Source organism: Nocardia sp. KT25-26 (genome assembly GCF_056627695.1).
Genome location: NZ_CM152813.1, coordinates 4,527,612 through 4,585,282 on the forward strand (window position 1 = coordinate 4,527,612; position 57,671 = coordinate 4,585,282).

Sequence of the window (57,671 nt, forward strand, 5' to 3'; positions counted from 1 at the left end):
GTTCGGGCCGGGCCTGCAGGCCGAAGTCGTAGATCCACAGCTCACCGGCGCCCGGCAGCTCCTCCGGGTCCAGCTGATAGGGACGTTCGTCGAGCACCTCGACGCCGAGGCTCTGCAGCACGGGCAGCACTTGGCTCAGCGACACCTTGGCGCCACAGACATAGAGACTGAACCGCCAGGCGCCCGGTGCCGCGCCCGGCTCCCGGTACAGGTGCTGGTCGATGGCACCCGGACCGAGCCGCTGCAATCGGGCGATATCGGCGAGCGCCCGGTCGGAGTCGAAGTCCTCCTTGTAGCTCTCCGGGAACGCCGCCGAATATCGCTCCACCACACCGGGATCGAGCACCGTGGAGGTGGCGACCTGATCCCGGAGGCGGTCGTCCCAGGTGTGGCTGGCGGCATCGAGCAGCCGCTGAATACGCAGGCGGTTGGTCTCGGAGGTGTCCGGTCCGGTATCCGTCGCCGTTCCGGCCGCCGCCCGGTCGGCGTCCGGCAGCCGCACGGTGAAGTACACGCTGGCGAGTTCGCTCTCGCTGACCCGTGCCGAGTAGTCGATACCGATCCCGCCCAGCTCCTCGACCAGGATGTCCTGCATATGCAACCGGACCGCGGTGGTGTAGCGGTCGCGGGGCAGATAGACCATGCAGGCGACGAACCGGCCGTAGGTGTCACTGCGCAGGAACAGCCGCACCTGCCGGCGCAGCCCGACGCCCAGCACCGCGACGGCGGTACGCCGCAGATGCTCGACCTCGGCGGAGAACAGCTCGGTGCGGGGGAAGGACTCGATCACCTCCAGCATCGCCTGGCCGGAGAACGATTCCAGATCGAAACCGGCCTCCTCGATCGCGGTGCGCACCCGTCGCGCGATCATCGGGATGTCGAGCACGTTCTCGTGTACCGCGCTGACCGTGAAGACGCCGATGAACAGGTGTACGCCGATCACCGAACCGTCGTCGGCGACGTCGGCGACGCCGACGAAGTACGGGTAGACCGACCGATGCACCGTCGCCGGGACCAGGCCCTGGGTGAGCAGCAGCAACGGCCGGTCGCCACCGTTGATCGGGACCTGGAAATCGGTTCCGACGTCCGGCCGCAGCACGCCGAGGCTGGTTCCCGGATGGGGTGCGGAGACGGTGCGGCCGGCGCGGAGGGTGCGCTGATAGCGCGCATACCCGATCACCGTGAAGTTCCCGTCGGCCAGCCAGCGCAGCAGATCGGCACAGTCGGTCAGGTCGGTGGCGCCGAACGGGGCGGTACCGGCTCGGGCCACCCGATCCAGCTGATCGGCCAATTCGCTCTGGACGGCCCGCATCGCCTCGGTGTCGTCGATCACCTGGCGCACGTCGGCCAGCACATCCGGCAGGGCCGTGGCGATCGAGTCCAGCTGGGTGCGGCTGGTCGAGGGATGCAGCTGCAGGTGCACCCACGATTCGGGGAGCCCGGCGCCGCCGTTGCTGTCCACCTCGTGCGGTGCGGCGTCGACGAGCCGGCCGGTGTCGTCGCGTTCCACCTCGAAGATCGGGTGAATGACCTCGCTGACGCTGACCGCCATCCGGGTCAGTGCCGAGGTGATCGATTCGATCAGCAACGGCATATCGTCGGTGACCAGCTGCACCGCGGCGCCCAGCCCGGTGCCGTCGTCGGGGTGGTACACCCGGACCAGGGCCTGTCCGGCCGGACGGACCAGCGCGAGCTCCAGGTGGCGCCGGAAGACCTGGGTGATGCCGGTGACGGCGAACCCGACGTCACCGGCATCAACATGCCGGAAATACGCCTCCTCGAGTGTCGCGAGCTCACCGCGCAGCGAGGGCGGTATCCCCGCACCCCACGACGCATTGGACATCTCCGACGAGACCGTCATCTTTCGCCCACTCCCAAGGATCGGTTCCGCTTCGGTTCCGTAACACAAGTGACGCCGATTCGACCCTAGTGCGCGGCGGTGCACTGTGCTCAGCGATTACGGGCTTGCCGCGCCGGTAACTTCCCGATGGAAAAGATCTGCCCTCGTAGAGCACACGGCGGGGCGATCCAGTGATCGCCCCGCCGTGCGGAGTATCCGGTCGTACCGGCCGGGGGCCGGGTCAGCCGCGGGTGAGCTTGCGGTGCGTCACCCGGTGCGGCCGGGCCGCCTCGGGGCCGAGCCGCTCGACCTTGTTGGCCTCGTAGGCTTCGAAGTTGCCCTCGAACCAGAACCAGTCGGCCTCGTTGTCGTCGTTGCCCTCCCAGGCCAGGATGTGGGTGCAGGTCCGGTCCAGGAACCAGCGGTCGTGGGAGATGACCACGGCGCAGCCGGGGAACTGCTCCAGGGCGTTCTCCAGCGAACCGAGGGTCTCCACGTCCAGGTCGTTGGTCGGCTCGTCGAGCAGGATCAGGTTGCCGCCCTGCTTGAGGGTCAGGGCCAGGTTCAGCCGGTTGCGCTCACCACCGGACAGCACGCCCGCCGGCTTCTGCTGGTCGGCGCCCTTGAACCCGAACGCACTCACATAGGCCCGCGAGGGCATCTCCTGCTGGCCGACCTCGATGTAGTCGAGTCCGTCGGAGACCACCTGCCACACCGTCTTGTCCGGCGCGATACCGGCCCGGTTCTGGTCGACATAGCTCAGCTTGACCGTCTCACCGACCTTGACGGTGCCGCTGTCCGGCTGTTCCAGCCCCACGATCGTCTTGAACAGTGTCGACTTACCGACACCGTTGGGACCGATCACGCCGACGATGCCGTTGCGCGGCAGCGTGAACGACAGGTCCTTGATGAGCTGCCGGTCGCCGAAGCCCTTGTCCAGGTGCTCGACCTCGACGACCACATTGCCCAGGCGCGGACCCGCCGGGATCTGGATCTCCTCGAAGTCCAGCTTGCGCATCTTCTCGGCCTCGGCCGCCATCTCCTCGTAGCGACCCAGGCGTGCCTTGTTCTTCGCCTGCCGGGCCTTGGCACCGGAACGCACCCAGGCGAGTTCGTCCTTGAGGCGCTTCTGCAGCTTCTGGTCCTTCTTGCCCTGGACCTCAAGCCGCTCGGCCTTCTTCTCCAGGTAGGTGGAGTAGTTGCCCTCGTAGGGGTAGGCGCGGCCACGGTCCAGTTCGAGGATCCAGCCGGCCACGTTGTCCAGGAAGTACCGGTCGTGGGTGACGGCGAGCACGGCGCCCGGGTATTGGGCCAGGTGCTGCTCGAGCCAGTTGACGCTCTCCGCGTCCAGGTGGTTGGTCGGCTCGTCCAGCAGCAGCAGATCCGGTTTGCTCAGCAGCAGTTTGCACAGCGCCACCCGGCGGCGCTCACCACCGGACAGGTTGGTGACCGGCTCTTCCGGCGGCGGGCAACGCAGCGCGTCCATCGCCTGCTCCAGCTGGGAGTCGAGATCCCAGGCATCGGCGTGGTCGAGCTCCTCCTGCAGTTTGCCCATCTCTTCCATGAGCTCGTCGGAGTAGTCGGTGGCCATCAGTTCGGCGATCTCGTTGAACCGGTCCAGCTTGACCTTGATCTCGCCGAGCCCCTCCTCCACGTTGCCGCGGACGGTCTTCTCCTCGTTGAGCGGCGGCTCCTGCTGCAGGATGCCCACCGTTGCGCCGGGCGCGTGGAACGCCTCGCCGTTGTTCGGCTGGTCCAGGCCGGCCATGATCTTCAGCACGCTGGATTTACCCGCGCCGTTCGGGCCGACGACGCCGATCTTGGCGCCCGGAAGGAAGTTCAGCGTCACATCATCGAGGACGACCTTGTCACCGTGCGCCTTACGTACCTTCTTCATCTGGTAAATGAACTCAGCCATGCCGCCACCCTAGCCGGATCGGGCCGCGCCATCCCACTCGGGCCATCACATTCGCCCAGCTACGCGGCAGTTTTCGTCGGGATTCGAAGACCTCCCCGATCGTCGAACAACCGGTCGATACCGACTATTCCCACCTCAGGCGCGGTCCACCGGCCCGCTCCCGGCATTCGCAGGTGCGGAATCGGCCGGACGCGGTCCCGGGACCGGCTCTCGCGGCACGGGTCCATCCCTTCCGCTGATAGCCGCCACAGTGGCGGTCGGCGGCGCCGGATCCGCACCCGCCGCGTCCTGGCCCGACCGGGCTGCCACGGACCGGTTCGACCCGGGACCCTGTCCGGAAACCCCGGCATGCGGGCCGCCCTCGCTGTTCCGGTTCCCGGGCCCGGAACCGTTCGGTCCGGGGCTACCGGAGCCGGCCCGCCGAGAGCCGTCGACGGCGGTTGCTGCGGCGACGCCGCCCGGGCCGCCCGGGCCGTTCCGGTGCCGCTGAACCACGGCACTGCAGCGCCCCAGATCGGGGCCCACCGCGACAGCCCGCATCTCCAGGTCCCGTCGTTCGGTACCGTCCTTGGTCCGGAATTCGTGGGTGCGGAGCTGACCGTAGGCGATGACCGGATCGCCCCGGCGCAGCGACCGGTCCACACCGGCGACCAACCGTCGCCAGCAGCTCACCTGGAGATACAGGGTCCCGTTGTCGGTCCATTCCCCGCGCACCGGATCGAGCCGCCGGGCATTGCTCGCCATCCGGAACGACACCACCTGCTCACCGTTGTGCAGATCGCGTTTGACCGGGTGGGTGACCACCGTTCCGATGACCGTGGCATTGGCTTCGTACATGTTGTGCCCCCTCTACGCGGCGTCGCTCCGGTTGCTGCTTCGAGCATGGCCGACTCCGAGGGCGCCGGGGGCACCCGAACCCGAATTGGGGACGAACGGCGTGATTGTGGAGTTCTGCCGCTTCGGATCTCAGAGCACCGGCAATTCGGTGTTCGCGCCGCACAACACGATCACCGGGCGCTCACCGGCGTCCGGCACGTAGGCACCGGTCTGCACGGCGGCCAGCGCCGCGGCCCCGGCCGGTTCGACCATCACCCGGAACTCCTGCCAGAGATAGTCCCGCGCAGCGGCCACCGCATCGGGCCCCACCAGTACGGACCGCATATCGTTGCGCCGGGCCACGGCCAGGGCGATCGCACCGATCCGGGTCGCGGTCGGCGGTCCCGACAGATCCCGGGGATCGCCCACCGGAACCGGCCTGCCCGCCCGGAGCGCCTCGGACAGGGCCGGGGAACTGTCCGATTCGATGCCGACGACCGGGCGCCGACGCCCGAAGGCGGTGCCGAGTCCGGCGACCAGCGCGCCGCCCCCGACGGCGGCCAGGACCGGTGGCCGGCCCCGCACCTGTTCCTCGAGTTCCAGGCCGAGGACACCGGTGCCCGCCACCAGTGCGGGCAGGTCGTAGGCATGCAGATGCAGGGCGGTGCGGTCGGCCGCCAACAGCGCAGCGTGCTCGGCCGCTTCGTCGTAGCTGGTGCCGTGCCAGACCACCTCGGCGCCGTGCGTCCACATCGCCGCCACCTTGGTGTGCGGCGCCGATTCCGGCACCACGACGGTGCACGTCTTGTCCAGCCGCGCCGAGGCCAGGGCCGCCGCGATCCCGGCGTTCCCGGACGATGCGATCACCACATGGTCGGCCGCGTGCGCATGTTCCAGCATGGCGTTGAACACACCCCGGATCTTGAAGGTGCCGCCGTGCTGCAGGAACTCCAGTTTGAGCGAGACCGGCACGGGGCCCTGCGGGCCGCGCACGTCCGTATGGAAGACGGGGGTTTTGCGTACCAGCCCGGCCAGCCGCCGGCGCGCGCTGCGCACATCGCTGCGGAAGACCCGATGCGGCCGCGGCAGCTGCGTCGAAGTGGCGACCGGCACCGCACGATCCCCGGCCGTTCCGGTCACCGGCGCACCCCCTTGTCGCGGCGGGCGAGTTCGGAGAACATCGCGTTGTGCGCGGCGAGTTCGGCGTCGTTGTCCCGGTCCGCGGCGCGGTCGGTGCGCCGGGCCAGCCGCTCGTCACTACGCGACCATTGGATCAGCAGGGCCAGCATCACCACCACCAGCGGGATCTCGCCACTCGCCCAGGCGAAGCTCGCCCCGTTGCGCTGATCGGCGAGCAGGTCGTGGTTCCAGTCCAGCCCGAGGCTGCTGTAGAACCAGCCGGCCAGCACCGTGCTGGTGCTCATCAAGGTGATGCCGAAGAAGGCGTGGAAGGGCAGTGAACCGAACACCATGCCCAGCTTGGTCAGCGGCTGCACCTCCCGCGGCTTCGGGTCGATACCGATCACCACCCAGTAGAAGAGGTAGCCGCTGAGGAGGAAATGCACGTTCATCAGCAGATGGGCGGCGTGTGAATCAGCGAATGCATCGAAGATGCCGCCCAGGTACAGCGCGTAGAAGCCGCCGACGAAGATCACCGACGCGACCAGCGGCTGGGTCAGTGCCCGGGAAACCGGGTTGTGCACGGCGGCCAGGATCCATTCGCGCGGCCCCGGCGCCCCGTTCCGGCCCGCCGGTGGCAGCGCCCGCAGCGCCAGCGTCACCACGCCGCCGAGGGCGAACAGGATCGGGGCCAGCATCGACAGCGCCATATGGGCGCCCATGTGCACACTGAACATCGCCGGGGCATACCGGCCCACGCCCGACGACGTCGCGAGCAGCAGTACGAGGCAGCCGGACAGCCAGGCGATGGTGCGGCCGACGGGCCACGTATCGCCGCGTCGGCGCAGCCGAACGACGCCGAGCAGGTAGACCACGGCCAGCACGATCGCCAGCGTCCCGAAGATCAGGTCGAACCGCCAGTCGAACAGGAACCCGGTCACCGACGGCGGGTCCGGCAGGTTGTAACCGAGTTCCACCTCTGCGGGCGTCGGAATCGAATCCGGTGGGGGCGGCGGGGTGCGGCCGAGGCCGACGGCCAAGCCCACCGTGGCCGCGAAGATCAGGGCCTCCACCCCGGCGAACCGGATCAGCGGGCCCCGGGCCCCGGGATCGGCGGCCAGCGCCGGTAGCGCGGCCCGGCGTTGCACATAGCCCAGCACGCCCAGCAGCAGCAACGCTGCCGCCTTGGCCAGGACCAGGCGGCCGTAGGTGGTGGTGAACAGATCCGTGGCGGCCGGCACGCCGACCCAGGCGTTCACCACGCCGCTCACCGCGATCACCACGATCGAGACGGTGGCGACCAGGGAGAACCGCCGGGCCGCCAGCCCGGTATGGGTGCCGCCGCGCAGGGCGTAGGCGAGCACCGCGAACAGGCCGCCGACCCACAGCACGGTCGCCACCAGATGCAGAATCAGCGAGTTGGTCGCCACATCGTGCGACCCACCCGACGCGGAATGGCCGGTCAACGCCAACGGCATCAAGGTCAGCACCGCGCCGCCCAGCAGTACCGGGGTCCAGCCCCAGCGCAGCGCCAACCGGCAACCGATCGCCAGCAGCAGCGCCATCACGGCCGTCGCCCGCCAGGCCGAGGCATTCTCCACCTGCGCAATGACCGGCCACAGTTCCTCCGGCCGCCAGGAGTCGCCGAGCGGCTGCCCGGTGGTGTCGGAGACCGTCAACGGGACCAGCAGCGCCGCGCAGGCCGCCCAGGCGAGGGCGGTGCCGGACGCTCGCCGCAACGCCCGATACCCGCCGACCGCGAGCAGCCCGTCCCGCTGCGGCGGCACCAGAAACGCCGCGAACAACAGCGAACCGGCGGTGAGCGCGGCACACAGATCCGCCAGCGCCCGCACCGCCGGCAGGCCGTACGTGGTCAGCGGCCCCGGGTCCGGGATCCCCAGCAGGGTCAGCGCTTCTGCCGCCGACAGCGCGACGACACATGCGGCGACAACCGCGGTGATCAAGCCGGCACAGGCCACCAGGCTGCGGTACGCGCCGGCGTCGACGGGCGGGGACGCCGCGGCTCCATCCACCGCGGCGTCCCCCCGAGCATCGGGACCGGCGGACAGATCCTGCGAGGACGACATAACTACAGAGGGTAGTTCGACACAGCCACCCCACCCCCGCCGGGCGGGCGGCCCGAGACCCAGACCACCATCTGGACACTCGGTATACTCGCCTGTGCTGGACACCGCGGCCGAACTCGGCCAAGGTGGATATCGCTGCCTCCGTAGCTCAGTTGGATAGAGCAAGGGCCTTCTAATCCCTAGGTCGCAGGTTCGATTCCTGCCGGGGGCGCTTTGTGATGTCTCGAGACATCGGAAACTCCCGGACCTGCAGTTGCAGGTCCGGGAGTTGTCATTTTCGGGGTGGGGGTCCAGCGGTAACCTCGTGAACAGCTAGGGATTGTCAGGTTGCCGGGCTGTCGATGAACGTCTCGAGGCAGGCGGCGATCGTGGCGCCTTTCAGCGGTGACGACACGACCCGGGATGCTTGTTCCCGCACCCTGTCAGGTGTTCCTGCTCCGGAGACCGGCGGCGCCGCCAGCTCGGGCCCGGTGCCGACCGCCACGATGGCGGCGGTGATGCTGAAAATCCGACTCCAACGCCCAGCTCCAGCTGTCATACATCCAAGCTATCGCCATCGTCCGTTGGATTCGGTGACGCGCACAGCCCCGGTGTGCCCGACCCGGTCCGCCGGTCAGAACCACTCGGGACGGCAGTCCCGGGCAGTCGCATCCAGACTGTCGAGCAGGTCGAACTGCGGCCCCGTGCGCGGGAGTTCGACCCGGAGGAAGTACCTGGCCGCCTGGCGCTTGCCCTCGTGGAAGAGATCGGCGCCATCGCCCAGTGCGAGGAACTGTTCCAGCCAGATCCAGGCCAGCACCGTGTGGCCGACGGCTTCCAGGTAGACGGAGGCGTTGGCCAGCGCCGTCGAAGGGTCCTCGGTGGACCACAGCGTGACGGTGGTTCGCGCTATCCGGCCTGCCGCCGAATCCAGCAACGTCGCCAGCTCGGCCGCCTCACCGCCCGCCGCGGCCGCACGGGCAGTGGTTTCCGCGAAGGTCTCCAGGAGCAGCTTCAGCCCGGCACCATTGCGCATGACGACCTTGCGACCGAGCAGATCCAGTCCGTGGATACCGTGGGTGCCCTCGTGGATCGGGTTGAGCCGGTTGTCCCGGTAGAACTGTTCGACGTTGTACTCGCGGGTGTATCCATACCCGCCGTGTACCTGGATGGCCAGGTCGTTGGCGGCCAGGCACCACTGCGACGGCCAGCTCTTCGCGATCGGGGTCAGGACGTCCAGCAGCAGGTGGGCGCGATCCCGGTCGGCTTCGTGCTCGGCGGTGCGCTCCTCGTCCAGCAACCGGCAGCAGTACAGGTTGAACGCGAGCGCGCCCTCCACATAACTCTTCTGCGCCAGCAACATGCGCCGCACATCCGCGTGCTCGATGATCGGCACCTGCGGGCTGTCCGAGGACTTGTCACCGAGGGCGCGGCCCTGCGGCCGAGTCCGGGCGTAGTCGAGCGCATGCAGGTAGCCGGTGTATCCCAGCGCCGTCGCACCCTGGCCGACCCCGATCCGGGCCTCGTTCATCATGTGGAACATGTAGGCGAGACCATGGTGTGCCTCGCCGACCAGGTACCCCACCGCTCCCGGCGTCCCACCCGGGGTGTGCTTGCCTTCGCCGAAGTTCAGCAGCGTATTGGTGGTGCCCCGGTAGCCCATCTTGTGATTGAGTCCGACCAGCACCACGTCGTTGCGCTCCCCCGGCCTGCCGTCCGCATCGACCAGGAACTTCGGCACGATGAACAGCGACAGCCCCTTCACTCCCGCCGGGCCACCCGGGATCTTGGCCAGTACCAGGTGCACGATGTTCTCGCTGAGCTCGTGCTCGCCACCGGAGATCCACATCTTGGTTCCGGTCAGCCGATAGCTACCGTCGTCCTGCGGGACCGCCCGCGTGGTGATGTCGGCCAGTGACGACCCGGCCTGCGGCTCGGACAGGCACATCGTCCCGAAGAACCGGCCTTCGACCATGGGGCGTACGAACGTCTCGATCTGTTCCGCGCTGCCGTATTTCTGCAGCAGGTTGGCATTGCCGTTGGTCAGGAACGGGTACGCGGCGGTGCCGACATTGGCGGCGTGGAACCAGGCCGTGCAGGCCCCGGCGACCACCGCGGGCAGCTGCATTCCACCGACTGAATAGTCCATTGCAGCACCGATCAGACCGGCATCGGCGAAGACCCGCAGGGCCTCGGCGACCTCCGGGATCATGTGCACCTTCTCCCCGTCGAAATGCGGTTCCTCGGCGTCGCTCTTCTTGTTGTGCGGCGCGAAATACCGCGTGGCGATGGCCGTACTGAGGTCCAGCACCGCATCGAAGGTGCCGCGATCATGGTCGACGTAGCGGGGACGACCGGTGAGCGCGGTGACGTCGAGCCAGTCGTACAGCAGGAAGTCCAGATCGCGGCGAGAGAGCAGCAGGGAGTCCATGGTCCTACATCCGATCAGGCGCGGGCGGAAATGGGAACAGCGAGTTCTTGCCCGCGCAGCGCAGCCATGCCGGCGCACCCGTGCCGCGAAGCGGCCGGTCAGCTGGTCACGGAGCGCGTCTTGATGGCGTCGCGGGAGATGTAGACGTCGTACTCGCCGGGGGTGGCGATCACCGCATTGCCGTACGCGGAACGTACGAACGGCTCGGTGTACCAACGACCTTCGTTCATATCGGCGAAGAAGTCCCGGTCACCGCCGTTGAGGAACAGATGATTCTGGTCGGTGGCCACGCCGTCGAGCCGCTGCCCGTACAACCGCGACACCTGATAACCGGAGTGGAAACCCAACGCATTCACCCACGGCTCCAGTTCGACGATCTCGGCCTGCAGCACCCACAGGTCACCTTCGACCTCATGGGTGATGTGCCGGGACCCGCCCTCCTCGTACAGCGTGAGGACCACTTCCAACCGGTGCTCCTGTCCGTCGACCGGCGTCACGACGACGTGCGCAGCCTTGATCTCGCCAGTGAGCCCGAGGTAGGTCTGCATCAGGGTCGCGATCCAGAGCAGCACGATCGCGACCAGCAGCAGAACCAGCCCGCCGGCGCCCCGGCCGAGCAATGCCCGTAGCCCGACCTTGCGGATCCGGAGCACCGCCGAAACCATCAGGGCCACTGCGACAACGAGCAGCGCGATCAACGCGATCTGCAACACCCCGAAGTGCACCGGGAAACTCATGCCGGTGTTATACCTCGCCGCGGCCGACCTCGATGGCCGAAACGGTCGACGAGATGTGCTGTCCGGCAGTGACCCCGCCGATACACCGGCAGGACGCCGGTCAGCGTTCCCGGCCGCCCTGGTCGAGCCGGAACGGCGGGTAGTCGTCCCGCATCAGCCCGGCATAGGCGTGGACCCGGATCGCCCACCGCTCCAGCCCGAGGATCAGGTCGAACAGCCCCTGCGGATAGCGGCCGGTGAACAGCAGCCCGATCACCGCGACCAGCAGCAACACCCCGATCACCGGAATCGCGAAGGCCGTGGCCTGCTCGTCGCCGCCGGCGAAGGCATAGGCACCGCTGAACAGCGCGCCCAGGATCAGGTAGTGCGGGATCGCCAGCAGCCACCACTTGACCAGGACCAGCCCGCGGCTGAGCCGTTCGGGATAGTCGATCTCGAGATCGGCCGGATAGTCCGGGCGCGCTGCCAGGGTGAACGGTGGATAGCGGTCGGTCCCGAGGACTCCGTAAGCGTAGAAGGTCACCCGCCAGGACCAGCGCATCACGCCGACGTTGAATTCGAACAACGGCCGCGGATACTTCGCGGTGAACAGGATCGCGAAGAACGCGATCACGGTCACGACCGCGTAGGCGATGTAGAGGAAGAACAGCACGATGGCGTGCGGGATGGCGAGCAGCCATTTCACCAGCCACATCCACCGGGACAGGCCGGGGTCCAGATCGCCCCGGAGCCGTACCGGACCGGCTGTGGCTGCCTTCACCTGATCGGGATCGGGATGCATGACCGCCTCCTTCGACTACGTCGGCACGCTTCTGGTCCGCGTCGTCACGGGCGTACCGGACCTGCCCCTGCATTGTGACGCACACCACCGACAGTGCGCGCGATGCCGCGCTCGCACCACCGCTGCCCGATCAGCCCGGGCCTCGATCCAGTTGCGCCCGAATCTCGTTTGCGGCATCCTTACAGCAGGTGAGCCGGGAAGTCTGGTCGGCGCCCCCAGCCGCACAGGCCGGGGGATCGACTCGACGAGGGGAGACTCCGGTGCACGTATCGGGGTGGTTCGAATACGGCACTCGACCTGTCGGTCCGGTGGTCCGGACGGCAGCGCCGATGTTGCCGAAGCATGGGTGAGTTCCTTACCGCGACACTGACTTTTCCTGCTGCACTGTTCAGCTTCGCACTGCTGGTGGTCATCGGCTACTGGTTGCTGGTGCTGGCCGGCGGCGCAGGTCTCGACCTGCTCGACGGCGATGCGCGCACCGGAAGCCTGGCGGGGCTGACGGACGCACTGGGAATGGGAGGTGTACCGGTGACCGTGGCTGTGACCGGAGTGGTTTCGACCGGCTGGTTCGGTTGCCTGGCCGGCGGGGTGGCGATCGACAACGCCGGATTCACCGGCCCGGTCGCGATCGGTGCGGGACTGGGGGTCCTGGTCCTGGCGACGCTGGCCGCGATCCTGATCACCAGGCTGGTGACCCGCCGGATGCGGCGGGCACTGGAGATCGAGACACCGCCCTCACATACCGATTTCGTGGGACGGGTCTGCACCGTCCGCACCGGCCGGGTCGATACCGAATTCGGCCAGGCAGAACTTGTTTCCGCCGACGGATCGTCGGCGATCATCCAGGTCCGGCAGAGCGCCCGAGACGCCGCGACCGGTCCTCTCGTCCAGGGGGACGAAGCGCTCATCTACGACTACGACCATGCCACCGCGACTTTCCTGGTGGCCCCTTGGGAGGGGATCTGAATGTCCACACTCGCGATCGGCCTCGGCGTGGTGTTCGCCGTCGTCGTGCTCGTCCTGCTCGCCGGCCTGGTCCTGGTCATGCAGCTGTTCAAGAAGGTGAATCAGGGACAGGCCCTGATCGTTTCCAAGTCCCGGAAGGTCGATGTGACCTTCACCGGCGCGGTGGTGCTCCCGATCGTGCATCGGGCCGAGTACATGGACATCTCGGTGAAGACCATCGAGATCGCCAGGCTGGGCCGCGACGGACTGATCTGCCAGGACAATATCCGCGCCGATATCCGGATCACCTTCTTCGTACGGGTCAACAAGACCCGCGAGGACGTGATCAAGGTGGCCCAGGCGATCGGCACCACCCGGGCCAGTGACCAGCAGACGCTGCAGGAACTGTTCAACGCCAAGTTCTCCGAGGCGCTCAAGACGGTCGGCAAGCACCTGGACTTCACCGACCTCTACACCCATCGTGACGAGTTCCGCGACCGCATCATCGCGGTGATCGGCACCGACCTCAACGGCTACAGCCTCGAGGACGCCGCGATCGACTACCTGGAGCAGACGCCGCTGGCCCAGCTCGACGCCCAGAACATCCTGGACGCACAGGGCATCCGCAAGATCACCGAGCTCACCGCGATCGAACACGTCCGCACCAACGAACTGCGTCGCGGTGAAGAGAAGGAGATCACCAAGCAGAACGTCGAGGCGCGCGAGGCGGTGCTGGCCCTGGAACGTCAGCAGGCCGACGCCGAGAACCGGCAGCGGCGCGAGGTCGAAACGCTGCGGGCGCGTGAGGAAGCCGAGATCGAGCGGGTGCAGGCCGAAGAGCGGCTCAAGGCCCGTACCGCGCAGCTGCGCACCGACGAGGCACTGGGTATCCAGTCGGAGAACAAGGACCGGGAGATCGCGGTCGCGGAGAAGAACCGGGAACGGGTGATCGCGATCGAATCGGAGCGGATCGAGAAGGACCGGATGCTCGAGGTGACCGATCGGGACCGCGCCATCGCGCTGGCCGAGATCGCCAACGAGCGGGAGATCGAAACCGAACGTCGCTCCGTGTCCGAGGTGGTCCGGGAACGCGTCGCGGTCGACAAGACCGTCGCCGAGCAGGAGGAACAGATCAACCGCCTGCGCGCCGTGGAGGCCGCCGAGCGGGAACGCCAGGCCATCATCATCCGGGCGGAGGCCGACGCGCAGGAACACCTGGTCAAGGACATCAAGGCGGCGGAAGCCGCCGAAGCAGCCGCCAAGTTCCGGGCCAAGGAGGCGCTGACCCTCGCCGAATCCGAACAGCAGACCGCGGAACTGCAGGCGGGCGCCAAGATCCGGCTGGCCGAAGCGGCGCAGGCGGAGTCGGCCGCCTATGGGCTCGGGCAGGCGCAGGTCAAGATCGCCGAGGCCGAGGCGATCGAGCAGGTGGGCCGGGCGGAGGCCGCCGCACTGCGCGAGCGCAATCTCGTCGAGGCCGAGGGGCTGCGCGAGAAGCTGAAGGGTGAGGCGGAAGGCCTGCAGGAGAAGGCCGGTGCGATGGCGGCCCTCGACGACGCCACCCGCGAACACGAGGAGTACCGGCTGCGGCTGGAGCTGGAGAAGGAGGTCGAGCTGGCCAAGGTCCAGACGCACCGCGATATCGCCGAGGCACAGGCGACGGTGCTGGCCAAGGGCCTCGAGCAGGCGAACATCGACATCGTCGGCGGCGAGTCGGTCTTCCTGGACCGGGTGGTCGGCTCGATCGGCCTGGCCCGGGGCATGGACCGGCTGCTCGAATCCGATGCCGGAGCGGCGGCGACCTCCCTGGTCGGCTCGTTCCTCGCCGGCAAGGGCGAGCCGGCCTCGAACGGTGACGTGACGGTCACCAAGGCATGAGCACCGAACACACCGAGCCGTCCGACGACGGTTCGGCCCCGGCCCCGCCCGATCCGGCTGCCACGCTCGACGGCGGCACCTACGAGGTACTGCGCGACCGGTTGCGCGCTCAGGCAACCGAACTCGCCGACCGCTGCGAGGAGCTGAACGAACGCCGCATCGCCGAATTCGGCGGCATCGAATGGCGGCTGCTGGGTACCGAGCGGCTGCGCACCGAGCATGCCTGCGTCTCCCGCGATCTGGTGGCGCTGCCGGGCCGTCGCATCCTGTTCGGCTTCAATGTGTTCCTGGGGATGAAACCGGCCGCCGAGGTCGGCGATGTGCTCTCGGTGCGGCGGATGTGGCGGGGCGAGTCGGGGTTCGAGTTCGAGCCCGACGCGCTGCCCGGTCTGCTCGACGACGAACGGTTCGTCCGGGACTTCGATGAACTGCATCGCTATCACAAGGGCACCCGGCTGCTGCAGCAGCGCCGGGTCGACGAGCGCGTGCTGGCGGTGTTCCAGACCGGGGAACGCATCGAGGACACCAAGGTCCTGCGCTGGCAGCTGGACCCGGCCGGGTCCGCCGAGTACCTCGACAACCGCGGCGACGAGGACCACCGGTTCCCGGCCGCCCACGAATTCGACTGGATCGAGGCCACCCGGGACGACCAGGTTCCGGGCCGGCATCCACACCTGTCCATCCTGGGCAAGGTGTTCGTCGAAACTCTCGGCGGCACCCTCACGGTCAAGGTGGAGAACAACACCGAGACCGGTGCGGGTATCTACAGCGAGCCGGTGGACGAACCGCTGCAGAGCCTGGCCGACGCGGATATCCACTACGCCGAGGTCGGCGCGCTGATCCTGCTGCGGATCCGCCCGTACAACGAAACCGAATGGCGGCATCTGGTGTTCAACACCCGGACCGCCACGGTGGTCCGGCTGGACGGGATCGGCGCGGCCTGCCGGCTGTTGCCCGACGATCAGGGGATCATCTTCCCGGGCGGTTACTACCTGGCCACCGGTGTCTACAAGACCTTCGACACTCCGATCGGCGATCTCGAATACGAGCGCACCATCCGTTCGGCCAACGGCGAGGACGTGCTGTACGTCTTCCATGCCCGCGCCGCCGGGCGCACCCTACTGTTGCCGTACAACATGATCAGGGAGCAGGTGGCCACCGCACTGACCTGCCACGGCTACGCACTGTTCGACGACGGCACCATGGTGGCGCTGCGCAGCGGCTCGGAGGAGGCGGTGCGGGTACACACCCTGCAGATATGGCAGACGCCGTTCCTGTCCCAGGAGCACGCGGCACAGCAACGCACCGGTAGCGGGCCGCTGGCTCGGGTCGGCAACCCGGAATTGGTCCGCGGAATCGCCGACTGCCTGGCCCTGACCCGGATGGTTGCCGAAATGGCTCCGGCCGCTGCGGTGTTCGAAACTCTCGGCGCCGCCTGCGCACGCGCCATGGATCTCCACCACTGGCTGGGCGAACCGGACCTCGGTGCACTCACCGAACCCGTGCAGGCCCTGCGGGACACCGCGGAACAGGTCCTCGCGGAGTTCGAGAAGGTTGCGGCACGCACCGCGGCGGCGGCCGCCCGGCTGGACGCAGCCGCCGATCAGGTGCTGCCGCTGCTGCGCATGGCCCGGGCCGCGGCGCATTCGGACGCCGACGGCTGGGTTCGGCAACTCACCGAGCTGCACCGTGCCCAGGGCCGGTTGGCGTCCCTGCGTGAGGTCCGGTACCTCGACCTGGACCGACTCGACGAACTCGATTCCGAAGTGGCCGAGGCGATCATGGACACCGGATCGCGCGCCGTGGCGTTCCTCGGCGATCCCGACGCGTTCTCCTCCTACCAGTCCGATCTCGCCGCGTCGGCGGCCCGGGCCGAGGCGATCACCAGCGTTGCCGACGCGACCGAGATCCGGGACCGGCTGGCCGAGCAGGCCGCGGGATTGAACACCGTCACCGAAGTGATCGGCACCTTGGCGATCGCCGACGCCACGGTCCGGACCCGGATCCTGGAGCAGGTGGGTGCGGTCCTCGCCGCCCTGAACCGGGTCGGTGCCACACTGAACGCGCGCTGCGACGAACTGGCCGGGGCGGAGGCTCGGGCCGAGTTCTCCGCCGAGCACACCCTGCTCGGCCAGACGGTGACCGCGGCGCTGGCCACCGCCGACTCACCCGATGCCTGCGACGATCAGGTGGCCCGGGTGATGTCGGCCATCGAAACGCTGGAGGCGCGATTCGGCCAGTTCGACGATTTCGCCGACCGGCTCGCCGCGGTTCGGGAGGACGTGCACGAGGCGTTCGCGGCCCGCCGCCAGAGCCTGGTCGACGAACGTTCCCGGCGGGCCGGGCGGCTGGCCGACTCCGCGAACCGGGTGCTCGCCGGCATCGAACGCCGCTGCGCCGCCCTCGGTTCGCTGGACGAGGTGAACACCTTCTTCGCCGGTGATCCGCTGGTCACCCGGATCCGCACGGTGATCACCGAGCTGCGCGGGCTCGACGAGGTCGTACGCGCCGAGGAGTTGGACGGCCGGTTGGCGGCGATCCGGCAGGAGGCCGGACGGTCCCTGCGGGACCGCGCCGAGATGTTCGGCGCCGACGGAATCCGGCTGGGCCGGCACCGCTTCGCGGTGAACACGCAGCGCCTGGATCTGGCGATGGTTCCCGGCCCCGGCGGGATGGCCTACACCCTCCCCGGGACGGACTACCGCGCCCCGGTGCACGATGCCGAGTTCGCCGGCACCGCGGACTTCTGGGATCAGGTGCTGGCCTCGGAGACCCCGGCGACCTACCGATCCGAGTACCTGGCATCGCGAATCCTGGCCGAGGCCGAAGCGGCGGGCACCCTCGGGGCCCTGCAGGCCGCCGCATCGGCCGAACAGGACCTGACGGCCCAGGTCACCCGCGCCGCCGAACAACGCTACGACGAAGGGTACGAACGCGGCGTCCACGACCACGACGCCGCCGCGATCCTGGCGGCGGTGCTGCGTTTGCGGGCCGGCGCCGGACTGCTCCGCTACCGGGCGAGCGACCGGGCGGCTGCCCAGCTGTGGTGGTGCACCGATCCCGGCCTCGATGAGCAGACCCGCCGGACCTGGCACACCCGGATCGGTTCGCTGTCCCGGGCCGGACAGCTGTTCGGGATCGGCACGGCCCCGGCCGCCGAACCGGCCACGGGGCCGGACTCCGAGACCGCCGGCCCTGCCCGAGGCGGAGTCCCGCAACCCGATACGAACTCCGCCGCGCCGCCCGGGACCGCGCCGGAACCGAACAGCATTAGCGGACATCATCTCGGGCGCGGTGTGGAGCAGTTGCTAGCCGAGTTGGCCGACCGGATCGCCGAGCTGACCGCCGTGCTCGGTCTGGCGGATGCCGACCCCCGAGCCGCGGCCGAATACCTGTTCGCCGAATTGGGGACCGGCGGATCGACGCCCGAGTTCGTCACGGCGCGCAGTGCGCGCACCCTGGTCGACCGGTTCCACCGTCGCCTGTCTGCCGCCGGCCGCAGCGCCCGCGCCGACTACGATCGGGACCGGACCGCGTTGGCCGACCCGGCGCAGCGGCACCAGCTGGTCACCGCGTGGCTTTCGGCGTTCCAGACCGGTGCCGATCACCCGGAGGCTGGGCCGGACCCGGCGGGAGATCTCGCCGAGGCGGTGGCGATCGAGCTGTGTGGCGGCAGCATTGCCCGGCGCGATTCCGGCGCCGAACGGGCGGTGACGGTGACCGGGCTGCTCGGCACCCACCCGCGTATCAGCGATCGGTCGTTACCCATCCGGCTAGACGAGCTGCTGCATCGCACCGCAGTCCACCACCGCGAGCGCGTCCCGGGGTTCCGGTCCTACCTGGCCCGGCGCAACGAACTCGTCGCTGCCGAACGGGAGCGGCTGCGGCTGGACGAATTCCGGCCCACCGTCCCCCGTGGCTTCGTCCGCAACCGCCTGCTGGACGAGGTCTATCTGCCGCTGATCGGCGACAATCTGGCCAAACAGCTGGGCAGCACCGGCGCGGACAAACGGATCGACCAGTCCGGTCTGTTGTTGCTGATCTCGCCACCCGGCTACGGCAAGACCACTCTGCTGGAGTATGTTGCGGCGCGCCTCGGCCTGGTGTTCGTGAAGGTGAACGGCCCCGCATTGGGACATGCGGTCCAGTCCATCGATCCGGACGAGGCACCGGACGCCGCCGCCCGCCAGGAAGTCGAGAAGATCGGCTTCGCCCTGGAAATGGGCAACAACGTCATGCTGTACCTGGACGATATCCAGCACACCTCCCCCGAGCTGCTGCAGAAGTTCATCTCGTTGTGCGACGGGCAACGGCGGATGGAGGGGGTGTGGCGCGGGCGGAGCCGGACCTACGACCTGCGCGGTAAACGGTTCGCGGTCTGCATGTCCGGCAACCCGTACACCGAGCAGGGCAAACGTTTCCGGATCCCGGACATGCTGGCCAACCGTGCCGATGTCTGGAATCTCGGCGATGTCCTGTCCGGCCGCGACGAACTGTTCGCACTGAGCTACATCGAGAACGCGTTGACCTCGAACCCGGTTCTGGCCGCCCTGTCCGGGCGGGAGCGCGGCGACCTGGAGGTGCTGGTCCGGATGGCCGCGGGTGACGAGACCGCGCACGCCGACCAGCTGACCCACCCGTACTCGGCGGACGAAACGGCCGACATGGTCGCGGTACTGACCAAGATGCTGCGGGCCCGGGACGTGGTGCTGGCGGTCAACCGTGCCTATGTCGCGTCGGCGGCGACGGCCGAGGCGAGCCGCACGGCGCCACCGTTCCGATTGCAGGGGTCCTACCGGAACATGAATGCGCTGACCGAACACATCGTGCCGGTGATGAACGACGCCGAACTGGCCACGCTGATCGACGACCACTACACGGGTGAAGCGCAGACCCTGGCCGGCGGCGCCGAGGCGAATCTGCTCGCCCTGGGTGCGCTCCGCGGCACCCTGACCGAGGCACAGCAACAGCGGTGGGCCGCGGTGCAGGCCGCATATCAGCGGGAACGGGCCCTCGGCGGCGCCGAAGACGACCCGCTGGTCCGGGCCGTGGCCGGGCTCGGCCTGCTGGCCGACCGGCTCGGCGCCGTGGAATCGGCGATCCGCATGCTGGAGGCGAGCGCGCCCTCCGGGCTGCATGCGGCGTCGAACGGCCGGCCGGACACCGGCGGGAGTTGAGCCGGCCCCGCGGCCGTGGGTTCAAGGCGATGAATATCACAGCCGGGAGGTTCGGTTCCCGGCGCTGCGCCCCGGCGTGGCACACCCCGCCGGGGTGTGCCACGAACCTGCTGGATACCGCCCCGGGAGGATCGGAGCAGGTCCGGGTGTGCCACCCGATTGCTACCCACCGGTCGGGAAAACCGAACTCGGGCGGACGGACTGTGTCACCTCCGCTCGGTGTCCGCCACGCAGCGGGCCGCCATGATTGCGGACGGCCGAATTCAGCAGTACTTTCCTCCAGTTGCGCCAAACTGCGAGTGCAGGAGAACCTCGTGTCCGACATCGGTTCCGGTATCGAATGAGCCCGGGCGATTCCTCTGCGAGAGCCGAGACCAGAAAGACTCGGCTGCGCGCCTTGCTGGTGCCCAGCCCTCGGCACCCGGCCAGACTGGTCGTGATCGCCTTCGCCTTCACTTCGCTGGTCGGCACGGCGGTGCTGATGTTGCCGTGGGCGGCAGCCGACGGCACGGCCACCCGGCCGGTCGACGCACTGTTCACCGCGGTCTCGGCGGTGTGCATCACCGGCCTGGTGGTGGTCGATACCGGTACGCACTGGTCGACCTTCGGGCAGGTGGCCATCCTGGGCCTGATCCAGATCGGCGGCCTCGGCATCATGACGTTCGCGTCGATGCTCGGTCTGCTGGTGGCCCGGCGGATGGGGCTGCGCATGCAGCTGATCGCGCAGTCGGAGAACAAGTCGCTCAAACTCGGCGAGATCCGGCGCGTGGTGATCAACGTCATCCGGATCAGCCTCGTGGTCGAGCTGGTCACGTCGATCCTGCTGAGCCTGCGGTTCGCCACCGCCTACGACTACAGCCCCGGCCGCGCCGTCTATCTGGGTGTCTTCCACGGCATCTCCGCCTACAACAACGCGGGCTTCGCACTCTGGAGCGACAGCATGACGCGGTTCGCCGCCGACCCGTGGATCATCATCCCGATCACCCTCGCGTTCGTGATCGGTGGTCTGGGGTTCCCGGTGATCTACGAGGTACTCCGCTCGGTCCGGCGGCAGATGCGCAGACAGCAACGCAGTTGGCGGTGGTCCCTGCACACCAAGGTCACGCTGGTCACCTACGGCCTGCTCGCCGGGGTGGGCATCTTCGCCGTGACCGTCTTCGAATGGACCAATCCCGCTACTCTCGGCCCGATGGGCGTCACGGAGAAGCTGCTCGCCGGTGGCTTCCAGGGCCTGGCACCGCGCAGTTCGGGCTTCAACACGATCGAGATCGGCGAGATGCTGCCGTCGACCCGGCTGATGGTCGAGGTCCTGATGTTCGTCGGTGGCGGCAGTGCCAGCACCGCAGGCGGAATCAAGGTGACCACGTTCGCGCTGCTGGCCTTCGTCATATTCGCCGAGATCCGCGGCGAGCCGACCGTGCACGTGATGGGCCGCCGGCTGGCCCCGCCGGTGCAGCGACAGGCGCTGACCATCGCACTGATCTCGGTGGCCTTCGTGGTGATCGGAACGATCACGGTCACCAAACTGTCGCACTATCCGCTCGACGAGACCCTGTTCGACGTCATCTCGGCGACGGCAACGGTCGGCTTGTCCAGCGGGCTCACCGAAGACCTCCCGCAACCGGCTCTGGTCGTGCTGACCGGCCTGATGTTCGCCGGACGACTGGGTCCGATCACCCTGGCCACGGCGCTGGCGCTGCGTAATCGCAGCCGACGCTACGAGCTGCCGGAGGAGCGGCCGATCGTCGGATAGGCCACCACCGTCACCATGAGGAGCCAGGAGAAACATGATTCGTTCGGGTATCGGCGTCGAATGAGCACCGAAGAGCATCGAGGAGCGACCGGGCGGCCGTGGGCGCAGCTGCTTTCGAAGCTGCTGCCCAGTCCCCGGCATCCGGCGCGGGCGACCGTGTTCGGTTTCGCCGGGGTGGCAGTCGTCGGCGCGCTCCTGTTGATGTTGCCGATCTCCGCCGAGGACGGAAGTGCCACCAGACCCGTTCTCGCGCTGTTCACCGCAGTCTCGGCACTGTGCGTCACCGGTCTGGTGGTGGTCGACACCAGCGAGCACTGGTCGATATTCGGCGAGGTCGTGATTCTCGGCCTGATCCAGGTCGGTGGCCTCGGCATCATGACGCTCGCCTCGATGCTCGGCCTGCTCGTGGCCCGCCGAATGGGGCTGCGCATGCAGCTGATCGCACAGACCGAGACCAAGGCGCTCAAACTCGGCGAGGTCCGGCGCGTCGTCGGCAACATCATCCGGATCAGCCTCATCGTCGAAGCGGTTGTCGCGACAGTTCTGGCCCTCCGGTTCGCCACCGGATACGGCTACGGCTGGGAGAGCATCTACCTCGGGATCTTCCACTCGATCTCGGCCTACAACAACGCGGGGTTCGCGTTGTGGAGCGACAGCCTGACCCGGTTCGCCACCGATCCGCTCATCGTCGGCCCGGTGGTGATTGCCTTCGTGATCGGTGGACTCGGGTTTCCGGTCGTGTACGAGGTGGCCAAGTCGGTCAAACGGCAATGGAGCCGCGGATCCCGGCGGCACTGGTCATTGCATACCCGGATCACGCTCATCGCGTACAGCAGCTTGTGCGTGTTCGGTGTCGTTGCGGTGACGGCGCTCGAATGGACCAATCCGGCGACCCTCGGCCCGCTCGGCGTGTTCGACAAGTTGCTCGTCGGCGGTTTCCAGGGGCTGACTCCACGCACCGCGGGGTTCAACACCGCCGACGTCGGTGCCATGCATTCGTCCACCCTGCTGGTCACCGAGGTGTTGATGTTCATCGGCGGCGGCAGCGCCGGCACCGCCGGCGGGATCAAGGTGACCACCTTCGCGCTGCTGGCGTTCATCATGATCGCCGAGGTCCGGGGCGAACCCACCGTCCACGTCGGCGGCCGCCGGCTGGCGCCACCAGTCCAGCGTCAGGCGCTGACAGTCGCGCTCGCGGGCGTCGGTGCGGTGGTGGCCGCCACCATCACCCTGGCGACGATCACCCGGCAATCACTGGACACCACCCTGTTCGAGGTGGTCTCGGCCTTCGGCACGGTGGGGCTGTCCACCGGAATCACCGCCGACGTCCCGGATTCGGCCCATCTGGTGCTCATCGTGTTGATGTTCCTGGGTCGGCTGGGACCGATTACGCTGGCGAGCGCACTCGCCCTGCGCAGCCGCGGCAGACGATACGAACTACCTGAGGAGCGCCCGATTGTTGGGTAGAACGCCACGTAAGCACGGCACCCGGGTCGTGGTGATCGGGTTGGGCCGGTTCGGCAGCGCACTGGCCCGCGAACTGGTCACGCACGGTTCCGAGGTGCTGGCCATCGATTCCAATCCCATCCTGGTCCAGCAGTACTCCGACGAGCTGACCCATACCGCGGTGGCCGATACCACCGATATGGACGCACTCGAACAACTCGGCGTGCCCGGCTTCCCGCATGCGGTGGTCGGCATCGGCAGCAATATGGAGGCGAGCGTGCTCACCACATCGTTGCTGGCCGACTTCGAGATCCCCCGGATCTGGGCCAAGGCCACCAGCCGCCGGCACGGCCTGATCCTGGAGCGGGTCGGCGCCCACCATGTGGTGCTGCCCGAACACGATATGGGTGAGCGGGTCGCCCACCTGGTGGCCGGCCGGATGATCGACTACATCGAGTTCGATTCCGACTACGCCATGGCCAAGACCATCGCACCGACGTCGGCGGTCGGCAAGACGCTCACCTCCAGCGGGCTGCGGCAGCATTTCGACATCACCGTGGTGGCGATCAAGCATCAGGGCGGCGAATTCACCTACACCACGCCCGACACCATGGTCGCGCCGGGCGACGAGCTGATCGTTTCCGGCCGGATCGAGGAAGTGGAGCGATTCGCCGAGCTCACCTGAGATGTGACCGGCCCGACCCCGGCACGGGGTGGGCGTTTCACGGGGATGCCCAGGGGTAACCTGGACAGGTTCGCGGGAGCACCCGCCGGACCACCGCAGCACCGACATCCCAGGGAAGAGCAGCCTTGAGTACCCGACTGATGATCGTCGAAGACGACCACCGCGTCCGGACCTCACTGCGCCTGGCGATGGAGGACGAGGGCTACGAGGTCACCGAGGCCGACGCCGCCGAGACCGCACTGGCCCTGCTGCGCGACGAGGGCGTTCCCGACTTCATGATCGTGGATCTGATGCTCGGCGGGATGGACGGCTTCGCCTGCATCCGGGAGATCCGGCGCGACCACGATGTGCCGATCATCGTGGTCAGCGCCCGGGACGACACCCACGATGTGGTCGCCGCGCTGGAGGCCGGTGCCGACGATTTCGTCACCAAGCCGTTCGAGGTGAAGGAGATCACCGCGCGGATGCGGGCGGTGCGCCGCCGCGCCGGACAGGCCTCCGATCGGGACACTCCGCAGGACATCGTCCTGGACGGCGATCCGCGCCGGAACGTGGTGCTCTCTCCGGAGCGTGGCACCGTCCGCGCCGACGGCGAGGACCTGCATCTGACCGTCACCGAATTCCGGTTGCTGTGCGAACTGGCCGAGACCCCGGGCCGGGTGCTGAGCCGGGCCGCCCTGCTGGAACGCATCTGGGATCAGGGTTTCTTCGGTGACGAGCGGATCGTGGACGTGCACGTGCGCCGGTTGCGCACCAAGATCGAGCGCGACCCTTCCGATCCGCAGCTGATCGTGACCGTCCGAGGCCTCGGTTATCGACTCGATGTCCAGCCCTGACCGGCCGACCCGGCCGATCTGGTCCCGGTGGCGCAACGTCCGCGGCCGGGTGGTCCTCGCCTTCGCGCTCAGCGCCAGCCTGGTCGCTCTGGTCCTGTCGGCCGCGGTCTACCTGGTCGGCCGGGACTACATGGAGTCGCAGCGCACCACCGCCGCCGAACGGCTGGCCAGTGCGCATGCCGACGTGCTGCGTCCGGATCTGCGCACCTCCGATGCCGATGTCGAGGCGGTGCTCGCCACCCTGACGCTGCCCGAAGGCACCCGGGTCGCGTTGCGCTTCCGCGGCACCTGGTACGGCACCGACCCCGGGGTCGCGGCGGCCCTGAACCGGACTCCCCTACCGGCGGATCCGCCCGCACCGACCGCCCAGGTCGCCCTCGACGACACCCGCTACCTGCGGGCCGGTATCACGGTCGACAACGCCGGCACGGTGCTCTACGAGTTCGCGCCGATCACCGATCTGGAATCGAGCCTGCGGATGCTGCGCACCCTGCTGATCGCCGGGGCACTGATCGCCGCCGCACTGGGTGCCGGGATCGGGGTGTGGGCGAGCCGGCACGCGCTGGCACCATTGCGGCAGGTGGCCGGAACCGCCGCACGCATCGCGGCCGGCGAGAACAATCTGCGCATGCCACAGACCCGCGATCGGGATCTCGCCATCACCGCCGGTGCCTTCAACGCCATGGTCGATACGCTGCAACATCGCATCCAGCGCGAGCGCCGCCTGGTCTCCGATATCGGGCACGAATTGCGCACCCCGCTGACCACGCTGACCACCAGCGTCACCGTGCTCACCCGGCACGCCGACGAGTTGTCCACCCGGCCGCGGACCGCGCTCGGCCTGGTCACCGAGGAACTGGATCATCTGCGCCGGATGCTCGACGATCTGCTGGCACTCGCCCGCGCCGAGGCCGGAATACACCGCAGCGACCCGGAGCCGCTGTCGCTGCGGGAACTGCTGGAACACACCCTGGCCGGTCGGCACTACCCGGCCGACCTGCTCACCGTCTGCGACGATGTGGTGGTCGAGGGCCGCAAACTGGAACTGGAACGGTCGGTCGCGAACCTGCTCGACAATGCGCATCGGCACGGTGGCGGCGTGGTGGAACTACGGCTGGACCGGGTCGGTGACCAGGCGGTGGTGATCGTCGACGACGCCGGCCCGGGTGTGCCGGCCACCGACCGGGAACGGATCTTCGAACGGTTCGCCACCGTGGACACCGGCCGGACCACCTCCGGCACCGGCGTCGGGCTGGCGCTGGTTTCGGAGACGGTGGCGGCGCACGGCGGCCGGGTGCAGTGCCTGGACCGGCCGGGCGGCGGCGCTCGGTTCGTCATCCGACTACCGGCCGCACCCGACGACGCCCTGGACGACGAATAGCGCAAGCGCGGGCCCGGTTCGGGCTACGCTGAATGCATGTGGATCATCCTGGTGATCGCAGTGATCAGCACCGTGATCATCGCCGCCGGATTTGCGACCGGGTTCCCCGAACGCTGATCCGCGCGGGCGCCGGCCCCGCTCGTGACCGGGACATGAAGTCCGGTCACTGGCGGTTTTCGGCTGCGGAGCGGCGGCCTCTCCCTTAGAGTTGGATGACTGTGCGGGGCAGATGGGCGGGGGAAGGCAGGGTGACCGCCGCGCTGTACTCGTGGCAGCTCAGCAGCACTCGATGGCAGGTCGTGCTGGTCTACTGGCAGCTGTTGCGCGCCGGGTTCCGCCGGCAGGCGCAGTACAAGCTGGCGATGCTCGCCGGGCTGGTCAACCATACGGTCTTCGGCTTCGTGCGGGCGGCTGTCCTGGTGGCCGCGGTGCGGGAAGCCGGCGATTTCGGCGGTTACGACGAGGGCAGCATCGGCGCGTATGTCTGGCTCTCCCAGGCGATGCTGGGCCTGACGCAGATGATCGGTCCCCCGATCGAACTGGTCGAGCGGATCAAGAACGGCGATGTCGCCATCGACTTCCTCCGCCCCGTCGACATCCAATTCGGTTATCTGTGTGCCGATCTCGGCCGGGCCGCCTGCACCTTCCTACCGCGCGGGGTGCCCAGCCTGGCGGTCGGCGCCGCGACGTTCGGCCTGGCCCTGCCTGGTGATCCGTTGGCCTACCTGCTGGGCACCTTGAGTGTGGTTCTCGCCGTGGCCTTGTCGTTCCTGTGCCTGTTCGCGGTGGCACTGGCCGGGTTCTGGGTGGTGGAGACCCGCGGCCTGCGCCTGCTCTACCAGATCGCCGGAACCTTCCTCGCCGGGCTCTTCGTACCCGTGCACATGTTTCCGGCCTGGTTGCGCTCCGTCGCCCACAGCACCCCGTTTCCGTCGATGTTGCAGGCGCCGATCGATATCCTCTCGGGCCGGGTCGAGGGCCTGGCAGCGGTACAGACGGCCGCCACCCAGCTGGCCTGGCTGCTGGTGACGGCCGTCCTCGGCCGGATGCTGCTGGCGGCCGGACGACGGCGGTTGGAGGTGCAGGGTGGCTGAATCGGTCCGTGTCCCGGCGCATGCCGGTGCCTGGTACACCCCTTACGCCGCGGTCCTGCGGTCCCGGATCCGCGCCCAGCAGACCTACCGGCTGTCGTTCGCCACCGAGGTGTTCAGTGCCTTCCTGATCGGGTTCGTGGAATTCGCCGAGGTGTGGGTGATCTTCCACAATGTGCGGGTGCTGGGTGGACTGGACCTGGATGCCGCTCTGCTGCTGTTCGGCCTCAGCAACACCTCGTTCGCCCTCGCCCAGGTGCTGGCCGGCCATCTGGACGCCCTGCCCGAGCTGATCCGGCTCGGCACCCTCGACGCGTATCACCTGCGGCCGCAGCCGCTGTTGCTGCAGCTGATCACCAGCGACATCTCGCTGCGCCGGCTGGCCCGCGCCGCCGTGGCACTGGTCGTCCTGGGTATCGGACTGTGGCGCAACGATATCGACTGGACCCCGGGCAGTGTCGGATTGCTGCTGCTCACGATCCTCAGCGGAATCGCGGTGTTCTGCGGGTTGTTCGTCTGCGCGGCCGGCGCCCAGTTCTTCCTCGTCGACGGCGCGGAGCTGACGAACAGCTTCACCTACGGTGGCTCGTTCGCCGCCATGCAACCCGCATCGGTGTTCCCGACACCACTGAAACTGCTGTTCGGGCTGGCCATTCCGGTGGCGTTCACCGCGTACCTGCCGACCATCGAGCTGCTGGGACTGCCCGGGCCGGATCTGCTGCCCGCGGCACTGGCGTGGTGGAGTCCGGTGGCCGCGGCCTGGGTCTGGGCGCTCGCCCTGGGGATTTGGCAACTGGGAACCAGGCACTATCAGGGAGGCGGCGGATAATTGGACGAGACGCTGTTACCGGACCCGATCGTCGAGGTCGAGGACCTCACCAGAACGTTCACCGTCTACCGCCGCACCGGTTCCCGGTGGCGCCGTCACCGGGAACACGTGACCGCGGTCCACCGGATGAGTTTCCGGATCGACCGCGGCGCCGCGGTCGGTTACATCGGCGCGAACGGGGCCGGCAAGTCGACCACCATCAAGATGCTGACCGGCATCCTGGTGCCCACCGCGGGCCGAATCCGCACCTGCGGAATGGAACCCGCACGGCAGCGGCGCGAACTGGCCCGCCGGGTCGGGGTGGTGTTCGGCCAGCGTTCCCAGTTGTGGTGGGACCTGCCGCTGCGCGAATCGTTCGCGATTCTGGCGGCGATCCATCGGCTGGATCGCGAGCGGGCGGCAAAACGCACCCATGAACTGGTCGAACAGCTGGAGATGGCCGACACCCTGGACACCCCGGTGCGCCAGCTCTCGCTGGGTGAGCGGATGCGCGCCGAGGTCGCCGCGGCGTTGCTGCACTCGCCGGAACTGGTGATCCTGGACGAGCCGACCATCGGCCTCGATGTGCTCTCCAAACAACGCCTCCGCGAATTCCTGCGCACCGAACGGATCGAGCGCGGCACGACGCTGCTGCTGACCACCCACGACATGGGCGATGTGGAACGGCTCTGCGACCGGGTGCTGGTGGTGGACCACGGACGGCTGGCCTACGACGGCTCACTGACCGGGCTGGCCGCCACCGTCGGAGCCCGCCGGGTGCTGGTGGTCGACCTGACCGGTCCGGCACCGGAGCTGACCGGGCTGCCGCCCGGCGCCGAGTTGCTCACCTGTGAGGCCGGCGGGATGCGGCAGCGGGTGGCCTTCGATGCCGAGCGGATCACCGCCGCCGCGCTCCTGGCCGCCGTCTCCGACCGCGCCGAGGTGCGCGACCTGTCGATCGAAGAACCCGGCATCGAAGACGTCGTCCGGCGGCTCTACCGCTCCAGCCGGTGACTCGGCTACTGCCTCCGGCCCGCCGGGATCGGACGGTGTCGAATGGACCGACCCCCGAGGGCCTACGTGGCCACGCTCCGCTACCGCCTCCGGCCCACCGGGATCGGACGGTGACGAACGGACCGACCCCCGAGGGCCTACGTGGCCACGCTCCGCTACCGCCTCCGGCCCGCCGGGATCGGTCAGTCGGCCGGGTGGTTCTGGGCCGCGTACAGGCTGACCTCACCGTCTTCGGAGAGGAACGCGTTGACCAGCAGCGTGCCCCGCTCGGCGAGGTCGGCCGGACCGGGCGCCGCGGTGGTGATCGATATCTGCGGGATGACGGCCCAATTCACCACGTAGCGCTCCGGTGCCGCATCGTCTTCGGAGAAGCGGGCCAGCCGGAAAACCGACACCGTCTTGCGCATGATGAGGTCGCGCACCACCTCGGCAACCCGCTCCGGAGCTTCCAGTGCGAACAGGAATCCGAAGGTCAGCTCGGGAGACGAGACGTATGCGGCCATGAATATCGAGCGTAGAGCATTCCCGGCGTCCCTGCAGCAACCACCGGCCGGTCGCCGAATATCGCATCCGGGTCACCACCGGATGACATGCGGTGACGATTCGTTCACCCACGACGCGACCGGACCGTGATGCTGGATAACGATTTCCGGCCGCACCGGCAAATCGCCGCCACTGCTATTGCGCCCGGCCACCCGGCCACGGTTTCCTGAGAATGCCGGGAAAACCGCGCGATCTTCATTTTCCACCCGCACTGTCGCGGATGCCGACGGCCGATCATGCTATCCACAGGGGCGTACACGATGACCATCGACTTCGGACAGGCCGCCGATTCGCCGACAGTGGCCGAAGCCGAATTCCCGCCGCCGAACGCGCTGCTGCGCGCCTTCTCCGCGCCCGGCGTACCCGGGCGTGGCGCCCATCGGGTCCTGGTGGCCGCCGGCGGGCTGGCGGTCTGCCACACCAGGCGGCGCTCTGCGGTCGAGGCGGCGCATCGGCCGGATGCCTCCGCCGGCCATATCGCCGCCTGCGCCCAGCTGATCGACGATATCGATGGACGTCGCACCGAGCTGATGGCGGCGATCGACGGCTGGGTCGCCACGCATGTACCGCACCGCGGCGGCGCCACCCTGCACACCGAAACGCTCGGCGCGGTCATCGACCGAATGGCGGCGAAATGGGTACTGGCCCAGGACACCATCGCCGCCCGGGGCGCCACCGACAGCACGGCACCACCGCAGTGGACCGCCGAGGTCCATCTGCAGTGGTGCCGGTTGGCCGAATTGACCGACGGTTACCGCGATCTCGTCACCGATGTGGTGGAGCACCGCCGCCGGTTGCCGGTCTGGTGAGTCGAACCGCCGTCAGCGCTGCTCGGCCGGATCGGTCGGCTCGGGCTGCCGTTCGGATTCGGTGACCCGGTTTTCCGTGGAGACCGCCTCCGCCGGCCCGCCGGGCCGCTCCGGCTCCACGAGCGGGCCGCCGGGCTCGCCGCCCCACTCCTGCTGGGCGCTGTCGCGCCGCGCCGCCGCGGCGGCCTCGTTCATCTCGATCGCGTCGGTGATGAACTCACCGATCTCCCGAGTGACCTCCTGGACGGTGCCGGTGATGATGTTGGCGATATTGCCGACATGCCGGGCGCCCGAGGAAGTCAATTCCTGGACCAGGTCCTTGTTGCTCTCGAACTTGCCGATCATCACACGCCCACTTCGGTAGCCTTCCGGTTCCGCATCACGATAACACCGGGTTTCGGTGCCCTCTTCGTGAAGCGATCCGGCACCGAGAGCAGGAAGATCTTGGCCCACACCGAGGCGATCTGCTTGGTGAACCCGCCGGTGTTGTAGGGCAGGCCGTACTTCTCGCACAGCGCCTGCACCTCCGGCGCCATCTCCGGGTACCGGCAGGCCGGCAGGTCCGGGAACAGGTGGTGCTCGATCTGGTGCGACAGGTTGCCCGACATGATGTGGAACAGCTTGCCGCCCTTGATGTTGGCCGAGCCCAGCATCTGCCGGACATACCATTCGCCGCGGGTCTCCTCGGCCGTCTCCTCCTCGGTGAACGTCTGCACACCGGACGGGAAGTGCCCGCAGAAGATGATCGAGAAGGTCCACAGGTTGCGCACCAGGTTGGCGGCGGCGTTGCCGGCCAGGGTGTGCAGGAACAGTGGACCGGTCAGCGCCGGGAACACCACGTAGTCCTTGAGCACCTGCCGGCCCGATTTCCGGGCCTGCCCCTTCAACAGCGGTTTGATGTCCCGCCACTTCCGCTTGCCCTTGACGATGTTGTCCGCTTCCAGGTCGTGCAGCATCACGCCCCATTCGAACAGCACCATGAGCAGGAACGCGTAGACCGGGTTACCCAGGTAGTACGGATTCCACTTCTGGCCCTCGTCCATCCGCAGGATGCCGTAACCGATGTCCCGGTCCATGTCCAGGATGTTGGTGTAGGTGTGGTGCATGTAGTTGTGCGAATGCTTCCACTGGTCGGCCGGGCACACCGTGTCCCAGTCGAACACCTGGGAGTTCAGGCCCTTCTCCCGCATCCAGTCGTACTGGCCGTGCATGACGTTGTGGCCGATCTCCATGTTGTCCAGGATCTTGGACACACCGAGTGCGGCCACGCCCGCCAGCCAGAACGGCGGCAGGAAGCCGAGGTACATCAGCCCGCGGCCGGCGATCTCGAAGCCCCGCTGGGCCTTGATGACCTTGTAGATGTATTCGCGGTCCTTCTCGCCGAGATCGGCGACGATCCGGTCGCGCAGCTCGTCGAGCGCCCGGCCGAGCTCCTCGACCTGGTCCGGGCTCAGGACGACCGGCCCGTCTTTGCCTTCGGTCAGGATGGTCATGGTGTTCTCCCCTTGATCGTTGGTGGTCGGCGCTGGTCGTATCGCTGGCTCAGATCTCGATGTCGACGTCGCCGACCGGCGCGTTGACACAGATCTGGATGGACTGGTCGGGATCGGCGTCGAGTTCCCCGGTCCGCACATTGCGGGTGCATCCGCTGCGCTTGACGGCGGTGCAGGAGAAGCAGATCCCCATCCGGCAGCCGTACTCCGGCGTCAGCCCCGCGGCCTCGGCCTGGTCCAGCAGGGTGGCGCCGGTGTTGTCGGCGGTGACCGCGCTGCCGGAGAAGGTGACCGTGCCGGTGGCGTCGGCCGGATCCGCCGGGATCGTGGTGAGCGTGAACTCTTCGCTGTGCACCCGATCGCCGAGCCCTTCGGCATCGAACAACTCGCGCACCGTGCGCATCAGCGGACCCGGACCGCAGACATAGGTCTGGGCGTCGGCGTACCAGGGCGCTACCCGCAGGAGTTCCTCGCGGTCGAAGAACCCGGAACCCGGTGACGGCTGCCCGTCGACCACCGTGCCCGGCTCCACCGGGTAGCGGAACTCGACACGGATGTTCGGGCGCAGCTCGCCGAGGGCGATCAGTTCGGCCCGGTGCGGCACCAGTTCCGGCTGCCGGGCGTAGTGCAGGAAGGTCACCTCGCCGCGGAACTGCTCGGCAACCAGCGTGCGCAGCATCGACAGCACCGGAGTGATCCCGCTGCCGCCACTGATCAGCAGCACCTTGTCCGGCCGCTGCGCCGGTAGGTGGAACACCCCCGCCGCCGGCTCGAGATCGACGACCATGCCGGGTGCGGCGTGATCGTGCAGATAGTTCGACACCAGGCCACCGGGGTGCGCCTTGACGGTGAGCTGCAGATACCGGTCGTCGCTGCGTTCGGCGTCGATCGGCGAATAGCACCGGGTGTGGCGGACCCCGCCGATCACCACACCGATCTGCACGTACTGGCCCGCGGTGTGGCCCCGCCACTGCCGGGTCGCCCGCAGGGTGAGGGTGACCGAACCAGGTACCGCATGCGAGACGTGGGTGATCTCGGCCCGCATGTCCCGGGCGGTCAGTGTCGGACTGACCAGCTCCAGGTAGCGGTCCAGCGGGTGCGGCGTCGTCAACGTCTGCACCAGGTCGATGAGTCCCACCATGCGGTCTGCCCCTCTGCGAGTGATTCTGTCGGCGCGCATCCCGAGTTCCGATTTCAGTGCACGCCTGTACACTCATTCAGTGTGCCGGATGCACCACCGCCCATGTCAACCGGCATCGTTGTGACTCGGACTACATATCCAGGGAAGCGGTAATGGTGAACGGATGTATGCTCACCGTGATGAGCGAGCAGGCAGCAACCCGAAACGAGCGCAAGGAGCGCACCCGGCAGGCACTGCTGGACGGCACCCTGGCGCTCGCCGCCGACCGCGGTTTCGCCGCCCTCAGCCTGCGTGAGATCGCCCGCTCGGCCGGCATCGTGCCGACCGCGTTCTACCGCCACTTCGCCTCGCTGGACGACCTCGGCGCCACCCTCGTCGACGAGGGGGTCACCGCCCTGCGCCTGGCCCTGCGCGAAGTCCGGCGCAAGCCCGACGCGCAGGTGGCCGAGACGGTGCAGTTCGTCTTCGATCAAGTGCGTGCCAAACGGGCCCTGTTCGGCTTCCTGATCCGCGAACGCCACGGCGGCTCCGCACCGCTGCGGCAGGCCATCGCCATGGAGATGCAGCTGATCGTGCGCGAGATCGTCGCGGACCTGTCCCGGCTACCGGCGCTGGACTCCTGGAGTCCGACCGAGCTGGAAATCGCCGCCGACCTGCTCGTCACCACCGTCACCGACGGTATCTCCGCCTTCGTCGACGCCGCGCCACGCGAGGAGTCGGCCGTCGTCACCCGCACCGTGATGCAGATGCGCCTGATCGCCCTGGGCATCGGCGCCTGGCGGCACTGACACCAGGTACGACAGCACGCCACCGACCGGGCCTACCGGCTCCGATGCCCGACGCGGTCCCGCATCGGGGCGACACAGACAGCGCGGCAGTGGTCCGGCTCTCCGGTCGCCGAAGAAGCCGCGCCGGAACAGGTGTACACCGATCAGACCGGACGCGGTGCACGCACCGGCAGCAACACCAGCAGACCGGCCCCCAGGACCACCAGCAGACCACCGATCCCGGCCCGGTCCGCCCCGAACAACCAGACGAACAGGCCGAACAGGCCGGGTGCCAGGAAGGACACCGCGCGCCCGGTGGTGGTGTAGAGACCGAAGAACTGCCCCTCCCGGCCCGGCGGTGCGAGCCGCACCAGGAAGGACCGGGCCGAGGCCTGCGCCGGGCCGACGAACACCGTCAGAGCCAGGCCGAAGATCCAGAACATCAGCGAGCCGGAGACGACCAGCAGCACCAGGCCGCAGGCGATCATCCCGAGCAGCGAGGCCACGATCACCGGTTTCGGCCCGACCCGGTCGTCGATCCGGCCGGCGAGCACCGCCCCCAGCGCGGCCACCACATTGGCCGCGATACCGAACAGCAGTACGTCGGCATCGGAGAACCCGTACACCGCGACGGCGAGCACCGCCCCGAAGGTGAACACACCGGCCAGACCGTCCCGGAAGACGGCACTGGCCAGCAGATACCAGACTGCATGCCGGTCGGCGTCCCACAGCTGCCGCACGTCGCGCCACAGGACTCGGTAGGAGTCCACGAAACCGGCGCGTTCGGCACCGGGATCGGCGCCGGTACGCGGCAATTCGGGCACGGCGAGGAAGACCGGCAACGCGAATCCGGCGAACCACACCGCGGCCAGCACCACGACCAGCCGGATGTTGAGCCCGTCGTCGGTCGGCACCCCCAGCAGGCCGCGGGTATCGCCGTCACCGGCGATGAACCCGAAGTAGCAGATCAGCAGCAGCACGATGCCGCCGAAGTACCCCATCGCCCAGCCGAATCCGGACACCCGGCCGACCGTCGCCGGCGTGGACACCTGCCGCAGCATCGCGTTGTACGGCACATTGGCCAGTTCGAAGATGGTGGCGGCGAAGGCCAGCAACACCAGTCCGCGCCACAGCTCCCGATGATCGTCGTGGACGAAGAACATCAAGGCCATCGCCACGACCGTGAGCCCGGTCAGGATCGCCAGCCAGCGTTTGCGGGTGCCGGCGGCGTCGAACCGCTGTCCGGCGACCGGCGCGGTGAGCGCCACGATCAGCCCGGCCAGCCCGAGGGCCCAGCCCAGCCAGGCGCTGGCGGAGATGCCGCCGGGCAAGTCGTCGCCGACGGTATCGGTCAGGTACACCGAGAATACGAAGGTCAGAACCACGGCATTGAAGGCGGCCGAACCCCAGTCCCACAGCCCCCAGGACACCACCTGTGTGCGCCGCGTCGCGGTGCCGACTGCCGCGGGCGCGTTCACCTCGGTCATGCACGGCAGCGTAATGGGCCGCCGGGGTTTCGGCTCGCCATCGACACCACCTACGCCATAAGCACCCAGGTGCATATGCACCTAGTTGCACAGCATGGCGGTGCGGACTATTCTGCGACCATGGCACTCGAGCACGCACTGCTGGTCTCGCTGAGCGAACGCGCGGGCTCGGGCTACGAACTGGCCCGGCGCTTCGACCGGTCCATCGGCTATTTCTGGAATGCCACCCATCAGCAGATCTACCGGGTGCTCAAACGGATGACCGAGTCCGGCTGGGTCACCAGCGAAGCGGTCGCCCAGGACGGACGACCGGACAAGAAGGTGTACTCGGTGAGCCCGGCCGGCCATGCCGAACTGGCCCGCTGGATCGCAGCACCCACGGCGCTCGAAACCGCCCGCAACGAACTGGGCGTGAAGATCCGCGGCGCCGCCCACGGCGATATCGAAGCCCTGTGCACCGAGGTCGCGCGACACCGCGATCTACATGCCGAACGCCTCGACGTCTACCGGCTCATCGAGAAGAAGGACTTTCCGGTTCCGGATCAGCTCACCGGGACCGCCCTGCACCAGTACCTCGTCCTGCGCGCGGGCATCCGCACGGAGACGGGGCACGTCGAATGGTGCGACGAAGTGCTGCAGGCCCTGGACAACCGGGGCTGCAGCACTTCGCCCGTAGTACAGCCCGCTACCCCGGAAGGGTCCAGCCCATGACTGCCTACCCCCGCCTGTTCGAACCCCTCGATCTCGGCCACACCACCCTGCGCAACCGGGTGGTGATGGGCTCCATGCACACCGGGCTCGAGGACCGGCCGTGGGACACCCGCAAACTCGCCGCCTACTTCGCCGAACGGGCCCGGGGCGGCACCGGTCTCATCATCACCGGCGGCTACGCCCCCAACCGCACCGGCTGGCTGGCCCCGTTCGGCGGCAAACTCACCACCAAGAGCGAGGCCTACCGGCACCGGATCATCACCAAGGCAGTACACGAGGCGGGCGGCAAGATCGCCATTCAGATCCTGCACGCCGGCCGCTACTCGTACATGCCCACCAGCGTGTCCGCCTCGGCGATCAAGGCGCCGATCAACCCGTTCAAACCGCGGGCACTGTCGGCGAAGGGCATCGAACGCACCATCGACGACTACGCCCGGTGTGCGGAGCTGGCGAAGTTCGCCGGCTACGACGGCTGCGAGATCATGGGCGGTGAAGGCTATTTCATCAACCAGTTCCTCGCTCCCCGGGTGAACAAGCGCACCGACAAATGGGGCGGCAGCCCGGAGAACCGGCGCCGGATCGCCGTCGAGATCGCCCGCCGGATCCGCGCCGCCGTCGGTGCCGACTTCATCATCGTGTTCCGGCTGTCGATGGCCGAACTGGTGGAGAAGGGCCAGAGCTTCGACGAGATCGTCGCCCTCGCCCACGAACTCGAAGCCGTCGGGGTCGACATTCTCAACACCGATATCGGCTGGCACGAAGCGCGGGTGCCGACCATCGTGACCTCGGTGCCGCGGGCGGCGTTCGTGGAGTTCACCGCCAAGATCGCGCAGCGGGTGAACATCCCGGTCTGTGCCTCGAACCGGATCAACATGCCCGAGGTGGCCGAGGAGATCCTGACCCGCGGCGATGCCGCACTGGTCTCACTGGCCCGGCCGATGCTCGCCGATGCGGAGTGGGCGAACAAGGCCGCCGAGGACCGCGCCGACGAGATCAACACCTGTATCGCCTGCAACCAAGCCTGCCTGGATCACGCCTTCGTCAACAAGAAGGTGTCCTGTCTGGTCAACCCGCGCGCCGGACGTGAGACCACCCTGCAATTGCTGCCGACCCGCCGCACCAAGCGCATCGCCGTCGTCGGCGCCGGTCCGGCCGGTCTGTCCGCCGCAGTGAACCTCGCCGACCGCGGCCACCGGGTCGACCTGTTCGAGGCCGACTCGACCATCGGCGGCCAGTTCGATATCGCCCGCCGGATCCCCGGCAAAGAGGAATTCGACGAATCGATCCGGTACTTCCGCCGCAAGATCGAGCTCACCGGCGTGAACCTCACCCTGAACAAGCGAGTCGACGCCGAGGAACTGCTCGCCGGTGGCTACGACTCGGTGGTGGTCGCCACCGGTGTCCGCCCGCGGATCCCGAACATCCCCGGCATCGACCATCCGATGGTGCTCTCCTATGCCGAACTGGTGAAGGAGGAGAAGCCGGTCGGCAAGCGAGTGGCGGTGATCGGCGCCGGAGGCATCGGCTTCGACGTCAGCGAATACCTCACCGTCGAAGGCCACCCCACCCTCAAGCTCGACGAGTGGAAGCAGGAGTGGGGCGTCGATTCCGAGGACGAGCAGGTCCCCGGCCAGCTCACCACCCCACGCCCGGCTCCGGCCGCGCGCGATGTCGTGCTGCTGCAGCGCAAGACCACCTCGTTCGGCAAGGGGCTGGGCAAGACCAGCGGCTGGGTGCACCGCGCCGCACTGAAGGCCAAGGGCGTCGAGAAGGTCGGCGGCGTCAACTACGAACGCATCGACGATGCGGGCCTGCACATCAGCTTCGGCGAGAAGCGGGAGAACCCGCGCACCATCGAGGTCGACAACGTCGTGATCTGCGCCGGTCAGGAATCGGTGCGCGACCTCGTCGAGCCGCTGCGCCGTGCCGGTGTCGACGTGCACCTGATCGGTGGCGCCGAACTGGCGGCCGAACTGGATGCCAAGCGCGCCATCGACCAGGGCACCCGGCTGGCCGCCGAGCTGTAGGAGTGCGGCCGGGGCCGGCAACACGCCGGCCCCGCCACTCGATCGGCCAAAGCGCTGCGCCCAGCCACGACCCCCGTCTACTATCGAGTGTAGTAGCCATGGGTTACCGGTCGAGAAGCCCATGGCGGGAAGGCATCGCCATGGACCGAACCATCGCCGCCCCCGACACCACACTCCGGGTCACCACCGCGGTCTTCGCCGTCGCGCTGCTGGTGCACGGTGCCGACCATCTCCGCCGCGGCATGGAGGTCATCTCGACACTCGTGATGACATTGGGGGCCCTCCAGACCGCGGCGGCCGTCGTCACCATCGTGCTGGTGTTCACCCGGCATCGCTGGGCATCGCTCGCTGCCACCGTCGTCGGCTTCGCGAGTGCGGCCGGTTTCACCGTCGTCCATCTGCTGCCGGACTGGTTCGGCCCGCTCAGCGACAGCTTCATCGACGCCCCGGCCTCGGCCCGGGTCAACGGCTTCTCCTGGTTCGCGGCAGTTTTCGAAATCGCCGCCGGGCTGGCCATGGGCGTGGCGGGACTGCTCGCCCGCTCCGATCGGTGACCGAGGCGCCCATACCGAGGTGGCGTCGGCGGTCGCCCTCGCTCGGTGGCGGTGGGCTGTTCTAGGCTCGACGGCGTGAGCCTGCCCTCCCCCACTTCCGACAATCGCGCCGTCGTCACCGGCGCCTCCTCCGGTATCGGCACCGCCCTGGCCGCCGAACTCGCCGCTCGCGGCTATTCGCTGATCCTGGTGGCCCGGCGTGGTGAGGTCCTCACCGAGCTGGCCCAGCGGCTGACCCTCGCACACGGCATCACCGCCGAGGTGCGGGCCGTGGACCTCGCCGACCGGGAACAACGCCAGGCGCTGGTGGACGAACTGTCGATGCGCGATATCGCCATCCTCTGCAACAACGCCGGCGTGGCCACTTTCGGGGCCGTCGCCGACCTCGACTTCGATTACGAACGCACCCAGCTCGAGCTCAACACCGTCGCGGTGCACGACCTCACCCTGGCCGTCCTGCCGGGCATGCTGAAGCGCGGCGCCGGCGGCATCCTGATCAGCGGCTCCGCGGCCGGCAACATGCCCATTCCGAACAACGCCACCTACGCGGCGTCCAAGGCGTTCGCCAACACCTTCAGCGAATCGCTGCGCGGCGAGCTCAAGGGCTCCGGCGTCAGCGTCACCCTGCTGGCCCCGGGTCCGGTCCGCACCGAGACCCCCGCCCCCGAGGACGCCTCGATCGTCGACAAGCTGGTTCCCGACTTCATGTGGGTGTCATCGGAACAGACCGCCCGGGTGTCGGTCGACGCGCTCGCCCGCAACAAGATGCGGGTGGTGCCCGGCCTGATCAGCAAGGGCATGAGCGTCGCCGGCCAGTACGGGCCGCGCGCGATGACCTCGCCGATCGCCGGGGCCTTCTACAAGAAACTCGGCGGCTGACACTGCGCTGATCGCACACAATCGGCTCCGCATCGGCACATCTGAGGCCGGTTGTGTGCGAACAGCGCAACCGAACCGCTCGCTAGCGACGCCGCCGGGTCCCGAACAGGCTGCGGCTGATCTCCCGCCCCGCCGCCGAGGCCGCGGACCGGAGAAAGTTCCGCACGGCGGGGTTGTTCATGATCCGCTCCGCCGCCGAGTCCTGCTCCGGCTCCGGACCGCGGCCCGGCTCGGCCGGGGCCGGCTCCGGTGCGGTGGCGGCCATCTGGGCGGCCAGCATCTCGTAGGCGGATTCCCGGTCCACGGTCTGCCCGTACTTGCCCTGCAGCGGACTCGACAGGGTACGTGAGCGGATCGCATCGTTGCCGATCGTGTCCATCAGGGATCGCGGCGGCACGATCCGGGTCCAGGCGACCGGGGTGGGTGCCCCCTTCTCGGACAGCACGGTCACGATCGCTTCACCGGTCCCGAGCGTGGTCAACGCCTCCGCCAGGTCGTAGTCCTCCGTCTTCGGGTAGGTGCGGACGGTCTTGGCCAGTGCCTGCTGGTCGTCCGGGGTGAAGGCGCGCAGCGCATGCTGCACCCGGGCACCGAGCTGGGACAGCACCGCATTGGGAACATCGGTGGGCAGTTGGGTGCAGAAGAACACCCCGACCCCCTTGGAGCGAATCAACTTGACGGTCTGTTCCACCTGCTCCAGGAACGCCTTCGAAGCGTCCGCGAAGAGCAGGTGGGCCTCGTCGAAGATGAACACGAGCTCCGGCTTGTCGGGGTCGCCCAGTTCCGGCAGTGTCTGGAACAGCTCGGCGAGCACCCACATCAGGAAGGTGGAGAACAATGCCGGGCGCGTCGCCTGACTGCCCAGTTCGAACAGGGTGATCACACCCCGTTCCCCGCTGGTGCGCAGCAGGTCGGCCGGGTCGAACTCCGGTTCACCGAAGAAGGTGTCGCCCCCGTCGGCCTCCAGGTTCACCAAGGCGCGCAGGATCACCCCGGCGGTGGCCGAGGACACGCCGCCGATCCCTTTCAGGTCGTCCTTGCCCTCGGGGCTGGTGAGGTGCGTGATGACGGCCCGCAGGTCCTTCAGATCCAGCAGTGCCAGCCCGTGCTGATCGGCCCAGTGGAAGATCAGGCCGAGGGTGGATTCCTGGGTGGCGTTGAGTCCGAGCACCTTGCTGAGCAGGATCGGCCCGAAGGAGGTGATGGTGGCCCGCACCGGCAACCCGATTCCGTCGGTGCCGAGCGAGACGAACTCCACCGGGAAGCCCTCCGGTGACCAGTCGTCGACACCGGTCTGCGCCGCACGGGTCGCCAACGCTTCGCCGCCCGCACTCGGTTCGCTCAACCCGGACAGATCACCCTTGATATCGGCGACCACCACCGGAACGCCGGCCGCGGACAGCTGCTCGGTCAGCGCCTGCACCGTCTTGGTCTTCCCGGTTCCGGTGGCGCCGGCGATCAGGCCGTGCCGGTTCGTCATGCGCAGCGGGATCCGCACGGACGCTGCAGGATCCACCTCACCATCGATCACCACCGTGCCGAGTTCCAGCCCCGGCCCGGATACGGCATACCCGGCAGCGATGCGCTGTGCCGCCGAATCCTCACCCTCGGATTCGAGGGCCTCGGCCGCCATACCGACCTCCTCGGTCTCCGCCGCCGCGGTCGCGAGCTGCGCCTCGCGTTCGGCGGCCTCCGCAGCCGCCGCGGCGTCGGCAGCGACCCGAGCCGCTTCCTCCGCCGCCTTCCTCGCGGCGGCCGCCTTCTCCTGAGGTGTGGTCATTCGCGCGTCCTCCGTGTCGATCGTGTCGCACCGAAAAGCCTGCGGAATCCTTCCGGCAAACGATATCCCCGCCGGGTGCCGGCCGCATGAGCGCCGCCCCGACCGTATCGAGGGCCTGCCCCGAGGGTGCCTCGACGGCCGGGCGGCTGCCACCCCGGAACTCCTCGGAAGCCGAATCGCCGACGGTGGCCGGTGCCGGTCCCGCCGCAGGCTAGGGTGGCCGGGTGAGCGAGAAACTGCTGGTGTGGATGGATTGTGAGATGACCGGGCTGCGCCTGGACACCGACAAGCTGATCGAGGTGGCCGCGCTCGTCACCGACAGCGAACTCAATGTTCTCGGTGACGGTGTGGACATCGTGATCCACGCCGAGGACGAGGCGCTGGCGGCGATGCCACCGGTGGTCGCCGAAATGCATGCGAAGTCGGGACTCACCGAGGAGGTCCGGCGGTCCACCGTCACCGTCGCCGAGGCCGAACAGCAGGTGCTCGACTACATCCGCGAGTACGCGCCCAACGAGCGGACCGTGCCGCTGTGCGGCAATTCCATCGCCACCGACCGTGGCTTCATCGCCCGCGATATGCCTGCCCTCGATGCCCATCTGCACTACCGCATGGTCGATGTGAGCTCGATCAAGGAGCTGTGCCGCCGCTGGTACCCGCGAATCTACTTCGGACAGCCGGAGAAGGGCCTGTCGCATCGCGCCCTGGCCGACATCAAGGAATCCATCCGGGAGCTCGAGTACTACCGCCGGACGGCCTTCGTCCCGCAGCCCGGTCCGTCCGGCACCGATATCGCCGCAGCCGCCGAGGCCGTGTCCGAACATGCCTCCGACCTGCCGATTAGGGAGTAGCGCCCTCGACACGCTAGTATCGACGGCGCCGGTGATTCACCGGCGATGGTGACCGTAGTTCAGTTGGTAGAGCACCAGGTTGTGATCCTGGCTGTCGCGGGTTCGAGTCCCGTCGGTCACCCCGAAGAGCCGCTGGCCGGGTTCCTGTTCACAGGGCCCGGCCAGCGGCGTCTCCGAGCCGAGGCACACTCGACGAATTCGGAACCGCGCTGCCTCAGCGCCGGGTCGGCTCGGCGGTGATCCGGTTCAGGAAGTCATCGACCGCGGCCCACATCTGCGGATTCAGCTGCGTGTGCGTCCCGGTGCCGAGCACGGTGGCGAAGTCGACACCGTTCGCCACGAACTGCGCGATCAGCGCCGCATGCAGAGGCGAGGGCACCGTGGTGTCGGTGACGTTGACCAGCAGAAGTATCGGCGCGTCGTAGCCGGTGACCGGGAGTTCGAGGTACTCGGTGTAGCCGGCGCGGATCCGGTCGTCCGACAGCGGCTTCGCCAGAATGTCGCCGATACTGAGCTCGTCTACCTGCTCGTGGATGAAGTCGGAGCACCGATCACCGATCCGGTCGAGCACGGTACGTCCGGCAGGTGTCAGGTAGCTGTCGACGTCGAGAGCGGGGCGCGCCGCACGCAGCCCGGCCAGAATGCTGACGAAGAAGGTCATCGCACCGCCCTCGGTCACCGATTCCGGGATGGCCGGCCCGGCCAGCGGCATCACCTTCTCCACGTCCGAGGCCGGATCCACGGCGATAGTGCCCCGGAAGTCGAGTTCGGGCGCATAACTCGCCTGCAGATGTCCGGCCCCCAATGCCGCATGCCCGCCCTGCGAGGCGCCGAAGGCCGCCCAGGTCCGGGACAGGTCCGGCTGCACCGCCCGCGCCGCCCGGACGAGATCGATGGTCGCGGTGGCCTCGGTCCGCAGCTCGAGATACGGATGCGGCCCGGTATCGAACGTGCCGAGACCGAGATAGTCGGGCGCGACCACGGCGAAACCGCGCTCCACCACTCGCCGGAGCCGTTCGTCGTCGATCGCGAGGTCGTCGGGGTACGGGTATCCGGACGGATCGGCCTGCCCGCCGCAGCGCGGGCCGAGCCCGCTGGTGCCGTGATCCCACGCGACGATCGGCCAGCCACCGGGCGGTGGCGTGCCCTCCGGCAGAAACAGGGCCCCGCTGGCGGGCTGCGGCGAACCGTCCGATCCGGTCATCCAATACTCGACGACCGACCCGCGCGCCATCCCGTGCCACCCCGCCGGCTGCCCGGCCACCGAGATCACCTCCCCCGGCGCCGCCGCGGCCGCAGAGCCGGTGCCCGCCACCACCGCACCGGACGCAGTCGCCACCACGGCCACAACCCGCACCAGAGTGCTCAGCACGCCCACCACACACCTCACAATTCGCACCGGCCCACGAAATCCCGCGTGAGTGTATGAGTGCTGCCGCCCCGCCGGGTTCCGACACGCTCTCGTCGGTACGCCGAAACATGTCGGCGGCCGGTGCCGGCTTCGCGTCCGGACGGAGCCGGCGTCTATCCGTCCGGGTTCTGGGCACATGACCCCGGAGCGGTGTCGCCGCGGCTATTTCACGTCGGCCGTCCCCTTCTTCGAACACGCTGCGGGCCGCAGTTCGGCGGCGGTGCCGCCCATGGTGTGCGGTCGCGGCGATGATCCTCGATGTCGACGGTGGGCGTGAGTAGGGTCGAATTCATGTCAGCGACACCTGATCCCGGACTGGATCCGGCCGCAGTCGAGATCGGCAGCTACTTCGGCCGACCGCCGGAAGTGGTGTGGCGGGCTCTGACCGAGCCGGACCTACTGGAGCGGTGGCTGATGCGGTCGGTGGGGTTCGAGCCGTCGGTCGGAACGCATTTCATCCTCACGGTGCCGACGGAGCCGACCGCGGAGATCGCCTGCGAGGTCCTGGCCGCGCGGCCCGGCGAGCAGCTCACCTTCACCTGGGTGGACCTGCGTGCCGACCGACCGGCCCGCTGGGTGGTCGACTGGACGGTGCGCAGCCAGGGCCACGGCACCCGGCTGCTGCTGACCCAGACCGGTTTCGATATCGACGACCGCCGGCAGAAGATGGCCCGCAATGCCATGGAACGCGGCTGGAAGAGCACGATGACCCGGTTGCGCACGGTGCTGGAGAACGAGCTGTAGGTCCGCCGGGGTGGCCCGACATGCATCCGCGTGACCGATCCCACACCCGACGCTCGCCACCCGAAACTGAACGTGCGTCCGATATCGCGGACGAACCGCCATTTCGCTCCGTAGACTGCGACCACCAACACATCCGCGCCACAGTTGGACTGACCGAAAGACGACTTGATGAAGCGTTCCACCGTCGCGGTGGCCGTCCTCGCCGCCGCCCTCAGCACCTCAGCCGTGCCGGGGGTCGCCGCCGCAACCACCCGCGGACTTCCGCTCGAATACGCTGAGCCCGCGGCGAACGACCCGACCTCCGACACCGCATCCACCTCCGGCTCCGTCAGCTCGGGCAGTTCCGATGCCCAGCTCGGTTTCACCGGAGGCTCGGAATCGACCGGTTCGGCCTCCACCGGCTCCGGCCCCAGCCTGTTCGAACTGATCACCGGCGAACGGCTGATCTGCGGAGCACTCGGCAGCGCGGTGGCACTCGCCGGCGAGGCGATGATGGACTGCAGCAGCGTGCCGCCGCCGATCGGCAGCACCCCACCCATCACCAGCGGCCAGTAGGCCACCGACGAACAGGGCCGGGGTCACCTCTCGTGAGGTGACCCCGGCCCTGCCGTCTCGATCAGCCGCAGCTACGCGATGTCGGCGTTTCCGGCCTTCCACTGCTCCCACGGCATGTTCCAGTCGCCCAGCCCGTCCACCGGCGACAACGTGCCACCGACCGTGTTCTTCACGATGGCGATATCACCGCGCTTGGCGTTCTGGAAGACCCATTGCGCATCGGCCGGACTCAAGTTCAGGCAGCCGTGACTGGTGTTCGTGTACCCCTGCGCCCCCAGCGACCACGGTGCCGAGTGGAAGAAGATGCCGCTGTAGGACATCCGGGTCGCGAACTCGACATCGGTGCGGTAGCCGTCGGCCGAATCGACCGGAACCCCGTAGGTCGAGGAATCCATCACGATCTCGCGATGCTTGTCCGCGATGATGTAGATCCCGTTGTCGGTCGGCGTGTCGTTCTTACCCATCGAGGTCGGCATCGTCCGGACGACCTCACCGTTCTTCTCCACCGTCACCTGCTTGGTGTTGTCGTCTGCAGTGAAGATCACCGCATCACCGATGGTGAAGAAGGAGTGGATGTCGTCCTGCCCGTAGAGGCCGCTGCCGAGATCCTTGCCGTAGACGTTCACATCGACGGTCACCTTCGTACCCGGCGCCCAGAAATGCTCCGGACGCCACCGCACCTCACGGTTGTTCACCCAGTAGAAGGCACCCTCCACCGCGGGCTCGGTGGTGATCGTGATCGCCTCCTGCGCGGCCCGCCGGTCCGGGATGTTCTCGTCGAACTGGATCGCCACCGGCTGGCCCACGCCGACCACCTCGCCCTCGCCGGGGATGAGATACGGCTTGGTCTGGTTGTCCGGCGAACTCGTGGTGAAGCTCAGGTTCGTGGTGTTCGAACCACCGAGCCCGAGCGCCCGGGCGGACAGCCGATAGGTCTTTCCGTACCCCAAGGCTTCCGTGGTCTCCCAGGACCCACCGTCCTCGGCGAGCCGGCCCTGCACCTGATAGCCCTGATCATTGACCAAGCTCACATCGGTGAGGGTGCCGTCCTCGACCCCGAAGGTCATCGGCATGGCCGGCGATACCCCCACATCGCCGTCGGAAATATCCGAAACCAGCTTCGGCTTGATGAGCTCGGTGATCGGATTGCGGTCGATCGCCACCGACGAGTCCGTCGCGTCCGCCGACGTGCACGCCGAGACCACCATGCCCAGCACCGCGATCAGCGCCAACGGCGCGATGAGCGTGCGCAGCGACCGATGTCGCCTCCGATCCGTTCTCATACTCAACCCCGTTTCCGTCCCGGCGCAGACCGCGCCGCCGATCCTCGAATCAGACCGCACCGCGGGCCTGCCGAGGTCGTCTTCCCCGGCCATTCTGCCAGCCATGTGGTAGTGGTCCAATCGATCTTGGCCGCGACACGGTGCGCGTCGCACTGGATAGATCAACGCCGGACCTCGCCGCGTTAACACCGACACGCCGGTTCATAGCCGCAGGTCAGCGTTCGATTTCACTTTCCGGCCCTCGGCCTGTTAATGTTTCTTCCGCACCGGAGAGCGGCCCCGAGCGATCGAGACCGACGCTCCGGAGTGACGAGCGCCATTAGCTCAATTGGCAGAGCAGCTGACTCTTAATCAGCGGGTTCGGGGTTCGAGTCCCTGATGGCGCACAAAAATCCCAGGTCAGGTCGCTAACGCGGCTTGGCCTGGTCCCGTTTCCAGGGTCGTGACCAAGAATACGCCAAGAATTCCGGGCCCACCGTCGACGTCAAGCGGTCCGACCCAGCCCCTCCTCCAGGACCGCCGACGAGTCCGGCGCCCGCTCCGCCGATGCGATGTAGTGACGCTCCGTAACCCCTTCCCGGGAGTGGCCCAGCTGCTTCGCCGCGGTCTTCGCATCCGCCCCTTCGGCGATGAGCGTGGCGACTGTCTTCCGGAACGTGTACTGGGTCACATCCTTGTATTCGGTGCCGCGCGCGTCGCGCCAGGTGCGGTTGAAGTTGTGCGGATCGCGCAGCACCCCGCCTCGACCAGGAAACACGAGCGCGGTCTTGTCCTCCACCTCCACCACTTCACCCCCCACCTCACGCAATGCCTTGACGTCACACATCCGCCCGTGTGTCGGGTCGTCCCGCAATCTGTTCAGCATGTCGACAGCGAACCCCGGCAACGCGACCGTTCGGTGCCCGGCGTCGGTCTTCGTCCACTCCTGCCGGAACAGCCCCTTGCCTTTCAGCCTCACGACGGTGGCGGCCACTGTGAACGTCGCGGGCCGCGATTCGAGATCGAACTGTTCCCAGGACGCCGCCAGCGCTTCTCCCGGACGCACACCCGAGCCCAGGATCAGGTCGGCGACGTCCACGATGAGCGGGTCCCGGCGCGGTCCGTGCGTGTACGCGGGGGTGCCCGGTATCTCGTCTCCCGCTAGCCACTCCCGTAGTTGCGCACGCAGGCCTGCCAGGCGTTCTCGTTCGATGATCTGGGGCCTGGCTTTCCGTCGACGTAGGCGTGCGGTATCACGCACCGGGTTCTCCGTCAGCGCGCCGTAACGAACTGCCAGACCCATGACTCCTGTGAGGATCACTTTGTGAAGGCGGGCCTTCGACTTCAAGCCCGACGCCGCGACGGCTTGGATGTGCTCGTCGAGTCGGCCGGCGTCCGCTTCCCAGATGCGCAGATTGCCCAGCGCGGGGCGAAGCTTGACGACCTCCCTCTTGGCACGCTTGTCCGTGCTGACGTCTATCTCACCCCGGTACCGGTCGTAGGACTGTTGATCGACGCCCTCGTCCCGTTCGACTTCAGCGAGCCACAGATCCATCAGAACCGAGAGGCGAGTGTCTCGGGTGACCTTGCCGCGCGCACGACCCTTGTACTGCTTCTGGAGTGCCGATAGCTTCTTGCGCAGTTCCACCTTCGCCTGGTTCTCCGTCTGCCGATGCGCGTCGACGACTTTGTTCTTGCCGTCGTATCCGCGGAACGTCGCCCACGCACGCCACGTCCCATCGGGTTTCTTCTTGGTGCCGATGTCGCCGTAGCTGCCGAGCTCTGTGGCTGGTCGTGGCACAGGTCTTCTCCATTTCGTCGGTGGGTGTCAGGCAGCCTCAGGCTGGTCATCGGTGTGCACCATGCACGCTTGGAGGTAGGCGTCGAGATCCCCGAGTCGATACATGCACGAGTTGCCTGAGGGCTTCGAGTAGCGCGGGCCGCGTCCGAACGCAGCCCAGTTCGCCAGCGTTCGCGGGTGCACGCCGAGGTACTCGGCAGCCTCTTCGCGCGTGAGCCAGCGTTTGTGTCCTGCCCGATGCGTGCCGCCGAATCGGGGCAGCGGCGTGACCACCTCTGCACCGGGAGTTTCCGGATTCATGACTACCTCTCTTCCTTCGTGCGCGATACCGCACCCAGCTCCGGGTAGCGGTCGTAGTCGGCAATTCGGCTTCGGGCCCGTGGGATGTGGACCGACCGGCCAACTGACCGGGTCCATCAACGCTCCGTAGTCGCTGAGCAGTCAAATGTCTTCTCGTCCAACGCTTCTGACGGGCCAATGCCCAGTTCCATACATTCAACCCCGGCCCGGTCCGAATCGGCGGCCAGTGGCCGATCTGGCGGCCCGTATGCGCATCGGACGGGCGGGTGTGCGACTGAAGCGGTGGGCACACACGTTCGCGGGGTGGAATCAACTGTTGCGGAACGGCGCGCGACCAGCACCGACGTAGGACGACTCGCAACGGCCGTTTCTGCGGCAGCATCTGGACCATGTCCTCAGGAGGCAAGCCGGTCGTCCCTCTTTTTCCCTGGTTGCTCGTCGGTTTCGATGTCGCCCCCACCGCGGCCGAGATGCGAGGCCGTGAATCGGTCAGTGGTGCTGGGTGAGCTCGACCTTTGGAGTGGTAGGAGGGAGTCGATATCGACGTCGGCGTCTCGGTCGTCGGTGGTGGCCAGTTCCGCGGGGTCAGTGGTGATGAGCGCGTTCTCGGTGGGCGAGGCCAAAGATCCGAACACCGCGCGGTCGGTGCCGCCGACCGCGAGCAGGCCCGAACCGCGAGCGGCGGACAGCAGGAATTGTTGCTCGCCGTCGGAGAGGTGGAAGGCGGTGGCGACTTCGTCGATGGCCTGTGGTGCTTGGCGCAACAGGATCTGGGTCGCGGCGTTGGAGATGATCGCACGACCCAGCTCGGTCGAGCACACATCCGCGCAGTCCTGCGTGGCGACGGTCAGTCCCGCCCAGTGCTTGCGGAACCTCTTGGCAGCCCGGAACAGAAATGCCGCTCCGGCGGGCTCGCGTAGCAGTAGCCATGCCTCGTCCACGGTGATCATGCGGGGCCGCCGCCGGCCAGGGTTGGACGCTCGGCGCCACGTCGCGTCCAACACTAGGAGGGTGCCGATGGTTTTCAGCTCGTCGGGCAGCTCTCGCAGTGAGAACACGATCATCGCGCCCTCGGGTTCGGTGGTGGTGGGCCCGTCGATCAGCCCGGCGTAGGTTCCCTCGCCGGTGTAGGGGTGCAGCCCAGCAGCCATCTCGACGGCGGCGGGCGAGTCGAGCCGGCCGAGCTGGTCGCGCAGGTCGCTCAGCGTGGGTGCGGGTCGGGTCCAGGTGGCGGGGTCGTCGGTGATCCCGGCGGCGGTGTAGGTAGCAGCCAGGGCGGCGTCCAGCGCTGAGCGTTGTGCGGCGGTTCGGTCGCCCAGCAGTACCTGGATCAGGGTGTGGCAGAACAGTTTGCGCCGGGTGAGCGCGTCGGTCGGGGCGCTGCGACGGCTGTCGGGTCGGGTGTGGACTTCCAGGTCGAACGGGTTGAGTCGGACTCCGGGCACGCCGAGGCGGATGTTGGTGCCGCCCACGGCCTCACTCAGGCGCCGGTATTCGTCTTCGGGGTCGATGACGACCTGTTCGATTCCGCGATACAGCGCGCGCAGGATCTCGGTCTTGACCAGGTAGGACTTGCCCGCACCGCTGCGGCCGAGAACGACGAGGTTATGGTTGTGAGCCTCGGACCCGAATCTGTCCACGAACAGCAGACCCGAGGCGGCGTCGCGGCCATAGAGGACGCCTTGTGGCCGGTCGGCTTGGGCGGGGTCCGGGGCGGGGAGTTGGGGCGAGTCGAAGGGGAACGCTGCGGCGAGGGCGGTGGTGTCGAAAGTGCGCTGTACGCGGATGAGGTCCAACCCGAGGGGTAGGGTCGTCGCCCACGCCTGAGCCGCCCGGTAGGACAGGGTGCAGGTGTCCACGAGCAGACTTGCAGCCAGCGCGCGGACCGCTGCTACCTCGTCGGCCAGGTCGGATTCCGAGGAAGCATGGACGGTGAGATACACCCCGACCCGGAACAACCTTGCCTCGGCCCGCGCGACGCGCGCCGACAGGTCAGCGGCGTCCTCCACCGCGACATCGACCTGCGGATCGGTCAGGCGGCCCCGACCGAGGTCTTGCGTCCGGGAGGACTCCAGCCGGGCCTGCTGGCGGCGTAGCCGTGTCGCGGCCGTGGCCGGATCGACCGGCTCGACGTGCACCGCGACCTCGACCCGGCCGGGGTGCGACAGCAGCGGCGCGAGCCAGCCGGCTGTCACCTCGCGCGGGTAGCCGGTGACCGCGAGGGTCGCACTCCAGTCGGAACCGATTTCGAGGTGCCGGGTTCCGATGGTCAGGGACTCCGGGGCGAACCGGTCGAGCACCTCTCCGGCGAACGGGTCCGGTGTCGGGGTGTCGGAGCCGGCGGTGATCACGGTGTCGGCGGAGGTGATGTCGGCGGCGGCCGAGACGAGGCTTTCTGGGTTGGTGCAGCCGGCCAGCACGGCGGTGGCGGCGTCGTGGTCGAGGGCGGTCACCGAGATCCCCATGGGGGATAGGACATCGGCGGCCTCATTCATCCGGCGGAGCAGCCGGGACTCGGCCGCGCGGCGGGCGCCGCTCGAGAGCGTGGACGATGCTCGACGCTGTCCGGGGAGGCGGGCACGTAGCCCGCTGGTGGGCAGGGCTTCGGTGCGTTCGCGCCACACGAGCAGCACCTGCCGGTGGACCGGGTCCTCGCGGGCGGCCAGTTCGGTGAGGTGGTCGGCATGGTCGAGAGCTGCTGCGGCGAGGTCGGGTGACATCTGTTGCGCGGCGGCGTGTAGTCCGGTGATGTGTTCGGTCAGGTCGAGGCGGGCCGAGCGGATGAGGATCTGGACCGGCTGGCGCAGGGTGTGTAGCCAGCCTGCGAGTTGACCGACGAGGCTGTCCTGTTCGTCCGGGGTCCGCAACGACAGGTTGACAGTTCCGGCGACGGCGATGGCGGCGAGTCCGTCGGTGCCGAGGTCGATCACGCCGACCCCGCCGCTGCCGCTGCTCGCCACCGACTCGGGCAGGTGCGCCTGAGTCGCCGACAGTTCGGAAGGTACCGGCAGCCGGGGACTGCGACCTTTGGTGCCGGTAGTGAGCCAGCGTGGCGCCTGGGTCCTGCCGTGTGATCGGGTGAGTCGGCGGGGGTGCAGGTGGTGGCGAACAGCGGCGACGAGGAGCAGGTCGGCCGAGAGGCCATCGCGGCGGGTGAGGACCGCTACGGCGATGACGACAGACACCAGGGCGGCGGCGACGGCGAATACCGGCAGAGGTAGCAAGGACCGTGTGGCGGCCCAGGTCGAATACAGCAGTGCGGCGGTGGTGGCCAGGACGGCGAGTTGGCGGGCGGTGAATGGCCCCAACAAGCGGTCGGAACGCTCGACGTCGGCGGGGATGCGCACGATGGTGCTCACTGGAGGTTCCCTCCTCGCGGTGCGCGGGATGCGCGGCGGCGGACGGGCAGATCGGGCATGGGCAGGTGCAGCTGCCGTCCCGCCGGACGCGCCGGGGTCGGGGCCGGTGGCCGCGGTGGGTTCGGTGGCGGTGGGGCGGGTTTGACCCGGGTGACGGGGAACGGGAGCGGGTACTGGCCGCTGCGGTTCGGGCGAAGACGCGCGTACGGGTCGGGCGGGGTGGGTTCGGTGAAGTCGAAGGCGAGCTGTTTCGGTCTGGCGCGGCGACCTGGCCGCTGCGGCGGCTCGGGTGGCGGTGGTGTTGTGCGGACCCGACGCACCGGGATCGGGAGTGGGTACTGTCCCCCGGCCCCGGCGCGGATGCCCCGGTACGGGTCCGGCGGGGTGAAGTCGAAGGCGAGCTGGCGGGCCCTCGCTGTCCGGGCGCGAGTCGGGGGCGGCGTGCCGGTCGCCTCGGCCAGTGCCGGGCTGTGTTGCCGGGCTACCCGGCGGACTCCTTCCAGGGGCAGCATGAGCTGCCCGTCGCGTGTCGAGCGCACCCGCGCGTACGGGTCGGGCGGACCGCTGCCGGCGCCGGTACGGGGTGCTCGTGGGGCGCGGACGGGTTGCGCGCTTCGGCGTGCCGACGCCGCCGAGGCGGTCGTGCGGGCGCTGCCCGAGGTGGCGCCTTTGAGCAGGCCGAGTGTCTTGTAGGCGAGGAACCCGCGCACGATCGATCCGGCGAAGCTGCGCCCGTGCCCGATCTTGAGCACCGACAACAGCCACATCGGGGTCTTGATCAACACGAACATCAACGCCAAAGCGACGGTGAGGTCGACGATCTCGTTGGCGTCGGGCCCGAACGGATACCACCCGCCGGGAGTGAGCATGACCCGCACGACGGTCACCAGGGTCAGCGATTGCACGACCTGGATCGCCAGACAGGCGGCGAAGGAGCGCCACCACCAGCGGGCGATGCCGTCCAGGCCGGGAAGTCCGTGACACATCAACGCCAGCGGTGCGCCCACGATCAGCAGGATCGTGATCGTGACCCGCACCAGATAGGAGATGATCAGCAGAAGCAGCATCACCGCCAACGCCAGCTGCAACAGCACGAGCATGCCGAGGCTCTGGGTGCTGGTGAACGCAAGCTCGGCCAGCGCGTCGGCGGCCGAACCGGTATCGACCCCGTCGCCTGCCATCGCCGTGGCGAGGGCGTTGGCGAAACCGATTCCGGCGGTGGCGATCATCATGCTCAATCCCCCGGCCGCGAATCCGATCACCAGGCGGGGTGCGAGTTCGCGGATCGACCATTGGGTCTGCACGGTCTCGCGCGCCATCAACAGCACGCTGGCGGCCATCACGACCAGCACGTAGAGGGCCAGTACGATCTGCCAGGACTGGTTCCACAGCACCCCGATCTCGGGTATCTGCTCGGGCTCCGGCGTGGTGAGCAGCGTTTTCGACAGCAGTTCGAGCAGCGGGTTGAGCGAGGTCTCCACGATGCGCCGGAAGAATCCGTCGATCGCGTTCTCGACACAGCCCGTGATGTTGGTGACCCCGCACTCGGCCGACCCCGAGCTCGAACCGGATCCGGGAGTCGGTGCCGGTGTCGTGCCGGGCGCGGTGGTCGTGGGCGGGGCGGTGGTCGAAGGCGGTGTCACCCACCGGCGTGGGGTTGTCGTGGTCGGCGGCGGTGTTGTCGTGCCGGGGGTGTCCGGTTGCGTGGTCGCCGGCGGGGTCGGTGTCGGGGTGGCGGGTTGGGCGGCGGCACCGGCGGAACCGGTGAGCATGATCAGGACGGCGGTGAGCACGGCCGCTGCGCCGGCGGCAGCGATGCGCGCGGCCGGGGAGAACCGGGCGGGGGCGGATGGTGCCTGGGCCGAGGTGGTCACGGTCAGGCTCCGATGATGGACTTGAGCACGGCGACGATGACCGGTGCCAGCATCGCCAGCGCGTAGCCCAAGCAGGCGGCGCGGAAGGCGGTTTTGGCTTTCTCGATCTCGCCGGGGTCGCCGCCGCCGAGCAGGTAGCGGGCTCCGGCGACGGTCAGGAACAGTGTCGCCAGCCCGGCCAGGATGCCGACCAACCAGTTGCGGGCGTTGTCGATCACCTCGTCCAGCGACGAGGCGATGGCCAGCACTTCGGTATGCGGTGGTGTCGCCGAAGCGGATCCGGCGAGCATCATCAGCAGCATGCTCGTGGCCGCGACCGCGAGAATCCGCAGCCGACGCCGAGCCGGCCGTGGCGGCGCCTGGTGGAGGTGCCCCTGATTGGTATTCATGCCGCCCTCCACTGCTCGATGTCCGGCGATGCTGGAGTGACCGAGGGCCGGTTCTGCCGGCGGCCTCGCCGCGGTGACCGCTCCGGTGGTGCGAGGGCGGTGACCGCGGCGACCTCGACCGGGCTGGTGCGCTCGGGATCGACGTCGCGGACACGGTCGTTCAGCCACGCGAGCAGAGCGCGTTCGGCGCGGGGTCGCTGCTTGCGCAACTTCCACAGGGACACACCGCGCTCAGCGGCCAAGGCGGTCAGCGACCGGCCTTCCCAGCGCGAGGTGGTGATGAGTTCTGCCGCGTCAGCCGAGATCACTCCAGCGGCTACGGCCTCGGCCAGCACCGACTCGGGATGCCCCGGCCCCGACACCATCGTCTGCCCCTGCTCCCCCCGTGGGGCAAGGTCACGGTCGAGGTCTCCGACGGTGACCACGTCGGTTCGCTGACTGGTTGCCGCGGCGAGCGCCGCGCGGTAGGCACCCCACCGCAGCCGATGCCACACCCCCGGCTCGGCCAGGCCGACGCGCGAGAGATGGGACAGGAACGCGGTCAGGATTTCGGACTCGATGTCGTGACGGGCCGGGTGGCTCGAGGTGACGCACTCGCCGGCGGTCCGCGACAGCATCGGCGCGGCCAGTCCGGCACATGCGAGCATCGCGGCCGCCTCCTCGGTGCGGACTCGTTGCAGCAGCCACACCCAGATCGCGTCGACCTCCGCCATCGGAGTCCCCGGGTGCCACAGCCGCTCACGCAAATGCCCCCACGTCGGTACCGGGACGGCGGGGCCGGCCGCCGAGGACGGCACCGGGCGTGGGAGGGCAGGCACGGATTCGGCGGCCATCCGGTCGAAGCCCGCCCGCACCACTGCCAGCGGCGAGTCCGGCTTTGCACCCGGTCCCGCATATGTCGCGATGTGTGAACTCGTCACTACAGATCTCCTTGTTCAGTCGAGAACTTCCGACATCACAAGGACACCTCGAACCCATATCCGAAACGCATCGGAACCCTATCCAAATCACCTCCCAGCCCTATCTGAAACATATCGAAGTCATATCCTGGCCAGATCGGTGACCAATGTGCAACTACTCGCCACGTCGCAGCCGAACCGCCGGATACCCGCACGGACATGACCCCAACCTGCGCTTGTGAAGTCGAAGACAACGCCAGGATATGAACCGGATATGTTTCAGACATGCCCTGGATAGAGCTATAGAAAAGCATTGGCAACCCGCCGAGAAAATCGTCAAAAAGTTCTCCGAATCTACGAAGCGGATTGCAACCTCCGGCACGTTTTCAACCACAGGAAAATTCTCAGAAAAAAATCGGTAGGGCCATGTCCCGATTTCGGCCTTTTGGCGGAAGTAAGCGAGTACATACCGCTCTCTCGCTCAGGAGGCCGCAATGCCCGCCAGTTCCCGCCGCCACGGTCCCAGCTCCGCCGCCGTGCACGTCCCCTCCACCTTGTGGGCGCTGGGGTCCGAACCGCTCGATCCCGACGACCGCTGGCCCGAGCGGGCTCTGGTCCACACGATCACCGAATTCTCCGCCCCCGGCGCGCGAGTGTTGCTGCTGGGCTGGCCCACCCCCGTCACCCGGGGGCCGTTGCGGATCATCGAGCCCGACACCGCCGCCGCCATCTCGACGATCGACGCTCTGGGCCGCCACGGCCTCGACGCCCCCACCGATCGGAGGTGGCCCGGTGAGCCGGTGGATCTGGTCGTCGCAAGTCTGCTCGCCGATCATCTCGGCCCGATCGCTGCCGCCGAGCACGTCACCACGCTGGCGACCGAGGCGCTGGCGATGGGCGGGTTGCTAGTCGTTTTCTCTCGCTGCCGACACAGCGACTCCGGGATCCTGCTCGACCCCGCCGGATCGGTCGTGGCCGCCGCGCAGGCTGCCGATCTGCTCTACCTCCAGCACATCATCGCCGCCCCGATCTCCGGGCAGATCGTCACCGCGACTTCATCTCCGGCTCCCTCGGGCACCGCGCGCCACACCGTCGCGCACACCGATGTCTTCGTCTTCCTCCAGCCCGCGCATGGCTGAGCCCACACGCCCTCTGCCCTACCGGAACTCTCCCGCGAAGGACGCCGCCATGACCCTCAGCCCCGCCACGAATCTCGCCTCCGTGACCCCAGCACAGACGGGCCCGGCCAGCACACCGGTGTCTGTGTGGGTCACAGCGCAGACCGCGCCCGCCGCGCAGCGGCGGGGGCGCTATCACCCCGACAGCACCGCCCATCCCGCGAAGATGCTCCCTGCCATCGTCGCCCACGCCGTGAACACCTACACCCGGCCCGGGGACCTCGTGCTGGATCCGATGTGCGGGATCGGCACTACTCTGGTCGAATCCCTGTATCTGGGCCGCCGCGCGGTGGGTGTGGAGTACGAGGGCCGGTGGGCGGAGCTGGCACGCACCAACATCGGCCTCGCACATGAGGCCGGGATCGACCTCGCCGCGAACGCTTATCACGGCGACGCCCGCAAGCTGGGCGAGCTGATCCCGGCCGAGCTGCGTGGTCAGGCGAACCTGGTCGTCACTTCCCCTCCCTACGGCGATTCTCTGCACGGGCACGTGCGCGCCAACCGCAAGGACCCGGTGCTGAAGAAGAACCACCGCTACGGAGCGGTGCTGGATCGCGGCAACCTCGCCAACGTCGGCCTCGGCCGCCTGTTGTCCGGGTTCACCAAGATCCTGGCCGGCGCCGCCGACTACCTCGCGCCCGGCGGGCATGTGGTGATCACCGCCAGGCCGTGGCGTCAGCACGCCGAACTCGTCCCGCTGCCGGCCCACCTCTACACCTGCGGCGAACTGGCCGGACTCGTGCCGGTCGAGCGGTGTGTGGCATTGCTGGGTCGGCTGTCCGAGGGCGAACTCATCGCCCGCAGCTCGTTCTTCCAGCGCGACTTCATCGTCAAACAGCGCGCCGCTGGGCTGCCGATGCATCTCATCGCCCACGAGGACGTCATCATCCTCCGCAAGCCGGAAACCAGCGAGGCGACCGAACGCCGCCGCGCGGCAGGCCGTTTCCCGTTCGGTAACGCGGCGACGCTGCCGAACACCGAGATCACCGGCCCGGGATCGGTGGCCGCGTGAATCCCGAGCAGGGATGGCTCGGCCGGGCGCTTCTGGCGCCCGGCCGAGCCCTGGCCGACCTCCGCGAAGCCCTCGAACAGGCACTCATGTCCACCGACGGGCTGTTCGTGGTCGCGGCCGGTGTCGCGGTGCTCGCCGCGGCACGGCTGGCAGTTCGGTGGCGGCGTGGCCGGCTGAGTACGTGTGCTCGTCAGATCACCGTGCTCACGCCACCCGAAGTCGATGCCAATGGCGCACTCAGCTTCTGGGCCCACCTCATCGGGCAACTGCGACCCGCGTGGGCGAGAACCCTGCTGGGGCAACCGCATCTCGGGTTCGAGTACACCGTCACTTCCGAGCACGGTGCCGCGATCCGGCTCTGGGTGCCCGGCGCAATCCCACCCGGTCTCATCGAACGCGCCATCGCCTCGGCATGGCCCGGCGCGCACACCGACACTCTCGAACCCGCCCGGCCCCCGCTGCCGACGCCGGTGAAAGGTGGGAGACGGGTGGTCGCGGGAGGGGAGCTGCGTCTCGGGCGCCGTGAGGGGCTCCCGTTGAGTACCGATCACTCCGGGGATCTGGTGCGCAACCTGATCATCGCCGCCGACGACCTCGCCCCAGGCCAAGCCACCTGCGTGCAGATCCTCACCCGACCGGTCACCGGCCGCCGGGTCGGACGAGCCACCCGCGCCGCAGCGAGCACTCGCACTCGGGCCGGGGTCGCGGTGGGACTGCTGCGTGGGGCGCTGAACCTGCTCACTCCCGGCACGGGCTCGACCCGTGACTCCCGCGCCGCCGGTGGATTGGGTGCAGGGTCGGGCACCGACCGCCAGATATCTCTGGAGTACAGCGCCGCCGCCCGCGCGGCGGCGGCGAAAGCCCGAGGAGCGCACTGGGAGACGATCGTCCGTTACGCCGCCTCGGTCCCGGTCTCCGCCGGCGACGAGCAGGTCGACTCGGCGGCACAGGCGCGGGCGGTGGCGCGTGGGCGCGCTGATGCTCTCGCCACAGTGTTCGGGGCCTGCACCGACCACAATTACTACCGTCGTCGCCGTCGCCTGCGCCTCGAGCGGTTGATCCGGCAGCGGCGTCTCGGGCGCGGGGACGTGCTGTCGGTGCCCGAGCTGGCCACGATCGCGCA

Annotated in this window: 45 protein-coding genes, 3 tRNA genes and 1 pseudogene (2 of these 49 cut by a window edge); 26 read left to right on the forward strand and 23 right to left on the reverse strand. The window is 68.4% G+C overall.

What is annotated here, in order from left to right; all coding sequences use genetic code 11:
• The 5 genes and pseudogenes from AC1HFH_RS20520 to AC1HFH_RS20540 all read right to left on the reverse strand — a co-directional run.
• On the reverse strand, nucleotides 1–1,861 hold the start of the coding sequence (locus AC1HFH_RS20520; RefSeq protein ID WP_480244412.1) for an NAD-glutamate dehydrogenase. It extends 3,050 nt beyond the left edge of the window; the window shows 1,861 of its 4,911 coding nt (coding positions 1–1,861); its start codon is at nucleotides 1,859–1,861; its stop codon lies beyond the left edge, outside the window.
• Between the two features lie 220 nt (nucleotides 1,862–2,081).
• Nucleotides 2,082–3,758: an energy-dependent translational throttle protein EttA gene (ettA, locus tag AC1HFH_RS20525; RefSeq protein WP_480244413.1), complete on the reverse strand. Its 1,677-nt coding sequence runs from the start codon at nucleotides 3,756–3,758 to the stop codon at nucleotides 2,082–2,084.
• Nucleotides 3,759–4,187: 429 nt separating this feature from the next.
• Nucleotides 4,188–4,595: pseudogene (locus AC1HFH_RS20530) on the reverse strand (single-stranded DNA-binding protein); the annotation flags it as partial.
• A 129-nt stretch (nucleotides 4,596–4,724) separates the two neighbouring features.
• The gene (locus AC1HFH_RS20535) at nucleotides 4,725–5,714 is read right to left on the reverse strand and encodes a serine/threonine dehydratase (protein WP_480244414.1); all 990 of its coding nucleotides are present in this window, start codon (nucleotides 5,712–5,714) and stop codon (nucleotides 4,725–4,727) included.
• Complete coding sequence (locus AC1HFH_RS20540; RefSeq protein ID WP_480244415.1) at nucleotides 5,711–7,780, reverse strand: bifunctional copper resistance protein CopD/cytochrome c oxidase assembly protein; 2,070 nt, start codon at nucleotides 7,778–7,780, stop codon at nucleotides 5,711–5,713. Before AC1HFH_RS20540 ends, AC1HFH_RS20535 begins: the two co-directional genes overlap by 4 nt.
• A gap of 137 nt (nucleotides 7,781–7,917) precedes the next feature.
• Here AC1HFH_RS20540 and AC1HFH_RS20545 point away from each other — a divergent pair.
• A tRNA-Arg gene (locus tag AC1HFH_RS20545) sits at nucleotides 7,918–7,991 on the forward strand.
• Nucleotides 7,992–8,102: 111 nt separating this feature from the next.
• Here the strand turns inward: AC1HFH_RS20545 and AC1HFH_RS20550 are convergent.
• The 4 genes from AC1HFH_RS20550 to AC1HFH_RS20565 all read right to left on the reverse strand — a co-directional run bounded on the left by AC1HFH_RS20550 (nucleotide 8,103) and on the right by AC1HFH_RS20565 (nucleotide 11,708).
• On the reverse strand, nucleotides 8,103–8,318 hold the full coding sequence (locus AC1HFH_RS20550; protein WP_480244416.1) for a hypothetical protein: 216 nt from the start codon (nucleotides 8,316–8,318) through the stop codon (nucleotides 8,103–8,105).
• Between the two features lie 75 nt (nucleotides 8,319–8,393).
• Nucleotides 8,394–10,190 (reverse strand): acyl-CoA dehydrogenase, encoded by a 1,797-nt coding sequence (locus tag AC1HFH_RS20555; protein ID WP_480244417.1) that lies wholly within the window; start codon nucleotides 10,188–10,190, stop codon nucleotides 8,394–8,396.
• Between the two features lie 98 nt (nucleotides 10,191–10,288).
• The gene (locus AC1HFH_RS20560) at nucleotides 10,289–10,927 is read right to left on the reverse strand and encodes a hypothetical protein (protein WP_480244418.1); all 639 of its coding nucleotides are present in this window, start codon (nucleotides 10,925–10,927) and stop codon (nucleotides 10,289–10,291) included.
• 100 nt (nucleotides 10,928–11,027) lie between these two features.
• On the reverse strand, nucleotides 11,028–11,708 hold the full coding sequence (locus AC1HFH_RS20565) for a DUF4389 domain-containing protein (RefSeq protein ID WP_480244419.1): 681 nt from the start codon (nucleotides 11,706–11,708) through the stop codon (nucleotides 11,028–11,030).
• Between the two features lie 342 nt (nucleotides 11,709–12,050).
• Here AC1HFH_RS20565 and AC1HFH_RS20570 point away from each other — a divergent pair, with 342 nt between their 5' ends.
• The 11 genes from AC1HFH_RS20570 (at nucleotide 12,051) to AC1HFH_RS20620 (ending at nucleotide 28,722) form a co-directional block, all read left to right on the forward strand.
• Nucleotides 12,051–12,674 (forward strand): hypothetical protein, encoded by a 624-nt coding sequence (locus tag AC1HFH_RS20570; RefSeq protein WP_480244420.1) that lies wholly within the window; start codon nucleotides 12,051–12,053, stop codon nucleotides 12,672–12,674.
• The gene (locus AC1HFH_RS20575; protein ID WP_480244421.1) at nucleotides 12,675–14,531 is read left to right on the forward strand and encodes a flotillin family protein; all 1,857 of its coding nucleotides are present in this window, start codon (nucleotides 12,675–12,677) and stop codon (nucleotides 14,529–14,531) included.
• Nucleotides 14,528–19,708, forward strand: coding sequence for a DNA repair ATPase (locus AC1HFH_RS20580; RefSeq protein ID WP_480244422.1), 5,181 nt, complete (start codon nucleotides 14,528–14,530; stop codon nucleotides 19,706–19,708). Before AC1HFH_RS20575 ends, AC1HFH_RS20580 begins: the two co-directional genes overlap by 4 nt.
• 403 nt (nucleotides 19,709–20,111) lie before the next feature.
• Nucleotides 20,112–21,461 carry a TrkH family potassium uptake protein gene (locus tag AC1HFH_RS20585; protein ID WP_480247922.1) on the forward strand — a complete coding sequence of 450 codons (1,350 nt, stop codon included), beginning with the start codon at nucleotides 20,112–20,114 and terminating at the stop codon, nucleotides 21,459–21,461.
• 60 nt (nucleotides 21,462–21,521) lie between these two features.
• A complete protein-coding gene (locus AC1HFH_RS20590) occupies nucleotides 21,522–22,928 on the forward strand; it encodes a TrkH family potassium uptake protein (RefSeq protein WP_480244423.1) in 1,407 nt (468 codons plus the stop codon).
• Complete coding sequence (locus AC1HFH_RS20595; protein WP_480244424.1) at nucleotides 22,918–23,592, forward strand: potassium channel family protein; 675 nt, start codon at nucleotides 22,918–22,920, stop codon at nucleotides 23,590–23,592. The genes AC1HFH_RS20590 and AC1HFH_RS20595 overlap by 11 nt, the downstream gene beginning before the upstream one ends.
• Nucleotides 23,593–23,717: 125 nt before the next feature.
• The gene (locus AC1HFH_RS20600; protein WP_480244425.1) at nucleotides 23,718–24,428 is read left to right on the forward strand and encodes a response regulator transcription factor; all 711 of its coding nucleotides are present in this window, start codon (nucleotides 23,718–23,720) and stop codon (nucleotides 24,426–24,428) included.
• Complete coding sequence (locus tag AC1HFH_RS20605; RefSeq protein WP_480244426.1) at nucleotides 24,415–25,809, forward strand: ATP-binding protein; 1,395 nt, start codon at nucleotides 24,415–24,417, stop codon at nucleotides 25,807–25,809. The genes AC1HFH_RS20600 and AC1HFH_RS20605 overlap by 14 nt, the downstream gene beginning before the upstream one ends.
• A gap of 248 nt (nucleotides 25,810–26,057) precedes the next feature.
• Nucleotides 26,058–26,903: an ABC transporter permease gene (locus AC1HFH_RS20610; protein WP_480244427.1), complete on the forward strand. Its 846-nt coding sequence runs from the start codon at nucleotides 26,058–26,060 to the stop codon at nucleotides 26,901–26,903.
• Nucleotides 26,896–27,729 carry an ABC transporter permease gene (locus AC1HFH_RS20615; protein WP_480244428.1) on the forward strand — a complete coding sequence of 278 codons (834 nt, stop codon included), beginning with the start codon at nucleotides 26,896–26,898 and terminating at the stop codon, nucleotides 27,727–27,729. Before AC1HFH_RS20610 ends, AC1HFH_RS20615 begins: the two co-directional genes overlap by 8 nt.
• Complete coding sequence (locus AC1HFH_RS20620; RefSeq protein ID WP_480244429.1) at nucleotides 27,730–28,722, forward strand: ABC transporter ATP-binding protein; 993 nt, start codon at nucleotides 27,730–27,732, stop codon at nucleotides 28,720–28,722. It abuts the gene before it with no gap.
• A gap of 182 nt (nucleotides 28,723–28,904) precedes the next feature.
• Here AC1HFH_RS20620 and AC1HFH_RS20625 read toward each other — a convergent pair whose 3' ends face one another.
• Nucleotides 28,905–29,225, reverse strand: a complete 321-nt coding sequence (locus AC1HFH_RS20625; protein WP_480244430.1) for a hypothetical protein — start codon at nucleotides 29,223–29,225, stop codon at nucleotides 28,905–28,907.
• Between the two features lie 300 nt (nucleotides 29,226–29,525).
• Between AC1HFH_RS20625 and AC1HFH_RS20630 the strand changes: the two genes are divergently transcribed.
• Nucleotides 29,526–30,074: a DUF4254 domain-containing protein gene (locus AC1HFH_RS20630; protein WP_480244431.1), complete on the forward strand. Its 549-nt coding sequence runs from the start codon at nucleotides 29,526–29,528 to the stop codon at nucleotides 30,072–30,074.
• Between the two features lie 12 nt (nucleotides 30,075–30,086).
• Here AC1HFH_RS20630 and AC1HFH_RS20635 read toward each other — a convergent pair whose 3' ends face one another.
• Genes AC1HFH_RS20635 through AC1HFH_RS20645 form a run of 3 tightly spaced genes read right to left on the reverse strand, consistent with a single transcriptional unit; the run spans nucleotide 30,087 to nucleotide 32,708 of the window.
• The gene (locus AC1HFH_RS20635) at nucleotides 30,087–30,419 is read right to left on the reverse strand and encodes a hypothetical protein (RefSeq protein ID WP_480244432.1); all 333 of its coding nucleotides are present in this window, start codon (nucleotides 30,417–30,419) and stop codon (nucleotides 30,087–30,089) included.
• Nucleotides 30,419–31,567 (reverse strand): fatty acid desaturase family protein, encoded by a 1,149-nt coding sequence (locus AC1HFH_RS20640; RefSeq protein ID WP_480244433.1) that lies wholly within the window; start codon nucleotides 31,565–31,567, stop codon nucleotides 30,419–30,421. Before AC1HFH_RS20640 ends, AC1HFH_RS20635 begins: the two co-directional genes overlap by 1 nt.
• Before the next feature lie 49 nt (nucleotides 31,568–31,616).
• A complete protein-coding gene (locus AC1HFH_RS20645; RefSeq protein WP_480244434.1) occupies nucleotides 31,617–32,708 on the reverse strand; it encodes a ferredoxin reductase in 1,092 nt (363 codons plus the stop codon).
• A gap of 179 nt (nucleotides 32,709–32,887) precedes the next feature.
• Here AC1HFH_RS20645 and AC1HFH_RS20650 point away from each other — a divergent pair, with 179 nt between their 5' ends.
• Complete coding sequence (locus AC1HFH_RS20650) at nucleotides 32,888–33,496, forward strand: TetR family transcriptional regulator (RefSeq protein ID WP_480244435.1); 609 nt, start codon at nucleotides 32,888–32,890, stop codon at nucleotides 33,494–33,496.
• 143 nt (nucleotides 33,497–33,639) lie between these two features.
• Here the strand turns inward: AC1HFH_RS20650 and AC1HFH_RS20655 are convergent, their stop codons facing one another.
• Nucleotides 33,640–34,962, reverse strand: coding sequence for an MFS transporter (locus AC1HFH_RS20655; RefSeq protein ID WP_480244436.1), 1,323 nt, complete (start codon nucleotides 34,960–34,962; stop codon nucleotides 33,640–33,642).
• Between the two features lie 120 nt (nucleotides 34,963–35,082).
• Between AC1HFH_RS20655 and AC1HFH_RS20660 the strand changes: the two genes are divergently transcribed.
• The 4 genes from AC1HFH_RS20660 (at nucleotide 35,083) to cmrA (ending at nucleotide 39,133) form a co-directional block, all read left to right on the forward strand.
• Nucleotides 35,083–35,673 carry a PadR family transcriptional regulator gene (locus AC1HFH_RS20660; protein WP_480244437.1) on the forward strand — a complete coding sequence of 197 codons (591 nt, stop codon included), beginning with the start codon at nucleotides 35,083–35,085 and terminating at the stop codon, nucleotides 35,671–35,673.
• Nucleotides 35,670–37,700, forward strand: a complete 2,031-nt coding sequence (locus tag AC1HFH_RS20665) for a 2,4-dienoyl-CoA reductase FMN-binding domain-containing protein (RefSeq protein ID WP_480244438.1) — start codon at nucleotides 35,670–35,672, stop codon at nucleotides 37,698–37,700. The genes AC1HFH_RS20660 and AC1HFH_RS20665 overlap by 4 nt, the downstream gene beginning before the upstream one ends.
• 140 nt (nucleotides 37,701–37,840) lie before the next feature.
• Entirely contained in the window at nucleotides 37,841–38,254 is a 414-nt protein-coding gene (locus AC1HFH_RS20670; protein WP_480244439.1) for a hypothetical protein, read from the forward strand.
• Between the two features lie 75 nt (nucleotides 38,255–38,329).
• Nucleotides 38,330–39,133 (forward strand): mycolate reductase, encoded by an 804-nt coding sequence (gene cmrA, locus AC1HFH_RS20675; RefSeq protein ID WP_480244440.1) that lies wholly within the window; start codon nucleotides 38,330–38,332, stop codon nucleotides 39,131–39,133.
• A gap of 82 nt (nucleotides 39,134–39,215) precedes the next feature.
• On the opposite strand, the gene AC1HFH_RS20680 is transcribed toward cmrA, so the two are convergent.
• Nucleotides 39,216–40,913, reverse strand: a complete 1,698-nt coding sequence (locus AC1HFH_RS20680; protein ID WP_480244441.1) for a helicase HerA-like domain-containing protein — start codon at nucleotides 40,911–40,913, stop codon at nucleotides 39,216–39,218.
• Between the two features lie 248 nt (nucleotides 40,914–41,161).
• Between AC1HFH_RS20680 and orn the strand changes: the two genes are divergently transcribed.
• Complete coding sequence (orn, locus tag AC1HFH_RS20685; protein ID WP_480247923.1) at nucleotides 41,162–41,764, forward strand: oligoribonuclease; 603 nt, start codon at nucleotides 41,162–41,164, stop codon at nucleotides 41,762–41,764.
• 48 nt (nucleotides 41,765–41,812) lie between these two features.
• Nucleotides 41,813–41,885, forward strand: a tRNA-His gene (locus AC1HFH_RS20690).
• Nucleotides 41,886–41,978: 93 nt separating this feature from the next.
• Here AC1HFH_RS20690 and AC1HFH_RS20695 read toward each other — a convergent pair.
• Nucleotides 41,979–43,142: a lipase family protein gene (locus tag AC1HFH_RS20695; protein ID WP_480247924.1), complete on the reverse strand. Its 1,164-nt coding sequence runs from the start codon at nucleotides 43,140–43,142 to the stop codon at nucleotides 41,979–41,981.
• A 324-nt stretch (nucleotides 43,143–43,466) separates the two neighbouring features.
• Here AC1HFH_RS20695 and AC1HFH_RS20700 point away from each other — a divergent pair, with 324 nt between their 5' ends.
• A complete protein-coding gene (locus tag AC1HFH_RS20700; RefSeq protein ID WP_480244442.1) occupies nucleotides 43,467–43,919 on the forward strand; it encodes an SRPBCC family protein in 453 nt (150 codons plus the stop codon).
• 168 nt (nucleotides 43,920–44,087) lie between these two features.
• Nucleotides 44,088–44,474, forward strand: coding sequence for a hypothetical protein (locus AC1HFH_RS20705; protein ID WP_480244443.1), 387 nt, complete (start codon nucleotides 44,088–44,090; stop codon nucleotides 44,472–44,474).
• Between the two features lie 71 nt (nucleotides 44,475–44,545).
• On the opposite strand, the gene AC1HFH_RS20710 is transcribed toward AC1HFH_RS20705, so the two are convergent.
• Nucleotides 44,546–45,757: a L,D-transpeptidase gene (locus AC1HFH_RS20710; protein WP_480244444.1), complete on the reverse strand. Its 1,212-nt coding sequence runs from the start codon at nucleotides 45,755–45,757 to the stop codon at nucleotides 44,546–44,548.
• 313 nt (nucleotides 45,758–46,070) lie between these two features.
• Here AC1HFH_RS20710 and AC1HFH_RS20715 point away from each other — a divergent pair.
• Nucleotides 46,071–46,143 (forward strand) — tRNA-Lys (locus AC1HFH_RS20715).
• Between the two features lie 98 nt (nucleotides 46,144–46,241).
• On the opposite strand, the gene AC1HFH_RS20720 is transcribed toward AC1HFH_RS20715, so the two are convergent.
• The 6 genes from AC1HFH_RS20720 to AC1HFH_RS20745 all read right to left on the reverse strand — a co-directional run bounded on the left by AC1HFH_RS20720 (nucleotide 46,242) and on the right by AC1HFH_RS20745 (nucleotide 54,379).
• Nucleotides 46,242–47,537 (reverse strand): tyrosine-type recombinase/integrase, encoded by a 1,296-nt coding sequence (locus tag AC1HFH_RS20720; protein ID WP_480244445.1) that lies wholly within the window; start codon nucleotides 47,535–47,537, stop codon nucleotides 46,242–46,244.
• Nucleotides 47,538–47,564: 27 nt separating this feature from the next.
• Nucleotides 47,565–47,837: a helix-turn-helix transcriptional regulator gene (locus AC1HFH_RS20725; protein WP_480244446.1), complete on the reverse strand. Its 273-nt coding sequence runs from the start codon at nucleotides 47,835–47,837 to the stop codon at nucleotides 47,565–47,567.
• Between the two features lie 395 nt (nucleotides 47,838–48,232).
• On the reverse strand, nucleotides 48,233–51,196 hold the full coding sequence (locus tag AC1HFH_RS20730) for a TraG/VirB4 family ATPase (protein ID WP_480244447.1): 2,964 nt from the start codon (nucleotides 51,194–51,196) through the stop codon (nucleotides 48,233–48,235).
• On the reverse strand, nucleotides 51,193–53,070 hold the full coding sequence (locus AC1HFH_RS20735; protein WP_480244448.1) for a TrbL/VirB6 family protein: 1,878 nt from the start codon (nucleotides 53,068–53,070) through the stop codon (nucleotides 51,193–51,195). Before AC1HFH_RS20735 ends, AC1HFH_RS20730 begins: the two co-directional genes overlap by 4 nt.
• Before the next feature lie 2 nt (nucleotides 53,071–53,072).
• On the reverse strand, nucleotides 53,073–53,459 hold the full coding sequence (locus tag AC1HFH_RS20740) for a pilin (protein ID WP_480244449.1): 387 nt from the start codon (nucleotides 53,457–53,459) through the stop codon (nucleotides 53,073–53,075).
• Nucleotides 53,456–54,379, reverse strand: coding sequence for a hypothetical protein (locus AC1HFH_RS20745; RefSeq protein ID WP_480244450.1), 924 nt, complete (start codon nucleotides 54,377–54,379; stop codon nucleotides 53,456–53,458). The genes AC1HFH_RS20740 and AC1HFH_RS20745 overlap by 4 nt, the downstream gene beginning before the upstream one ends.
• A gap of 473 nt (nucleotides 54,380–54,852) precedes the next feature.
• Here AC1HFH_RS20745 and AC1HFH_RS20750 point away from each other — a divergent pair, with 473 nt between their 5' ends.
• The 3 genes in view from AC1HFH_RS20750 to AC1HFH_RS20760 are tightly spaced (at most 49 nt apart) and all read left to right on the forward strand, a layout consistent with a single transcriptional unit that may run on beyond the window.
• Nucleotides 54,853–55,497, forward strand: a complete 645-nt coding sequence (locus AC1HFH_RS20750; RefSeq protein ID WP_480244451.1) for a hypothetical protein — start codon at nucleotides 54,853–54,855, stop codon at nucleotides 55,495–55,497.
• Nucleotides 55,498–55,546: 49 nt separating this feature from the next.
• Nucleotides 55,547–56,548 (forward strand): TRM11 family SAM-dependent methyltransferase, encoded by a 1,002-nt coding sequence (locus AC1HFH_RS20755; protein WP_480244452.1) that lies wholly within the window; start codon nucleotides 55,547–55,549, stop codon nucleotides 56,546–56,548.
• Nucleotides 56,545–57,671 carry the 5' portion of a type IV secretory system conjugative DNA transfer family protein gene (locus AC1HFH_RS20760; RefSeq protein ID WP_480244453.1) on the forward strand. 1,348 nt of this gene lie beyond the right edge of the window, so only the first 1,127 of its 2,475 coding nucleotides appear in the window; the start codon lies at nucleotides 56,545–56,547; its stop codon lies off the right edge, out of view. Before AC1HFH_RS20755 ends, AC1HFH_RS20760 begins: the two co-directional genes overlap by 4 nt.

Excerpts from the sequence above, each read along its gene's own strand:
- AC1HFH_RS20580 (WP_480244422.1), top strand. The coding sequence starts at position 14,528 with ATGAGCACCGAACACACCGAGCCGTCCGACGACGGTTCGGCCCCGGCC.
- AC1HFH_RS20635 (WP_480244432.1), bottom strand. The coding sequence starts at position 30,419 with ATGATCGGCAAGTTCGAGAGCAACAAGGACCTGGTCCAGGAATTGACT.
- AC1HFH_RS20555 (WP_480244417.1), bottom strand. The coding sequence starts at position 10,190 with ATGGACTCCCTGCTGCTCTCTCGCCGCGATCTGGACTTCCTGCTGTAC.
- AC1HFH_RS20540 (WP_480244415.1), bottom strand. The coding sequence starts at position 7,780 with ATGTCGTCCTCGCAGGATCTGTCCGCCGGTCCCGATGCTCGGGGGGAC.
- AC1HFH_RS20705 (WP_480244443.1), top strand. The coding sequence starts at position 44,088 with ATGAAGCGTTCCACCGTCGCGGTGGCCGTCCTCGCCGCCGCCCTCAGC.
- ettA (WP_480244413.1), bottom strand. The coding sequence starts at position 3,758 with ATGGCTGAGTTCATTTACCAGATGAAGAAGGTACGTAAGGCGCACGGT.
- AC1HFH_RS20740 (WP_480244449.1), bottom strand. The coding sequence starts at position 53,459 with ATGAATACCAATCAGGGGCACCTCCACCAGGCGCCGCCACGGCCGGCT.
- AC1HFH_RS20650 (WP_480244435.1), top strand. The coding sequence starts at position 32,888 with ATGAGCGAGCAGGCAGCAACCCGAAACGAGCGCAAGGAGCGCACCCGG.
- AC1HFH_RS20625 (WP_480244430.1), bottom strand. The coding sequence starts at position 29,225 with ATGGCCGCATACGTCTCGTCTCCCGAGCTGACCTTCGGATTCCTGTTC.
- AC1HFH_RS20660 (WP_480244437.1), top strand. The coding sequence starts at position 35,083 with ATGGCACTCGAGCACGCACTGCTGGTCTCGCTGAGCGAACGCGCGGGC.
- AC1HFH_RS20575 (WP_480244421.1), top strand. The coding sequence starts at position 12,675 with ATGTCCACACTCGCGATCGGCCTCGGCGTGGTGTTCGCCGTCGTCGTG.
- AC1HFH_RS20590 (WP_480244423.1), top strand. The coding sequence starts at position 21,522 with ATGAGCACCGAAGAGCATCGAGGAGCGACCGGGCGGCCGTGGGCGCAG.
- AC1HFH_RS20640 (WP_480244433.1), bottom strand. The coding sequence starts at position 31,567 with ATGACCATCCTGACCGAAGGCAAAGACGGGCCGGTCGTCCTGAGCCCG.
- AC1HFH_RS20605 (WP_480244426.1), top strand. The coding sequence starts at position 24,415 with ATGTCCAGCCCTGACCGGCCGACCCGGCCGATCTGGTCCCGGTGGCGC.
- AC1HFH_RS20565 (WP_480244419.1), bottom strand. The coding sequence starts at position 11,708 with ATGCATCCCGATCCCGATCAGGTGAAGGCAGCCACAGCCGGTCCGGTA.
- AC1HFH_RS20725 (WP_480244446.1), bottom strand. The coding sequence starts at position 47,837 with ATGAATCCGGAAACTCCCGGTGCAGAGGTGGTCACGCCGCTGCCCCGA.
- AC1HFH_RS20550 (WP_480244416.1), bottom strand. The coding sequence starts at position 8,318 with ATGACAGCTGGAGCTGGGCGTTGGAGTCGGATTTTCAGCATCACCGCC.
- AC1HFH_RS20665 (WP_480244438.1), top strand. The coding sequence starts at position 35,670 with ATGACTGCCTACCCCCGCCTGTTCGAACCCCTCGATCTCGGCCACACC.
- AC1HFH_RS20570 (WP_480244420.1), top strand. The coding sequence starts at position 12,051 with ATGGGTGAGTTCCTTACCGCGACACTGACTTTTCCTGCTGCACTGTTC.
- AC1HFH_RS20655 (WP_480244436.1), bottom strand. The coding sequence starts at position 34,962 with ATGACCGAGGTGAACGCGCCCGCGGCAGTCGGCACCGCGACGCGGCGC.
- AC1HFH_RS20750 (WP_480244451.1), top strand. The coding sequence starts at position 54,853 with ATGCCCGCCAGTTCCCGCCGCCACGGTCCCAGCTCCGCCGCCGTGCAC.
- AC1HFH_RS20755 (WP_480244452.1), top strand. The coding sequence starts at position 55,547 with ATGACCCTCAGCCCCGCCACGAATCTCGCCTCCGTGACCCCAGCACAG.
- AC1HFH_RS20700 (WP_480244442.1), top strand. The coding sequence starts at position 43,467 with ATGTCAGCGACACCTGATCCCGGACTGGATCCGGCCGCAGTCGAGATC.
- AC1HFH_RS20680 (WP_480244441.1), bottom strand. The coding sequence starts at position 40,913 with ATGACCACACCTCAGGAGAAGGCGGCCGCCGCGAGGAAGGCGGCGGAG.
- AC1HFH_RS20645 (WP_480244434.1), bottom strand. The coding sequence starts at position 32,708 with ATGGTGGGACTCATCGACCTGGTGCAGACGTTGACGACGCCGCACCCG.
- AC1HFH_RS20710 (WP_480244444.1), bottom strand. The coding sequence starts at position 45,757 with ATGAGAACGGATCGGAGGCGACATCGGTCGCTGCGCACGCTCATCGCG.
- orn (WP_480247923.1), top strand. The coding sequence starts at position 41,162 with ATGGATTGTGAGATGACCGGGCTGCGCCTGGACACCGACAAGCTGATC.
- AC1HFH_RS20630 (WP_480244431.1), top strand. The coding sequence starts at position 29,526 with ATGACCATCGACTTCGGACAGGCCGCCGATTCGCCGACAGTGGCCGAA.
- AC1HFH_RS20670 (WP_480244439.1), top strand. The coding sequence starts at position 37,841 with ATGGACCGAACCATCGCCGCCCCCGACACCACACTCCGGGTCACCACC.
- AC1HFH_RS20560 (WP_480244418.1), bottom strand. The coding sequence starts at position 10,927 with ATGAGTTTCCCGGTGCACTTCGGGGTGTTGCAGATCGCGTTGATCGCG.